This is a genomic window from Nocardia seriolae NBRC 15557 (genome assembly GCF_007990715.1).
Classification (GTDB): Bacteria; Actinomycetota; Actinomycetes; order Mycobacteriales; family Mycobacteriaceae; genus Nocardia; species Nocardia seriolae.
Genome location: NZ_BJWY01000054.1, coordinates 1 through 44,627, shown reverse-complemented (window position 1 = coordinate 44,627; position 44,627 = coordinate 1). Strand labels below are relative to the sequence as shown.

Annotated in this window: 42 protein-coding genes and 1 pseudogene; 21 read left to right on the top strand and 22 right to left on the bottom strand. The window is 68.6% G+C overall.

Annotated elements, in window-relative coordinates:
* Positions 1 to 173: 173 nt before the first annotated feature.
* Positions 174 to 977: a hypothetical protein gene (locus NS2_RS17940; protein ID WP_033088580.1), complete on the top strand. Its 804-nt coding sequence runs from the start codon at positions 174 to 176 to the stop codon at positions 975 to 977.
* Between the two features lie 113 nt (positions 978 to 1,090).
* Entirely contained in the window at positions 1,091 to 1,555 is a 465-nt protein-coding gene (locus tag NS2_RS17935) for a DUF2231 domain-containing protein (protein WP_033088581.1), read from the top strand.
* 95 nt (positions 1,556 to 1,650) lie between these two features.
* On the opposite strand, the gene lexA is transcribed toward NS2_RS17935, so the two are convergent.
* Positions 1,651 to 2,433 carry a transcriptional repressor LexA gene (gene lexA / locus NS2_RS17930; RefSeq protein WP_045438080.1) on the bottom strand — a complete coding sequence of 261 codons (783 nt, stop codon included), beginning with the start codon at positions 2,431 to 2,433 and terminating at the stop codon, positions 1,651 to 1,653.
* Positions 2,434 to 2,708: 275 nt separating this feature from the next.
* Between lexA and NS2_RS17925 the strand changes: the two genes are divergently transcribed.
* From NS2_RS17925 to nrdR, 3 genes are all read left to right on the top strand, one after another.
* A complete protein-coding gene (locus NS2_RS17925) occupies positions 2,709 to 3,113 on the top strand; it encodes a hypothetical protein (RefSeq protein WP_033088582.1) in 405 nt (134 codons plus the stop codon).
* Positions 3,114 to 3,289: 176 nt separating this feature from the next.
* On the top strand, positions 3,290 to 4,513 hold the full coding sequence (locus NS2_RS17920; protein WP_033088583.1) for a hypothetical protein: 1,224 nt from the start codon (positions 3,290 to 3,292) through the stop codon (positions 4,511 to 4,513).
* A gap of 103 nt (positions 4,514 to 4,616) precedes the next feature.
* Positions 4,617 to 5,093, top strand: coding sequence for a transcriptional regulator NrdR (gene nrdR, locus NS2_RS17915; RefSeq protein ID WP_033088584.1), 477 nt, complete (start codon positions 4,617 to 4,619; stop codon positions 5,091 to 5,093).
* 121 nt (positions 5,094 to 5,214) lie between these two features.
* Here the strand turns inward: nrdR and hrpA are convergent, their stop codons facing one another.
* Positions 5,215 to 9,609 (bottom strand): ATP-dependent RNA helicase HrpA, encoded by a 4,395-nt coding sequence (gene hrpA, locus NS2_RS17910; RefSeq protein ID WP_071344365.1) that lies wholly within the window; start codon positions 9,607 to 9,609, stop codon positions 5,215 to 5,217.
* Positions 9,610 to 9,746: 137 nt separating this feature from the next.
* On the opposite strand from hrpA, the gene NS2_RS17905 reads away from it, so the two are divergent.
* Positions 9,747 to 10,385 (top strand): Pr6Pr family membrane protein, encoded by a 639-nt coding sequence (locus tag NS2_RS17905; protein ID WP_063865011.1) that lies wholly within the window; start codon positions 9,747 to 9,749, stop codon positions 10,383 to 10,385.
* On the opposite strand, the gene NS2_RS17900 is transcribed toward NS2_RS17905, so the two are convergent.
* Positions 10,377 to 10,835, bottom strand: a complete 459-nt coding sequence (locus NS2_RS17900; protein WP_033088586.1) for a GNAT family N-acetyltransferase — start codon at positions 10,833 to 10,835, stop codon at positions 10,377 to 10,379. The genes NS2_RS17905 and NS2_RS17900 overlap by 9 nt on opposite strands.
* Positions 10,836 to 11,231: 396 nt before the next feature.
* On the bottom strand, positions 11,232 to 12,749 hold the full coding sequence (locus tag NS2_RS17895; protein WP_033088587.1) for an APC family permease: 1,518 nt from the start codon (positions 12,747 to 12,749) through the stop codon (positions 11,232 to 11,234).
* 402 nt (positions 12,750 to 13,151) lie between these two features.
* On the opposite strand from NS2_RS17895, the gene NS2_RS17890 reads away from it, so the two are divergent.
* From NS2_RS17890 to NS2_RS17875, 4 genes are all read left to right on the top strand, one after another.
* The gene (locus tag NS2_RS17890) at positions 13,152 to 14,591 is read left to right on the top strand and encodes an APC family permease (RefSeq protein WP_261772289.1); all 1,440 of its coding nucleotides are present in this window, start codon (positions 13,152 to 13,154) and stop codon (positions 14,589 to 14,591) included.
* A 5-nt stretch (positions 14,592 to 14,596) separates the two neighbouring features.
* The gene (locus NS2_RS17885; RefSeq protein WP_033088588.1) at positions 14,597 to 15,325 is read left to right on the top strand and encodes an IclR family transcriptional regulator; all 729 of its coding nucleotides are present in this window, start codon (positions 14,597 to 14,599) and stop codon (positions 15,323 to 15,325) included.
* 234 nt (positions 15,326 to 15,559) lie between these two features.
* Positions 15,560 to 16,042 (top strand): helix-turn-helix domain-containing protein, encoded by a 483-nt coding sequence (locus NS2_RS17880; protein ID WP_106852315.1) that lies wholly within the window; start codon positions 15,560 to 15,562, stop codon positions 16,040 to 16,042.
* 261 nt (positions 16,043 to 16,303) lie between these two features.
* Entirely contained in the window at positions 16,304 to 16,756 is a 453-nt protein-coding gene (locus NS2_RS17875) for a zinc ribbon domain-containing protein (RefSeq protein WP_052486684.1), read from the top strand.
* A 269-nt stretch (positions 16,757 to 17,025) separates the two neighbouring features.
* On the opposite strand, the gene NS2_RS17870 is transcribed toward NS2_RS17875, so the two are convergent.
* A complete protein-coding gene (locus NS2_RS17870; RefSeq protein WP_033088589.1) occupies positions 17,026 to 17,214 on the bottom strand; it encodes a hypothetical protein in 189 nt (62 codons plus the stop codon).
* Positions 17,215 to 17,404: 190 nt separating this feature from the next.
* Here NS2_RS17870 and NS2_RS17865 point away from each other — a divergent pair, with 190 nt between their 5' ends.
* The gene (locus NS2_RS17865; protein WP_033088590.1) at positions 17,405 to 18,007 is read left to right on the top strand and encodes a DUF5134 domain-containing protein; all 603 of its coding nucleotides are present in this window, start codon (positions 17,405 to 17,407) and stop codon (positions 18,005 to 18,007) included.
* Between the two features lie 123 nt (positions 18,008 to 18,130).
* Positions 18,131 to 19,357 carry an aminotransferase family protein gene (locus tag NS2_RS17860; protein ID WP_045438083.1) on the top strand — a complete coding sequence of 409 codons (1,227 nt, stop codon included), beginning with the start codon at positions 18,131 to 18,133 and terminating at the stop codon, positions 19,355 to 19,357.
* A gap of 3 nt (positions 19,358 to 19,360) precedes the next feature.
* Here NS2_RS17860 and NS2_RS17855 read toward each other — a convergent pair whose 3' ends face one another.
* Entirely contained in the window at positions 19,361 to 20,920 is a 1,560-nt protein-coding gene (locus NS2_RS17855) for an MFS transporter (RefSeq protein ID WP_306455137.1), read from the bottom strand.
* Positions 20,921 to 21,046: 126 nt separating this feature from the next.
* On the opposite strand from NS2_RS17855, the gene NS2_RS17850 reads away from it, so the two are divergent.
* Positions 21,047 to 21,412, top strand: coding sequence for a VOC family protein (locus NS2_RS17850; protein WP_033088592.1), 366 nt, complete (start codon positions 21,047 to 21,049; stop codon positions 21,410 to 21,412).
* A 31-nt stretch (positions 21,413 to 21,443) separates the two neighbouring features.
* Here the strand turns inward: NS2_RS17850 and NS2_RS17845 are convergent, their stop codons facing one another.
* From NS2_RS17845 to NS2_RS17830, 4 genes are all read right to left on the bottom strand, one after another.
* Positions 21,444 to 22,136, bottom strand: coding sequence for a PhzF family phenazine biosynthesis protein (locus NS2_RS17845; protein WP_033088593.1), 693 nt, complete (start codon positions 22,134 to 22,136; stop codon positions 21,444 to 21,446).
* A 21-nt stretch (positions 22,137 to 22,157) separates the two neighbouring features.
* Positions 22,158 to 22,916 (bottom strand): HNH endonuclease family protein, encoded by a 759-nt coding sequence (locus NS2_RS17840; protein ID WP_045438077.1) that lies wholly within the window; start codon positions 22,914 to 22,916, stop codon positions 22,158 to 22,160.
* Between the two features lie 169 nt (positions 22,917 to 23,085).
* The gene (ahpD, locus tag NS2_RS17835; protein ID WP_033088594.1) at positions 23,086 to 23,625 is read right to left on the bottom strand and encodes an alkylhydroperoxidase, AhpD family; all 540 of its coding nucleotides are present in this window, start codon (positions 23,623 to 23,625) and stop codon (positions 23,086 to 23,088) included.
* A gap of 34 nt (positions 23,626 to 23,659) precedes the next feature.
* Positions 23,660 to 24,247 (bottom strand): peroxiredoxin, encoded by a 588-nt coding sequence (locus NS2_RS17830; RefSeq protein WP_045438075.1) that lies wholly within the window; start codon positions 24,245 to 24,247, stop codon positions 23,660 to 23,662.
* A gap of 112 nt (positions 24,248 to 24,359) precedes the next feature.
* Here NS2_RS17830 and NS2_RS17825 point away from each other — a divergent pair, with 112 nt between their 5' ends.
* The 4 genes and pseudogenes from NS2_RS17825 to NS2_RS17810 all read left to right on the top strand — a co-directional run.
* Positions 24,360 to 25,268: a hydrogen peroxide-inducible genes activator gene (locus NS2_RS17825; RefSeq protein ID WP_033088596.1), complete on the top strand. Its 909-nt coding sequence runs from the start codon at positions 24,360 to 24,362 to the stop codon at positions 25,266 to 25,268.
* Between the two features lie 88 nt (positions 25,269 to 25,356).
* Positions 25,357 to 26,133 (top strand): MBL fold metallo-hydrolase, encoded by a 777-nt coding sequence (locus NS2_RS17820; RefSeq protein WP_033088597.1) that lies wholly within the window; start codon positions 25,357 to 25,359, stop codon positions 26,131 to 26,133.
* Complete coding sequence (locus NS2_RS17815) at positions 26,130 to 26,588, top strand: gamma-glutamylcyclotransferase family protein (protein ID WP_045438072.1); 459 nt, start codon at positions 26,130 to 26,132, stop codon at positions 26,586 to 26,588. Before NS2_RS17820 ends, NS2_RS17815 begins: the two co-directional genes overlap by 4 nt.
* A 241-nt stretch (positions 26,589 to 26,829) precedes the next feature.
* Positions 26,830 to 27,906 (top strand): annotated as a pseudogene (locus tag NS2_RS17810) (RNA-guided endonuclease InsQ/TnpB family protein); the annotation flags it as partial.
* Between the two features lie 280 nt (positions 27,907 to 28,186).
* On the opposite strand, the gene NS2_RS17805 reads toward NS2_RS17810, so the two are convergent.
* The 3 genes from NS2_RS17805 to NS2_RS17795 form a co-directional block, all read right to left on the bottom strand.
* Complete coding sequence (locus NS2_RS17805) at positions 28,187 to 28,624, bottom strand: RpiB/LacA/LacB family sugar-phosphate isomerase (RefSeq protein ID WP_033088598.1); 438 nt, start codon at positions 28,622 to 28,624, stop codon at positions 28,187 to 28,189.
* Positions 28,625 to 28,658: 34 nt separating this feature from the next.
* Positions 28,659 to 29,642 (bottom strand): aldo/keto reductase, encoded by a 984-nt coding sequence (locus NS2_RS17800; RefSeq protein ID WP_033088599.1) that lies wholly within the window; start codon positions 29,640 to 29,642, stop codon positions 28,659 to 28,661.
* 67 nt (positions 29,643 to 29,709) lie between these two features.
* Positions 29,710 to 30,294: a TetR/AcrR family transcriptional regulator gene (locus NS2_RS17795; RefSeq protein WP_033088600.1), complete on the bottom strand. Its 585-nt coding sequence runs from the start codon at positions 30,292 to 30,294 to the stop codon at positions 29,710 to 29,712.
* Positions 30,295 to 30,414: 120 nt separating this feature from the next.
* Here NS2_RS17795 and NS2_RS17790 point away from each other — a divergent pair, with 120 nt between their 5' ends.
* Positions 30,415 to 31,452: a beta-ketoacyl-ACP synthase III gene (locus NS2_RS17790; protein WP_033088601.1), complete on the top strand. Its 1,038-nt coding sequence runs from the start codon at positions 30,415 to 30,417 to the stop codon at positions 31,450 to 31,452.
* A 102-nt stretch (positions 31,453 to 31,554) separates the two neighbouring features.
* Here the strand turns inward: NS2_RS17790 and speD are convergent, their stop codons facing one another.
* From speD to NS2_RS17770, 4 genes are all read right to left on the bottom strand, one after another.
* A complete protein-coding gene (gene speD / locus NS2_RS17785) occupies positions 31,555 to 32,769 on the bottom strand; it encodes an adenosylmethionine decarboxylase (protein WP_052486685.1) in 1,215 nt (404 codons plus the stop codon).
* Positions 32,770 to 32,781: 12 nt separating this feature from the next.
* Entirely contained in the window at positions 32,782 to 33,882 is a 1,101-nt protein-coding gene (locus tag NS2_RS17780) for a type III PLP-dependent enzyme (RefSeq protein ID WP_033088603.1), read from the bottom strand.
* 215 nt (positions 33,883 to 34,097) lie between these two features.
* The gene (locus tag NS2_RS17775) at positions 34,098 to 36,608 is read right to left on the bottom strand and encodes a DEAD/DEAH box helicase (RefSeq protein ID WP_033088616.1); all 2,511 of its coding nucleotides are present in this window, start codon (positions 36,606 to 36,608) and stop codon (positions 34,098 to 34,100) included.
* A gap of 46 nt (positions 36,609 to 36,654) precedes the next feature.
* Entirely contained in the window at positions 36,655 to 37,611 is a 957-nt protein-coding gene (locus tag NS2_RS17770; protein ID WP_033088604.1) for a proteasome assembly chaperone family protein, read from the bottom strand.
* A 272-nt stretch (positions 37,612 to 37,883) separates the two neighbouring features.
* Here NS2_RS17770 and NS2_RS17765 point away from each other — a divergent pair, with 272 nt between their 5' ends.
* Positions 37,884 to 38,528, top strand: coding sequence for a sensor domain-containing protein (locus NS2_RS17765; RefSeq protein ID WP_155239758.1), 645 nt, complete (start codon positions 37,884 to 37,886; stop codon positions 38,526 to 38,528).
* Positions 38,529 to 38,605: 77 nt separating this feature from the next.
* Here the strand turns inward: NS2_RS17765 and NS2_RS17760 are convergent, their stop codons facing one another.
* Positions 38,606 to 39,202, bottom strand: coding sequence for a hypothetical protein (locus tag NS2_RS17760; protein WP_052086593.1), 597 nt, complete (start codon positions 39,200 to 39,202; stop codon positions 38,606 to 38,608).
* Between the two features lie 125 nt (positions 39,203 to 39,327).
* Positions 39,328 to 40,278 (bottom strand): helix-turn-helix transcriptional regulator, encoded by a 951-nt coding sequence (locus tag NS2_RS17755; RefSeq protein WP_033088605.1) that lies wholly within the window; start codon positions 40,276 to 40,278, stop codon positions 39,328 to 39,330.
* A 95-nt stretch (positions 40,279 to 40,373) separates the two neighbouring features.
* Here NS2_RS17755 and NS2_RS17750 point away from each other — a divergent pair, with 95 nt between their 5' ends.
* Positions 40,374 to 40,781: a VOC family protein gene (locus NS2_RS17750; RefSeq protein ID WP_033088606.1), complete on the top strand. Its 408-nt coding sequence runs from the start codon at positions 40,374 to 40,376 to the stop codon at positions 40,779 to 40,781.
* 33 nt (positions 40,782 to 40,814) lie between these two features.
* Here NS2_RS17750 and NS2_RS17745 read toward each other — a convergent pair whose 3' ends face one another.
* On the bottom strand, positions 40,815 to 41,243 hold the full coding sequence (locus tag NS2_RS17745) for a hypothetical protein (RefSeq protein ID WP_033088607.1): 429 nt from the start codon (positions 41,241 to 41,243) through the stop codon (positions 40,815 to 40,817).
* A 280-nt stretch (positions 41,244 to 41,523) separates the two neighbouring features.
* Here NS2_RS17745 and NS2_RS17740 point away from each other — a divergent pair, with 280 nt between their 5' ends.
* Positions 41,524 to 42,666, top strand: a complete 1,143-nt coding sequence (locus tag NS2_RS17740) for a DUF4192 domain-containing protein (RefSeq protein WP_045438068.1) — start codon at positions 41,524 to 41,526, stop codon at positions 42,664 to 42,666.
* A gap of 43 nt (positions 42,667 to 42,709) precedes the next feature.
* On the opposite strand, the gene galE is transcribed toward NS2_RS17740, so the two are convergent.
* The gene (gene galE, locus NS2_RS17735; protein WP_033088608.1) at positions 42,710 to 43,696 is read right to left on the bottom strand and encodes a UDP-glucose 4-epimerase GalE; all 987 of its coding nucleotides are present in this window, start codon (positions 43,694 to 43,696) and stop codon (positions 42,710 to 42,712) included.
* 3 nt (positions 43,697 to 43,699) lie between these two features.
* On the bottom strand, positions 43,700 to 44,386 hold the full coding sequence (locus NS2_RS17730) for an iron-dependent transcriptional repressor DtxR (protein ID WP_033088609.1): 687 nt from the start codon (positions 44,384 to 44,386) through the stop codon (positions 43,700 to 43,702).
* Between the last annotated feature and the right edge of the window lie 241 nt (positions 44,387 to 44,627).

The following is a 44,627-nucleotide window of genomic DNA, read 5'->3' as shown; positions in this document are numbered from 1 at the left end:
CGACACTAGGGTTCCGTGAAGCTTGAGCTGGAAGTCGGAGATAAATGCGCACTGAGAACATCAATAGGAAGTTCAAACTGCATGACGAGCGCAGGATTGCCGCCCAGCGTCCGGAGCAACTTCTTGGTTTAGATGTCGTCGGATTTGGGAAGCTCGAAGAGTTTCCGGGTGAGTTGCGGAACTCTTTCGCGGAATTCGCGAGCGGCTCGGTGGCCCCGCGTTCGCGCATCTATCGCAATGCTCAGCCCAATCTCATCGACGCCTGGCTGCTGGAGTTGCTGCGCGGCGCCCGGATCGGCGACCGCTTCTTCCTACGCACCGGCCGCGAGTACTTCCCCTGGGCCGACTGCCGGGTCCTGGACCACCGCTGGCTGGAGTCGCTGCGCCGCGTCATGGGCACCAATCAGGGATTCATTGCGCACGACAAGAATTCGGCCGTCATGACCATCGGCACCCAGTACGAGGTCCTCGGCTTCGTCGCCGGTTCCGGTCTGCCCGGCCCGGCCGAGGCCGCCCCGATCGAGGAGACCCCGACCCGCCGCATCGTGCACGCCCCGGCCGCCGCGCCCGAGCAGGCGGCCGCGGTGCTCAGCGAGGATCTGCGGGCCCGCCGCCTGGCCGCGCTGTCCACGGATGCGCCCGCGCGAGACTCGAATTCGGGTGCGGCCCTGGCCGCCATGCCCGATCTGCCCGCGGCGCCCAACCCGCCGGTGGCACCGGGCCTGCCCGCGGCGCCCAACTCCGTGGCGCCCGACCTGTCCGCTGCACCCGATCTGTCAGCGGCATCGATGCAGGACATCCCGTCGGGTCCGGCGGCCGATACCGCCACGCCCGCCGCCGAACCCGCCGCGGCTCCGGCTCGGGAATCGGTGTCCGCCGAGGGCGAGACTCCCGTACCGGCCGCGCCCGTCGCGCACGTGGACGAGGCGCCGACGCAGCTGCTCACGCGCATCGTCATCCCCACCGACGCCGACTGATCCGGCGGCTCGCCGGACTCGCCGAATCGACCCGGGCCACGGTCGAACCGGTATCGGTCGACATACGTTGTACTGATACGCCGGGCTTTCGCCGAGTTCGAAAGAGCCGATATATGTCGACAATCAATGGGCTGCCCGCCCATGTCCTGCTGGTGCACGTGATCGTGGTGCTGGTGCCGCTCACGGCCGGGCTGGTGATCCTGTGCGCCCTGTGGCCCGCGGCCCGCACCCGGCTGATCTGGCCGACGGCCGCGCTGGCGGTCACGGTGACGGCATTGACGCCGGTCACCGTGAAGGCGGGGGAGTGGTTCCAGCGGCAGCTGGGCATGCCGCCGGTGGCAGACGAGCACGCGCGGCTCGGGCAGCAGATGCTGTATTTCGTTGCGCCGCTACTGCTCTCGGCGGCGCTGCTGGTGTTCGCGCACGTCCGGCAGGGCCGGGGGAAACCGGCCGGGCGGGCCGTGGTGGCGGTCATCGCGCTGGTGGCCATCGCGGCGGGCGGGGCGGCGGCGTGGCAGACCTATCGCGTCGGGGATTCGGGCGCGCACGCGGTATGGAACGGCGTGGTCGGCCACTGAGTCGACCCTCGGGGAAATATGTTCGCGGGGTACGACTGTCGTGACCCGGCGGCCGGTCTGCGGGGCGGTCACCGGGTCACGACAGTGCCGCACGGTCAGATCTTGCGGATGACCGTGACGACCTTGCCGAGCACCTGGGCGTCATTGCCCGGAATCGGCTCGAACAGGGGGTTGTGCGGCATCAGCCACACCTGGGAACCGGTGCGCTTGAACGTCTTCACGGTGGCCTCGCCGTCGATCATGGCGGCCACGATGTCCCCGTTGTCGGCCACGTTCTGCTGGCGCACGACCACCCAGTCACCGTCGCAGATGGCGGCGTCGATCATGGACTGGCCGACGACCTTCAGCAGGAACAGCGAACCCTCGCCGACCAATTCGCGCGGCAGCGGGAAGACATCCTCCACCGCCTGCTCGGCCAGGATCGGGCCACCGGCGGCGATCCGGCCCAGTACCGGGACGTAGGTCGGGATCGGGTGCTCGTCCGTCGAGACATCGGCGGCGCGCGCCGACTCGGCATTGACCGACCGTAGCTTCGACACGCCGGTCGCGGCCCGCACGGCCGTCTCGTCCAGACCCCGGACGTCCACGGCGCGTGGGCGATTCGGGTCGCGGCGTAGATAGCCCTTGCGCTCGAGCGCGCGCAGCTGGTGCGCCACCGAGGAGGTGGAGGTGAGGCCGACGGCATCGCCGATCTCGCGGATGCTGGGCGGATAGCCGCGGTCGTGCACCGAGGAGCGGATGACCTCCAGCACCTTGCGCTGGCGCACGGTCAGATCCGCGCCGGTGCCGGTCGGCTCGGCGGCGGAGTCGTCTCCTGAGAGATCGCCTGAAAGACCAAGGGGTCCGTTGTCACCTTCCGCGCCGCCGTGTTCGCTCACCGCCGCCGTCCTCCGTTCCCTGCTGTGGCTCATCGGAATTCGTTCCCGGCCGCGGTCGGTCTCCGATCGGTTCGAAGATTTCGGGCACCCGGGGAACTCGTGTCTCGACTGTAGTCCGTGTGACGCGAGTGATCAAACATCTGTTCGACGCATGTCGGGAAATCCTTCACATTGTCGGTGGGCCGTGGTAGAAATTCGAACATCAGTTATTCGAACACATGATCGAGTCAGTTGTCCAGCATCATTCGGTCCGCCCTACCCTGGAGGTTTCATCGATGCGCGCCGTGGTCAGCGAAATCGACACTCTCGGAAGTGATTTGGGATTCGACAGCCTCCCGTGGGAGCTGCGTTCCGAGCGTCCGCCCGCCCCCGTCTCCCACGCGGTGTCGCGTCCGGTCGCGGATCGCCGGCCCTGCCGTGCGGTGGTGCGGCCGGTCGCCGGTAGGCAGGTTCGACGCGACCATGTCGTCGTGCGACACGCGGCGCGACACACCCGGGGTATCCATCCGCTGGACCGCGTGCAGCGCGCGCAGACCGGTTTCGCGGCACTGGCCATCGCCGCGCTGGTGAGTGCGCTCGCCGTGGCGGGGCTGATCGGTCTGGCCCAATTGCGTTCCGGCGATTTCGATTCGCAGACCACCCCGCCGAGTGTGCAGCTGGTGCCCGCGCCGGTTCGGTAGCGGCGATGATGCTGTACCGGTTGCCATTGCGTAGCCGGATTCGGAGATCGCGTGGCCGGGCTCGGGGATAGGGATCGACGGCCAGGGGTGTGGCCGAAAATGCAGATTGAATAGTGCAACGTGTTGCTAGCGTCCCCCTGGATGTGACCGAGGCTACAAACGCGACAGGGGGCGTAATGCCGAGAGTGCGAGGGCTGATCCGGTTGGCCGGAATCCTCACCTGCCTGATGATCGGGCTGGCGACGGCGCCGACCGCGCACGCGGAATCCAGCTATGCCGGATATCTGGATCTGCCGCCGATCAACGGTGACGGCGCGGGCGGGGGCGGGCTGAATCCCGCCCTGCCGCTGGATCCGGCCGTGCTGCGCGACGCGCTGGACCAGGCGCGGGCCGCGGGGATCGCTCCGCACCGCTACGCGACTCTGCTGCACCAGTATTGGCTGGTGGTCGCCACCCGCAATGCCGATATCGACCTGGCCACCTGGGATCCCGCGCTCGGCGTGGCGGCCAATTCCCGCACCTTCACCCAGGTCTACGTGAACTACCTGCGACTGAACAACACTCATCCCGACTACTGGTGGACGGGCCTGGCCGGGCTGGCCGGTGGCTCGTTCGCCTCGGGCTTCTTCGATATGGGCGATGTCTCCGCGATCATCAGCGTGCCCGGCCTGCATCAGGTCGGCGGAGCGGTGGCGGACCTGCTGCGCGGCACCCCGGCACCACTGCTGGACATCCTGCCCGCCGATATCGCGACCCTCGGCACCGAGGGCGAGCGGCTCACCGCCGAGGACCTGGCCTGGTACCAGACCCGGCTGATGATCATGCAGAAGCACATCTTCATCGACCAGGTCCCCATGCACGAGGCCTACGCGGCCGACGGCCCGGCCGGTGTCGAGGAGATGTACCGGGCGGGCGTGCTCGACGAGAACGCCATCGCCGCCTGGCGGGAGATCACCGCCGGCACGCCCGACGGCCTCGCCGACGCCGCGCTGCGCATGACCGACCGGGAGCAGAACCAGATCATCGCCGACCAATGGGATTCCACCTCGCACGGGCGCGGGGCCATGGGCCGGGTCATGACCTACGTGAGCACCATCGCGGGCAAGGCCGCCGTCCCGGGCGTGCGCGCGCCCGGCGTCTTCGCGCCGGTGACGCTGAGCGCGGGCGCGATGTCGCTGCGCGCCCCGCTGCCCGACTTCAACTGGGCCGACCGCGACACGCGGTGGAACTACATCACCCACGACCTGCTGCCCCGCTACCTGGAACTGTGCGCGAACCCGGCCGTCGCGAGACCGGTTCTGGCCGTGCCCTTCTCGGCCATGCTGGGCAACGGACGCCTGGTCCAGCGGCTGCCCGACCTGGTCGGGGACATGACTTCGCAGTGGCAGCTGACCACCTGATTCCGGCCGCGTGACACGGGCGGACGTCGCGGACCGGGTTTGCCACGGTATCCTCGAGATTGCTCGAGGTTTCAGTCAACCCAGCATCGACGAAGGATCCCGGATGCATTGCCCGTACTGTCGCCATCCCGATTCGAGGGTGGTCGACTCACGTGAAGCCGAGGAAGGCACCGCCATCAGGAGGCGGCGTGCCTGTCCAGAGTGCGGGCGCCGGTTCACCACTGTCGAAACCGCGATTCTGTCGGTGGTGAAGCGCAGCGGCGTCACCGAACCGTTCAGCCGTGAAAAGGTCGTTCGCGGCGTGAGCCGCGCCTGCCAGGGTCGCGAGGTCGACTCCGACGCCCTCAACCTGCTCGCCCAGCAGGTCGAGGATGCGGTGCGGGCCAAGGGTTCCCCCGAGGTGCCCAGCCACGAGGTCGGCCTGGCCATCCTCGGCCCGCTCCGCGATCTCGACGAGGTCGCCTACCTGCGCTTCGCCTCGGTCTACCGATCCTTCAGTTCCGCCGAGGATTTCGAGCGCGAGATCGCCGATCTGCGCCGGCACCGGGCCGACAACTCGGTCGGCGCCACCGCGGAGTAGCCGAGCGACCGATACGGTCGGCGGCAACGACCACGATTCCCGGTCCGGCTCCGAACAATTCGGAGCCGGACCGCGTGGTATTCACCGGTGTCCGCCTCGCCGCAGGCCGCGATATCGGCGGTCAGCGTGGTTGCTGTGGCGGGCGGCGGGCCGCGTCGACGGCCTTTTCGATGCGCTTGGCGGAGATGGGGTAGGGGGTGCCCAGCTGCTGGGCGAACAGGCTCACTCGCAATTCCTCGATCATCCACCAGATTTCGAGGATGTCGCGGCCGCCCCGGCGGGCCTCGGGGAGGTTGGCGAGCAGGCGGTCGTAGGCGTCGTGGACGCGGTCCAGTTCGGCCATGCCCGCGCGGTCGCGGTTGGCGGCGGCGGGCAGGGCTTCCAGGCGCAGGCGGGCCGCCTCCAGGTAGCGGGGGAGTTCTCGCAAACGCGCGCTGCCCCATTCGGAGACGAAGCCGGGGAAGATCAGCTCGTCGAGCTGGTGGGTCACATCGTCGGTGGCGTCGCGGTCGCGGGATTCGGCCAGCGCGGCGCGCAGGCGGTGGGCCTCGGCCAGCGCGGGGACCACGGAGCGGACGATATTCGCCACGGCCGTGGTGAATTTCGGGCGCACCTTCTCGACCAGCGCCTTGAACTGGTCGGGTGAGCGGACCGGGCCGCCATTGGCCGCGATGAGCTCGTCGGCGGCGCAGGCGCGGCAGTCCTCGACGAGCGCGTCCAGGGTGCCGCACGGATTCTGGCTCAGCGCAAGGCGATCGGTGGGCGGCAGGCCCGCGGTGACCGCGCGGGTATTGGTGGTGATCGCGCCCAGCAGCAGGGCGCGGGTGCCGGTGCGCATGGCGGTGGCCTGCTCGGCGGGGGAGCTGAGCACGCGCACGGCCACGCCGGCGGGCTCGGCGACCAGGGCCGGGTAGCCGGTAATGGTCTGGCCGCCGACCTGGCGTTTGACCGCGGCCGGCAGGGTGCCCAGCGATTCCGAGGTCCAGACCGTGGTCGGGGCCCGCTCGGCGGCGGTATTGGCGCGCGCCACCGACTTCGAGACCTGTTCGGCCAGGCGGGTTTTCAGCTCGGCCAGGCTCTTGCTGCGGGCGACCACGGTGCCCGACGGGTCGGTGGCGGCGAAGGTCATGCGCAGGTGGTCGGGCAGACCGGCCGGGTCCAGGTGCCCGGCGGTAATGGTCACCGAGCCCAGTTGCGACAGCTCGCGCGCCAGGCCGGTGCGCAGTGGTTCGGCCCGGGGCGTGAGTCGGTCCAGCGCCGCCTTGGCGAAGTCGGGTGCGGGAACGACGGTGCGGCGCAACTGCTTCGGCAGCGTCTTGATGAAGGCCGCGGCCAGTTCCTCGCGCATGCCCGGCACCAGCCAGTCGAAGCCGACCGAGCGCACATGCGCCAGCTGGGCGATCGGAATGTGCACGGTCACACCGTCATCGGCCTGGCCGGGCTCGAACTGGTAGGTGAGCGGGAAGGTCAGCTCACCCTGGCGCCAGCTGTCCGGATACGCGGTCGGATCCAGCACCGCCGCATCCTCGTTCACCACCGTGGAGGCGGTGAAGTCCAGCAGGTTGGCATCCTGGCGCTGGGCCTTGCGCCACCAGCTGTCGAAATGCCGCACCGACACGATGTCCGACGGAATCCGCTGATCGTAGAAGTCGAACAGCACCTGATCGTCGACCAGGATGTCGCGCCGCCGCGCCCGATGCTCCAGATCCGCGACATCCTCGAGCAATTCCCGGTTGCGCGCGAAGAACCGGTGCTTGGTCTGCCACTCGCCCTGCACCAGCGCATGCCGGATGAACAGCTCCCGCGACAACTCCGGATCGATCCGCCCGACGTCCACCCGCCGCTGCGTAACCAGCGGAATCCCGTACAACGTGACCCGCTCGTACGCGGCCGCCGCCCCCCGCTTGGCCGACCAATGCGGCTCGGAGTACGTCCGTTTCACCAGATCCCCGGCCAGCCGCTCGGCCCACTCGGGCTCGATCCGCGCCGCCGTCCGCCCCCACAACCGCGAAGTCTCCACCAACTCCGCCGCCATCACCCACCGCGGCGGCTTCTTCGCCAACCCCGACCCCGGGAAGATCATGAACTTCGCATTCCGAGCCCCGAGAAACTCCCGACTCTCGGCCTCTCGCACGCCGATATGCGACAACATCCCCGCCAGCAACGCCTGATGGATGGACGTCACATCCCACGGCAGCGAATCATCCCCGCCTCCGGCCTTCGCCGCCAGCGACTCGGCCAGCCCGGCCCGCGGGCTCCCGGACCCCGTTCCACCTGCGCCGCCGCGCCCACCCTCGGACCCGCTGCCGCCACGTCCCGAATCTCCGCCGCGCCCAGCGGAATTGCCGCGCGGTGAAGCTCCATGAACACGAGACTCGCCACCCTGCCCGACTCCTGCACCACGCCCCGTCGAACCGTCGCGATCCGATCCCGCGACTCGTCCGGGCTGCCCGCCGCGCTCGGAGGTGGTGCCGCGCTGAGAGTTACGGCTGGGCCCCGGTTGGCCGTCGTGGGTGGTGTCAGCGGCGCGCGCGGTGCCTCTGCGCCGGTTACGTCCGGATCGTCCGTCGGTGTTCTGGGGGTCGTCGGAAGGGGTTGCGGTGCGGTCGAATTGGGCGTCGGTGCCTTCGGTGGTCCAGCCGAGGGAGCGGGTGATGGTGCGGAGTTGGCCGTGCAGGTCCTGCCATTCGCGGATGCGGAGGTAGTGCAGGAATTCGTCCCGGCACAGGCGGCGGAACTGGTTGGAGGACAGGGCGTTGCGCTGTTCCCGGAGGTAGTCCCAGAGGCGGAGGTAGGACAGGAAGTCGGAGCCCTCGATGGTGAAGCGGGCGTGCTTGGTGTCGGCGGCCTGCTGGTGTTCGACGGGGCGTTCGCGGACGTCCTGGATGGACAGGGCGGCGACGATGATGAGGACCTCGGCGAGGCAGCCGCCGCGGTTGGCCTCCACCAGCATGCGCGCCATGCGGGGATCGACCGGGATCTGGGCCATCTCGCGGCCGATGGGGGTGAGGATCAGGCCCGCGTCGGGAATGTCGTGGCGGGCAGCGGTTTCGGCTTCGGCCCGGCCGAGCGCGCCCAGCTCCTCGAGCAGCGCGATGCCATCGCGGATGGCGCGACCGTCGGGCGCCTCCACGAACGGGAAGCTCTCGATATCGCCGAGCCCGAGCGCGGTCATCTGGAGAATGACGGCGGCCAGATTGGTGCGCAGGATCTCCGGTTCGGTGAACTGCGGCCGGGATTCGAAGTCGTCCTCGGAGTAGAGCCGAATCGCGATGCCGTCCGCGACACGGCCGCAGCGGCCCGACCGCTGCCGCGCCGACGCCTGCGAGATCGACTCGATCGGCAGCCGCTGCACCTTGGTGCGCATCGAGTAGCGCGAAATGCGGGCCGTGCCGGGGTCGATCACGTACCGGATGCCCGGCACGGTCAGCGAGGTCTCGGCGACGTTGGTGGCCAGCACCACCCGGCGGCCGGTGTGCGACTCGAATACCTTGTGCTGCTCGGCCGCCGAAAGCCGCGCGTACAGCGGCAGGATCTCGGTGCGCGGCAGGCGCATATCGCGCAGCGAGTCCGCGGTGTCGCGGATCTCACGCTCGCCCGAAAGGAACACCAGGATGTCCCCGTCGCCCTCGGCCTGGAGTTCGCGCACCGCGTCCCCGATGGCGTCGGTGGGATCGCGGTCGACGATCTCGGTGTCCTCGTCGTCGGGATCCTCGGAGGTGACCGGAATCTCCAGCGACAGCGGCCGATAGCGGACCTCCACCGGATACGACCGCCCCGACACCTCGACAATCGGTGCGGGCGTGCCCTTCTCGTCGGCGAAGTGCCGGGCGAACAATTCCGGATCGATGGTCGCCGAGGTGATGACGATCTTCAGGTCCGGCCGCTTGGGCAGCAGCTGCTTGAGATACCCCATCAGGAAGTCGATATTGAGGCTGCGTTCGTGCGCCTCGTCGATGATGATCGTGTCGTAGCGCCGCAGCAGCCGGTCGCGCTGGATCTCGGCCAGCAGAATGCCGTCGGTCATGAGCTTGACCAGCGTGCGATCCGAGGCCTGATCGGTGAACCGGACCGCGTAGCCGACCACGTCCCCGAGTTCGGTGCCCAGTTCCTCGGCAATGCGCTCGGCCACCGTGCGCGCGGCCAGTCGCCGCGGCTGGGTGTGGCCGATGGTGCCGCGGATCCCGCGCCCGAGTTCCAGGCAGATCTTGGGTAGCTGCGTGGTCTTGCCCGAGCCGGTCTCACCGGCCACGATCACGACCTGATGCTCGGCGATGGCCTTCGCGATGTCATCGCGGCGCGCGGAGACCGGCAACTGCTCCGGATACCGGATGGTCGGGACGGCGGCCCGGCGGGTCTCGACCCGGCGCTGGGCGGCGTCGATGTCTGCTTCGAGGTCGGTGAGATCGCCGCCGCGGGCCTTGTCGAGCCTGCGACGCAAGCGGTATTCGTCGCGGATCGAGAGATCGGCCAGGCGGGTACGAAGCTCGCGAGCGGTGGCGGCGGTCCTGGTCATTGCACCGTCAACGATAGCGAAGTATCCATCCGGGCCGGTCGGCGCGGTCTCCGGCGACCCGAATCCGGGATTGCCCGAAGGATGCTGATTCGGCGTATCGTCCGCATTCCGGCGATTCGGCGTGCGAATATCTGGTCATGAACGGCGTTGCGGTGCATCCGCTGTGGGGTCGGTTACTGCTGTTGGCCGTCGCGGGGCTGGACATCGCCGCGGTCGTCTGGAGCGCCACCCATCTGGGGCCGGTAGCGGCGAGCATCGGAAACTTCTTCAGCTACTTCACCATCCAGTCCAACCTGATCATCATCGCGGCCTGGATCGGGATCGCGCTGTTCGATCCGCAGGGGCGCGGCTGGCAGATCTTCCGCTGCGCGGCCACCCTCTACATCCTGATCACCGGCGTCGTCTTCGCGCTGCTGCTGCAGAAGATCAATGTCGGCATCGCCTACCCGTGGACCGATGACACCCTGCACCGGGTGACCCCGCTGGTCGCGCTCGCCGACTGGTTGCTGGTCCCGGCCGCGCTGGGCATCGGTGCTCGGCTCATCGCCCCCTTGCTGGCCTACCCGGTCGTCTACGGCGTCTACACCCTGATCCGCGGACCGATCGTCGACTGGTACCCCTACCCGTTCATCGACCCCCGGCAGCAGGGCTACGGCTCGATGTCGGTCGGACTGGTGTTCCTGGTCGTCGCGTTCGTGATCCTGGCGGTCGCGGTCACCGCGCTGGGCGAGATGGCGATGCGCCGACGCGCCCGCCGGACCGGTGCGTCAATCTAGCGGCAGCGTCATGAACACGCTGTGCGGATCCGCGGTGTAATCGGCGAACGGCCCGCAGTGCTCGAACCCGTGCCGCTCGTACAACCGCACCGCGGGCAGATAGAACTCCGGCGCCCCGGTCTCCAGGCTCAACCGTTCGTACCCGCGCGCCCGCGCTTCGGCGATGATGTGCCGCAACAGCTGTCCGGCCACCCCGCGCCCCCGCAACTCGGCCGCGGTGCGCATGGACTTGATCTCCCCGTGGGTCGGATCCAGCTCCTTGAGCGCCCCGCATCCGCCCAGTGTGTCGCCGTCCCACACCGACCAGAAGGTGATCTCCGGCTTGCGCAGCCCCTCGAGATCGAGCGCGTGCATGCTCTCCTCGGGCGAGTTGGCCAGCATCTCCGCCACGTGGGCCTCCAGCAGCCCGATCACCTCGGCCCCGGTGAGATCGTCGATCACAATGCGCATCCTGCCAGGCTAGTGCGCATCCCGGCGGGCCGATGCGCACCCCGCTCGGGCCATCGGCCGAGGTCGAGGTCGTGATCGCGGATTCCGCGCCCCATTCGGGCGACTGACCTACCGCGCCAACCGGCCGACTTCCCGTGCCGTACCCGCCCGTGCGGTGGGCACTTGCGCCACCCACCGGTGACACTCGTTGTGGCCGGTCGGGTTTCGTGATCATCGCCAAGGCCCGGTCCGACTGTTCGGCACGCCGTGGGGCGAACCGCAACGCGCACTTCCGAGGGTGCCACCGCGGGGCGTCGGATACGTGCACGGCGCACCGAAGCACACAAGACGGCCCGGCGACCGAAAGGCGCCGGGCCGTTGCCACTGAGGAGGGGTGGCAGTCATGGTGAAGCAGGGTCAGCGTTCGTGGGTTTCCTCCAGCACGGTCCGGCCCACCAGGGCGTAGCGGTCGGGGGAGCGGCGCTTCAGATACTGCGCGAAACCGAAGCCGCCCAGGGCGATCGCGGCCACCAGCCACGGCGTCGCCTTCAGGACCAGCGAGCCGGATTCGGTGCCCGCGGCCGTGCCCATATTGGAGACCAGCAGCAGCACCACGCCGATCATGGCGAGCCCGCCCAGCAGCGGGGCCAGGAAAGTCTTGAACCAGTGCCGGGTTTCGGGATGGTGGTTGCGGAAGTAGGCCAGCACCGCGAACGAGCAGGTCGCCTGCACCACCAGGATGGCCATGGTGCCGAGAATGGCCAGCAGCGTGTAGGTGCCGGTGTAGGGATCCTTCCCGGCGATACCGAACCCGGCCACCAGCGCGACGGCCACCACGCTCTGCACCAGGCCCGCGATGTGCGGCGAGCCGTGCTTGGGGTGGGTGCGCCCCACCGTGCGCTTGAGCGCCGGGAACACGCCCTCACGGCCGAGGGCGTACAGGTAGCGGGCCGCGCAGTTGTGGAAGGCCATGCCGCAGGCCAGCGATCCGGTCATCATGAGCCACTGCATGGCGCTCACCGCCCAGTGCCCGACGTAGGTCTGGGTCGGGTGGAAGAACACGTCCATCGGATTCGCGGACCCGGCCAGCGCCGCCGATTCGTCGATGCCGTTGCCGGACATGGCCATCCACGACACGAACACGTAGAAGACGCCCACGCCGATGACCGCGATCATGGTCGCCTTGGGGATGATCCGCTTGGGATCGCGCGACTCCTCGCCGTACATGGCCGTCGACTCGAACCCGACCCACGACCAGAACGCGAAGAACAGGCCCAGCCCCGCCGACGGACCGGTGAAGGCATTGACCGGATTCAGCGGCGCGAACGAGAACCCGTGCGGCCCACCGCCGTGCAGCGCCACCGCGACACCCATGATGGCCAGCACCAGGCATTCGGTGCCCAGCAGCACCACCAGGAACTTCTCCGCCACCGCGACACCGAACCAGGTGCCCAGGGCATTGATGGCCAGCATGACGATCGCGAACACCCACCACGGCACGTTCCAGCCGAACTGCGCCGAGACGGTACTCGCGCCGAAACTGGAGAAGATGCCGACCAGCGAACCCTCGAACACCATGTACGCGAAGGTGGCCAGCAGCCCCGAGGCCAGTCCGGCCGAGCGACCCAGCCCGAAGGAGATGAACCCGTAGAACGCGCCGGTCGCGGTGATGTGCTTGCTCATGGTGGTGAAGCCCACCGAGAACACCGCGAGCACCACCATGGCGATCAGAAACGCCGCGGGCGTGCCCTTTCCGGTGCCCGCCGAGATCATGAAGGGCACATTGCCGGTCATGGCGGTGATCGGCGCGGCCGTGGCGATGGCCATGAACACGACGCCGAGCAAACCCACGGCATTGGCTTTCAGCCGGTGCACCCCGTCGGGTGCTGCGGTGCCGGGTGGCGCGGCGGTGGCGCGTTCGATCTGCTGCGTCATGGATCCGTCTCGCTGCTGCGCCCGTCCCGAATCGCCGGGTGGCGGGCTCGTTTCCGATGCTGCGGAACGCTATGCGCGGCCTGTAACGGCGGCGGGCGTGCGACGGTGACCGTCGGCGAGAAAGCCGCGTGGGTTTTCTCTCGCCTCGCGACAAGCCGTCGTTACCCGCGTTTACGTCCGCGCAATACGGATCGTCGACGCTGTGGCAATTCAGTGAAAGGCGCTGTGGCAATCTAATGAGAGACGCCGTGGCAACCCGGTGAAGCGATGCTGCGGCAATCCAGTGGGAGATGCTGTGGCAAGCCAACGGGAGACGCCGCGGCAGTCTGGCGAGAGCTGCGGGCGATCGGCGCGAGAGAGGGCGTGACGCGGATGAGATCGGCTGCGCCGAGCCCACCCCCGGTGGCCGAACGGCCGCCCCTGCGCGGATTGACCCGGCGCGAACTGCCTTTCGTGCCGGTGTTCGCACAGTCGGTCGCGGCCATCGCGCCCTCGGGGACGGCGGTGGTCACCCCGGCCTTCGTGATCGGCGCGGCCGGGGGCGGGGCGAGTGTGGCCGCGTTCCTGGCGGCGGCGCTGCTGGCCTGGGCGGTGGCCCTGGTGATCCGGCCCATGGCGCAGCGGCTGGCGGTGACCGGCGGGCTGTACACATACGTGGCGAAGGGGCTCGGTCCGTTCGTCGCAGTACCGACCGGGTGGTCGGCGATTGTGGGGTACGCGAGCGTCAGTGTGGCGGGGCTGCTCGCGGTCGGCACCTATCTGGATCAGCTCGCGGTCACGGCCGGGCTGGCCGGTTTCGGTGGGACCGCAACGATTGTCGGCCTGCTGCTGGTCGCGGCGGTGGTGGAGGCGGTGCTCATGGTGCGCGGCATCCGGCTGTCGGCGTCGGCGACGCTGCTGGTGGAATGCGTGTCCGTGGTGACGGTGCTCGCGCTCATGGGCTACCTGCTGACCCGCGACGCGCACGCTCCGCGTCCGGCCCCGGTCTTCGAATGGCACGGCGGCACCGGCACTCTCGCCATGAGCGCGGTGGTGGCGGTCAGCGCCTTCGTCGGATTCGAGAGTGCGACCACCCTGTCCGCCGAGGCCTACCGGCCGTTCCGTTCGGTGCCGCGGACCTTGGTCTGGACACCGCTGGCCGCCGCCGTCATCTACCTGATCGCGGTGACCGCGCAGGCCGTGGCCCTGGCCGCCGCGCCCCCGGGCACCGCCTCGCGCTCGACACCGGTCACCGATCTGCTCATGCGGGGCGATTCCGGATTCCTCGGCGCGGTCCTGGATCTCGGGGTCGCGGCATCGTTCTTCGCCTGCACCGTCGCCTCGATCAACGCGCTGGTGCGGGTGCTGTTCACCATGGGCCGCGAGCGCATCGCCCCGGCGGCGGCCGGGCGCGCGCACTCCCGTTTCCACACCCCGGCCCCCGCCATTGTCGCGGCGGTGGGCGCGGTGACCGCCTGCGCGCTGTGGTACCTGCTCTCCGGAGCCGAACCCCAGGACGGCATCCGCAGCTTCCTGACCCTGAGCGCGCTCGGATACCTCGGCTCGTACCTGCCCGCCTGTCTGGCCACCCCGGCGCTGCTGCGCCGCATCGGCGAACCCAGCCGCGCCATCGCGATCCTCGGCTCGGTGACCGCGCTGCTGCTCGGCGTGCTCATGGTCGGCGCGGCGGTCTCGGCCCGCAATGACAATGTCACCGTGGTGATCGCCTACGCCGCGATCCTGGCGGCGGCCGTGGCATTCACCGTCGGCCTGCGCGTGCTCGCGCCGGATCGGTTGCGCGGCATCGGCATCTACGACGAGCCGCGCCGCGAAGACCTGCTGCCCGTCGTGACCTTCCGGTAGCCGCCATGCAGGATTCCCGCCGCACCAATACGGTCTCGAACTCCATCGCCATTCTCGAAGCGGTCGCCGACTGCGGGGTGGGCGTCACCGCCAAGGAGATCGCGCAGCGTCTGGGCATCGCGCCCGCCACCACCTACCGGCTGCTGAATTCCCTTGTCGCCGACGAGTATCTGGTCCGCACCGCCGACCTGCGCGGGTTCGCCCTGGGCGCGCGGCTGCGCGGATTCGCCGCGGCGGTGAACGTGCCGACGGTGTCCACGGCCGCGCGGGCCCTGCTCGACGACTTCCGGGCCTCCACCCGATTCGCCGTGCACCTCATGAACTTCCGGCCCGCCGCGGTCCAGGTGCTCAGCGAGGACCCCGACCACCCGATCCCCGGCGAGCGCGAACTGTCGCGGCACCTGCACGCCTCCGCCGCGGGCAAACTCCTGCTCGCCTCCCGCACCGAATGGCGCACCCTGGTGGCACATCCGGTGCGCATCGCGGCCCGAACCAAGATCGATCACACGGTGCTGGCCGGTGATCTCCAGGCCGTGCGCGACACCGGATACGCCAGGGCCGCAGACGAACTCGTCCCCGGCGTCGCGTGCCTGGCGCTGCCGGTCTACAACGGCACCGGCACGCTCTCCGGCGCGCTGTGCCTGACCGGGCCCAGCAATCGCCTGCCCGCCTTGGAAACCCACCGCGATCCGGCCCGCGACTGCGCCGCCGGCCTCGGGCCGCTGCTCTACTGACCGCAACGGGTACCGATCCAGCATCGCGAAAACCATTGGCCGCCGCCGGGTGCCCGCTCCTAACCTGGGATGACATCCGACTGGAAAGGACCACTTGGAAGCGACTGTCACGGTGACCGGCGCGATGCGCGCAAGCCCGGTTCTTCAGGGCCGGTTTAGCGTATCGGATTCTTGTCGGTGGGTGCCGATACATTGCTGGTTGTTTCTTCGAATGGTCCGTGGAGGTGAGTCGTAGTGTCGATCATGCAGCGTGCTTATCCGTCCGCCGCCCAGCTGGCGGTGCTGGAGATGCATCTGGGTCACGCACGATACCTCTACAACCTCGGGCTCGAGCAACGTGGCTACCACGTGAAGGGTCAAGCGTTTCGGCTCGGTGGTGTTCAGCAGCAGCGCGAGTTGGCGGACGCCCGTACGGAGGTCGATTGGTTGCGTGCTGGGTCGTCATCGGTTCAGCAGGCCGCCTTGCGCGATCTGGATCGCGCGTTCCGGAATTTCTTCGATCGCCGTGTCGGCTATCCGGAGTTCAAGAAGCGCCATCGCGGACGTGAGAGTTTCGTGGTGCGTGATCTGGTCGTGCGCCGGTTGAACAAGCGCTGGGCGAGGTCGCCATCCCGAAGTCGAAGACCCGGTTGCGGTTTCGTGTCACGGTGGCGTGGGAGCGGATCGTCGCGGCGAAGTCTGCGCGTGTCACCTTCGACAACGGGGTATGGCAGGTGACGTTCGTGACCCTGCCGCCGGAGAAGACCGTCTCCAACGGTACCGGTGTTGCCGGTATCGATCGTGGTGTGGCGAACTCCATCGCTATCAGCGATGGCGAGTTCGCTTGCGCGCCAGGACTGTCTTCGGGGCAGCAGCGTCGGGCGGTGGCGCTGCAGCGCAAGCTGGCCCGCCAGCGGCGGGGCTCGCGGGAGAGGGGGGGAGACCAAGCGGCAGCTGTCGAGGTCGCGGGTCACCGACCGCAATCGGAAGAAGGATTGGGTGGAGCAGACCACCACGCGGCTCGCACGCGTCTACGAAGGGTTCGCCCTGGAACAGCTGCCGATCGCGAACATGGTGAAAAGGCCCGCACCCAAGCCCGACCCGGACACCCCGGGGCAATATCTGCCCAACGGGCGCGCGGCCAAGCGCGGTCTTGCCCGGGGGATCATGTCGTCGTGCTGGGGCGAGTTCGCGCGCCGGTTGGGAGAGAAGTCGAGTGTGGCGTTCGTGCCTGCGGCGAATACCTCCCGCACGTGTGCGTCGTGTGGTCACATTTCGGCTGGAAATCGCAAGAGCCAAGCGGTTTTCCGGTGCGAGAAGTGCGGCCACGAGGCGCACGCGGACACCAACGCGGCCATCAATATCCGAGAGAGAGCGTTCCACCAACCCGAGGACATCGGGGGCTCGGGTGCGGAAGTCTCCCATGTGGGAGCGGCACCAACCAGTGGGTAATCGAGAGAGAAGCCCACTCCCTCCATGCGAGGGAATCCCGGCCCTTCAGGCCGCCCGAAGGCCCGATCCTCGTCATCACCGACGGCATGATCGACGTGCTGCGCATCCGCCACGAACACGCCTACCTGATCCCCGCGGGCGCCGCCCTGCCGTTCCGCCCCCACGGCCCGGTCTTCCGAATCCGCTGACGCCCAATCCCTTCCCGGTCGCGGCACCGCAACCGACACCCGGCCGCGACCCCGTCATTCCGGAAGCGAGAGGCGGTGCGGTCAGCCCTCACGCCGACGGTCGGTGACGCTGGCCTCCAGGGCGCTGAGGCGGGCGTCGAAGCCGCGCATCTCCTGGAGGATGCCCTTCATGGCCTCGGTCATCTGCTCGACCGAATAGCGGAGCAGGTTCAGGTTCGCGCGTAGGTCGGCAATGGGATCGATCGGGTCGTTGTCGGGACGCGGGCGCATGCGGGTACTCCTCTGTTTATTCGTATGCGTGCCAACTGTCCCGGACAGCGGGCCCGAGTGAATCGGCCGGGTAATCGGTCAGTGGCGGTGTGGGGGCGGGGGATTCGGCAGTGCAAGGGCGGAAGCGCCGGATGCGGGCGGTGTCACCATGGAGGTGGGGGCCGGTCGCCGCGGTGAGAGGTGGTGGGGTGTGGCGGTATTCGTGGAGCAGTACGGGGTACTGCGGTGGGGCGCGGTGATCGCCTTCTGCCTGGCCGCCACCATGGTGGCTGCGAGGCTGGGGCAGTTGGGGCGGGGCGCGGATCGGGAATCCGATGCCGCGCACCTGGTGATGTGCCTGGTCATGTTGGGAATGCTGGTGTTTCCCGTCGCCGTCGACCCGCACGCGGTGCGCGCGGTGCTGACGGCCATGGTGGTCGTGTACACGCTGGTGCTGGGTGAACGAATGCTGCGGTGGCGCAGCGGGATCGCGGACGCCGACAGCGGAGGGAGCGGGGTCGGCGCGTTCGTGTATCACGTGGTGGCGGCCGCGGCCATGTTGTATGCGATGAGCGGGCACGGGTCGCCCGGGCACACGCTGCCCGGGCACGGGGGGCCCGCGCCCGGGCCGCTGCGGGCCTTGGCCGCGATGTTCACGCTGGACGCACTGGCGATGGCCGTGCCCGGCCTCCGACATCGGTTGCCGCGAGTGTTCCCGCATCCGATGGGGTCGGCCGGATCGGTGACCGTGGTGCCGCACCTGGTGATGGATCTGGGCACCGCCTACATGCTGGTGGCCGCCGTCGCCGCCTGACCCGGCCCGAGGCCGCCCGACCCGGGGGCCGTTCGACCTGCTCACCCCCGAAATGGTGTGATGGTGAGGTTGAGTCGGTTCGCCCGGATGGGTGGCCGGTGTCGGGTGATGGAGGTGCTCTGGATGGGTTCGCTGTGGCATGGCTTCGCCGATATGGGTGCGGTCGAGCGGGACGGCGCGTTCGTGGTGGCCCGCGGTGAGGGCGCCTACATCTGGGACGAGGGCGGCACGCAGTATCTCGATGCCACCGGCGGCCTCTGGTTCGCCAATATCGGCCACGGCCGCCGCGAGATCGCCGACGCGGTCGCGGCGCAGCTGACCCGGGTCGCGCACTACTCCAACTTCGGTGACCTGGCCTCCCCGGTGACCCGCGATCTGGCCGAACGGCTCTCGGCGCTGGCCCCGGTGCCCGGCAGCAAGATCTTCTTCACCTCCGGCGGCTCCGACGGCGTCGACACCGCCGCCAAGCTGGCCCGCCGCTACTGGCAGGAGCTGGGCCGCCCCGAGAAAACCATCCTGGTCGGCCGCCAGAAGGCGTACCACGGCATGCACGTCGGCGGCACCTCACTGGCCGGCATCCCGGTCAATGCCGAGGGCTACACCGGTGTCTTCATGCCCGATACCCGCACCATCGAATGGGATCAGGCCAAGGGGCTGACCGCCCTGATCGAGGAGGTCGGCGCGGACCGCATCGCGGCCTTCTTCGCCGAGCCCATCATCGGCGCGGGCGGGGTCTACCTGCCGCCGGAGGGCTACCTGACCGAGGTCCGGCAGATCTGCCGCGACAATGACATCCTCTTCGTCGCCGACGAGGTCGTCACCGGCTTCGGCCGGATCGGCGGATCCTGGTTCGCCTCCTCGCGTTTCGGTCTCGAACCCGACCTCATGACCACCGCCAAGGGCCTCACCTCCGGTTACGTCCCCATGGGCGCGGTCTTCATCGCACCCCGCATCGCCGAGCCCTTCTTCTCCGGCGGCGTCTGGTGGCGGCACGGCTACACCTACGGCGGCCACGCGGGCGCGGCCGCCGCCGCCATGGCCAACCTGGACATCTTCGAGCGCGAAAACCTCCTCGACGCCAGCAAGAACCTGGAATCGCTGCTGCACCGGTACTTCTCGCCGCTGGCCGAACACCCTCGCGTCGCCGAAGTCCGCAGCGGCCTGGGCGCGGTCGCCGCCGTCCAGCTCGCCGACCCCGCCGAGGCCCTGCCCATGGTGAAAACCCTGCGCGCCCACGGCGTCTCGACCCGCGCCGCCGGCCAGGGCGCCCTCCAGATCTCCCCGTCCTTCGTCATCACCGAGGCCCAGGTCGCCGAAATGGCCGACCGCTTCGCCGCCGCCCTGGGCTGAGCGCTAGTGTCCGTGCTCGCCGGAGAGTTCACCGGCGGGCACGTGGCGTAGCTTGGCCACGGCCAGCACCGCCACCGCGACAGCGCCGACGGCGGCGATCCCGGCGGTGATGTGCACCCCGTGGATGAAGGCCGCGCGGGCGGCCGTCAGCACCGCGTCGCCCATACCGCCGGGCAGCGTCGCCGCGACCTGGACCGCCTCGCCCAGGGTTTCGCGGACCGAGTCCGCGCCCGGCAGATTGCGCGGTAGCGAGTCCGACAGATCGGCCCGGTAGATGGCCAGGCTGATGCTGCCCAGAATCGAGATGTCCAGCGCGCCACCGAGTTCCGAGCCGGTCTCGGACACGCCCGAGGCGGCCCCCGCCTGCTCCGGCGGGGCGGAGCCGACGATGAGCTCGGTGGTGATGCCGAAGACCGGGGCCAGTCCGAGCGCGATGAGCAGCGACGCGATCACCGCCAGGGCCGGGCCGCCATCCACCGACAGCCGGGTCAGCATCACCAATCCGATTGCGGCCAGGATCATTCCGGCCCCGACCAGATAGGCCGGGCGCACCACCCGCACAATGCGCGGGGCCGCCTGCGACCCGACGATGAATCCGATGCTCGACGGGGCCATGGCGACACCGGCCCGCATCGGCGTCATGTCCAGGACCAGCTGGAAGTACTGGGCCACGAACAGGAAATAACCGAACGCCACGAAAATGGCGATCACATTGATGCCCAGCGCGGTTCGGAACGCGCCCAGCCGGAACAGGCTCAGATCCAGCATCGGATCGGCCCGCGTGAGCTGACGGCGCACGAACAGCGCACCGGCCGCCAGCCCGACCACGATCGCCGCCAGCGGCAGCGGGCCCACCCCGTCCTGTGCGACCTGCTTCATGGCCAGCACCAGAGAGATCATGGCGACGACACTCAATGCGGCACTGATCAAATCGAGCCGCCCCGCCTCGGGATCACGGAACTCCGGCAGGACCCGGGGACCCAGGATCAGCAGCAACACCATGACCGGGACGGCCAGCAGGAACACCGAGCCCCACCAGAAGTGCTCGAGCAGCACACCACCCAGCAGCGGGCCGACCACACCGCCTGCCGAGAACGCACTCACCCAGGTACCTACGGCCAGGGACCGCTGCCGCGGGTCGCGGAACATATTGAAGATCAACGAGAGTGGGGAGGGCGCGATGGTCGCCCCGGCGATGCCGAGCAGCGCCCGGCACACGATCAGGAATTCGGCCGTGGGCGAGAAGGCCGCGACCACCGAGACCACGCCGAAAAGCGCTCCGCCCGTGAGCAATAACCGCCGCCGCCCGATCCGATCGCCCAGCGTGCCCATGGTGATCAGCAGGCCCGCCAGCATGAAGCCGTACACGTCGATGATCCACAGCAGCTGCGTGCTGCTCGGATGCAGCGTCTCACTGATCTGCGGCACCGCCAGATGCAGCACCGTCAGATCCATCGCGTACACCAGGCACGCCAGCGCCAGCACCCCGAGTCCGCTCCATTCGCGCCGCCCCGCCCGATCGGACCGCGCGGGCGCGGCCGTTGACATGGCGATGGAGTTCACGATGAATCGTCCTTCCGATGGGGGATGAGCTGCCACCGCTACCCGCGGCGTGCCCTCCACCCTCTCACCGCCCACCGCCACCCGCGCAACCGAATTAGTCGACCGCACGGGCGCTATGCTGCGGAAATGGTTGAATTCGAGAGCTATCGGGCCAACCTCGAGGTGGCCGATCTCACCCCCACCGTCGACTTCCTGCGCGATGTCCTGGGCTTCACCGTCGAGGTGTGCGAGCCCGCGATGGGCCTGGCCCTGATGCGCCGTGACGGCGTCGGCCTCGGCATAGTCCGCACCCCGAACCCCGCAGTCAACGAGACCACCGCCGGGTACGTCGGCGTGACAGACGTGGCGGCGCTCCATGACCACTGCGTGTTACACAACGCGGATATCGTTACGCCCCTCACCGAACACCCTTGGGGCCTACGCGATTTCGTCCTCCGTATCCCCGGCGGCCACCGTCTCGCCTGCGGGCAGCGCATCGGCCCGGCCGAATGAATCGACCGCGCCGGGAGCCCGCGGAGCGGGGCTAGATCAGGATCGGGTGATCGGCGACCACGCGGCCGCCGACGCGGGCCCAGCCGTCGGAATCCCATTCGGTGAAGATCTGGGAGCCCTCGCCCTGGGTGATGTTGAGGCCGCGGGTGAGCAGGGCGGTCAGGCGGATGGCGGCCGCGCCGGTGGCCTCGTCCTCGGGAACTCCCATGGCGGGGGCGAACATTCGGGAGCGGATCGCGCCGCGGGGTTCGTCGGTCCAGCCCCAGCAGTAGTGCTTGCCCTCGGGGAAGTCGGCGGGGTCGAGGGTGGCGAGCTCGGCGGTGTCCTCGAACTGGTGGAATTCGAAGCTCGGCGCCCATTCGGCGCGGGCGCGGGCCCAGGTCACGCCGTCGACGCTGGTGACCTCGACCGGGCCCGCGGGCACATCGATGATCTTGACCGGCTGCTTCTGGTCATTGAGCCACCACGCGGTGCCGACGCTGGGGTGCCCGGCGAAGGGGAGTTCCACGGCCGGGGTGTATATGCGCATCTTCACGCGCTCGTTCTCCGGGGCCCCGACCACCACGGTCTCGCTGAAACCGACACGGGCCGCGAGCGCCTGATGATCGGCGTTCTCGACCGCGGAATACCGGACGATGCCGAGCGGGTTGCCGAAGCGTCCGGTCGCGTCGGTGAACACGCGGACGACTTCGATTCGAGCGCCATCACTTTCCGGAACGGTCATGGCTTCGGAGCATACCCACAGTTATCCATTCGCGGGAGGCCCACAGGTTCCGAGCATGTCCGCCCGGGCGCTCTTCTCGGTGGGCTGCACGGTCAAGCCCCAGCGCGACTTCACGCTCACCCACCGGCGCGCGTAATCACACCAGTCGGCCTGCCGCGGCTTCCACTGGTCCGGCGTCTTGGAGCCCTTGTCCTGATTGGCCTGCTTCTGCACCGCCAGCAGATTGCCGACGTCATTGGCGAACTTCTCGCGCTGTTCGGGATTCCATTGCGAAGCCCCCGAGCGCCACGCGTCGCCGAGCGCCACCACGTGGTCGATCTCGATCTGCGAGGACTTGAACCGGTCGTAGGGCAGCCGCTCGCCGGTGTACGGATCGATGAGCGTCCCGCTCAGCACCAGGCATGAATTGCTTTCTCCCAGACGCGCTTCGGTGAGGTCGCGCTTCATCACGTCCTCGCGCGCGGTGCACCCGTCGCTGAGCACCGGCTCGCCGCCGCGCCCGGACCAGCCCGGCCCGAACGCATTGCGCTGATAGGACTCCCAATTGCGATTCCAGGCCACGGTGAGCCGATCCAAACCGGTGCGCGCCTGCCCGGCGTCGAGCAGCCGGGTGCCCTCCGGATCGCCCGCGCCGCCCGCCGGTGGTGTCTGCGCGTGGGTCTGCTCGTGGTGGTCCAGATACAACGCCATGCCCACGGCGGCGGCCGCGATGAGCAGGACGGACGTGGCGAAGAGTTTGCGCCAGCGGCGCCGGGCAGGGGTCCGGGAGCGCGGAGGCATGCGGGGGAGTCTAGGTGGGCATTCCGGGCGAACCGCTCAATGTTGCCGACCGGTGACCCGATTGCAGCAATCCATTGGCAAATGACAAAGGGGCCGGCGCCTCGCAGTGCCGGCCCCTCCGGGGCTCGGGGGTTTCAGGGGTGAAACCCCGAGGGTCCCGAGAGTCGGGTCAGACCGCGGCCGCCGCCAGCGCCTCGGTCGAGGCCACGGCCTGACCGACGCCCGCCACGATCGCCGCCGCGCGCAGCGCCTCGAAGATCACCTCGCGCGACACGCCCGCCTCACGCAGCGTGTGCTCGTGCGCCTCCAGGCAGTGCTGGCAGCCGTTGATCGAGGACACCGCGAACGACCACAGCTCGAAATCGGCCTTGTCCACACCCGGATTGCCGATGATCTGCATGCGCAGGCCCGCGCGCAGATCGTCGTAGCGGCCCTCCAGGAAAGCCTTGCCGCGGTAGAACACATTGTTCATGCCCATGATCGACGCGGCGCCCAGCGCGGCGTTGTACGCCTCGGCCGAGAGCACCTCGGCCGCCTCCTCGGCGATCTCCCGCAGCGTGGTCGCGGACTTGGTGGCCGCGGCCGAGGCCAGCAGGGTGCCCCACAGCTGCTGCTCGCCCAGCACGGTGGTGCGCGCCAGCGAGGACAGGTTGAGCTTCAGATCCTTGGCGTACTCGGGTAGCGAGTTCTTCAGGTTTTCGACGGTCACGATGGATTCCCTTGTATCTCAGCCCTTGCGAGTGTCAGACGGAAGCGGTCATGAGCTCGCCGGCCTTGATGGTCGGGTCGCCCTTCTTCCAGTTGCAGGCACACAGCTCGTCGGACTGCAGGGCGTCGAGGACGCGCAGCACCTCGTCGACATTGCGACCGACCGAACCCGCGGTGACGGACACGAACTGGATCTCGTTGTTCGGGTCGATGATGAAGGTGGCGCGGTCGGCGACGCCGTCGGCATTGAGAACGCCGGTGGCGGCGGCCAATTCGCGCTTGAGGTCGCTCAGCATCGGGAACGGGAGGGTCTTGAGGTCCTCGTGCTGGGCACGCCACTGGAAGTGCACGAACTCGTTGTCGACCGAGGCGCCGAGCACCTGCGCGTCGCGGTCTTCGAACTCGTCGTTCAGCTTGCCGAAGGCGGCGATCTCGGTCGGGCAGACGAAGGTGAAGTCCTTGGGCCAGAAGAAGACGACGCGCCACTTGCCGGCGTAGTCGTCGCTCGAGATCTGGGTGAAGTAGTCGTCGGGCTGCTGAGCGTTCACCTTCGAGAGGTCACCGCCGATGACCGCGGTCAGGTTGTAGGCGGGGAACTGGTCGCCGATGGTCAGCAGGGCCATGCTTGCTCCTCATATGTAGTCGTGCCGATTGTGTCGAGACGTATATACGATTCCGATCTTTGCCGAACCGTAGCGAGAGGTAAACGTGATCGGTCGCACTACACTGATAGGCGTGACTGATCAAACTTATCAGCCCACCCTGTCACAGCTGCGTGCGTTCGTGGCCATCGCGGAATACCGGCACTTCGGCACCGCTGCGACCCGGCTCGGCGTGAGCCAGCCCACGTTATCGCAGGCCCTGGCATCATTGGAAAACGGACTGGGGCTCCAGTTGATCGAGCGCAGCACACGCCGGGTGCTGGTCACCGCGGATGGCAAACGGCTACTGCCGCAAGCCATTGCCACCCTCGAGGCCGCTGACCGATTTGTCGCATCCGCGGCGGGGCGGGGCCTGGTCGGCACGCTGCGACTGGGCATCATCCCGACCGTCGCCCCCTACGTGCTGCCCACCCTGCTGCCCGAATTGCGCAGGCGAATGCCGAATCTGGCGCCGTACGTCATCGAGGACCAGACCGCGCGGCTGCTGGACGGGCTGCGCACGGGCGTGCTCGACGTGGCGCTGCTCGCGCTGCCGTCCGACGCCACCGGGCTGGTCGAGACACCGCTGTACACCGAGGAATTCGTGCTGGTGCTGCCGCGCGGGCACCGGCTGGCCGGGCGCACCGACCTGAAACCCGGGGACCTGGACGCACTTCCGCTGCTGCTCCTCGACGAGGGGCACTGCCTGCGCGATCAGACCCTGGACCTGTGCCGCGCCGGGGCCGTGCAGCCGGGCGCGGTGGGCGACACCCGCGCGGCCTCGCTGGCCACCGTGGTGCAGTGTGTGGCGGGCGATCTCGGGGTGACGCTGATTCCGGCCATGGCGGTGGCCGCCGAGACCGCGCGCGGGACCCTCGATATCGCCACCTTCGCCGCGCCCGCGCCGGGACGCACGGTCGGGCTCGCCTATCGCTCGTCCACCGCGCGGGCCGAGGATTTCGAGCTGCTCGCCCAGATCATTCGCGAGTGCCGGCCGAGCTGACCGGGTTTCGTTGGGGCACTACTCGGGTTCCGGCAATTCCGGCACCTGCGCGGTTGCGTCGTATCGGACCGTCTGAAACGCTCTGGCCATGCGGATTCACCACCTGAACTGCGGCACCATGGGATTCGGCCTGGTCGATCACTGCCTGCTCGTCGAGACCCGGGACGCGCTCGTGCTCGTCGACACCGGGTTCGGGCTTGAGGCCGTGCGCCAGCCCGGAAAGATGATCGGTGCCAGCCGTTTCCTCCTGGGGGCGAAGCCGACCGAGGCCGAGACCGCGTTCCGGCAGATCCAGGCCCTGGGCTACGACCCGCGCGATGTCCGGCACATCATCCTGACCCACCTCGACCTCGACCACTCCGCCGGGCTGTCGGATTTCCCCGAGGCCACCGTGCACGTCCACGGCCCCGAATTCCGGGCCGTCACCGCCACTCCCACGCTCTCGGAGAAGCTGCGCTATCGGGCGGCGCAGTGGGCGCACGGGCCCAAATGGATGGTCAACGAGGTCGAGGGGGCCGAGGACTGGTTCGGGTTCACCGCGGTCCGGGATCTGCCGGGGCTGCCGCCGGAGATTCTGGTGGTGCCCCTGGCCGGGCACACCCGCGGGCACGCCGGGGTGGCCATCGATCACGGCAACGGATGGCTGCTGCACGCGGGCGACTCGTTCTTCCCGGAGTCCAGCATTCATCCCGAGGAGCCGTTCACGCCGTTCTGGTGGAAGGTGTACGAGACCGGGGCCATCGCCGGTGACGCCTACCACGCCAATCAGCGGCGGCTGCGCGAACTGCGAAAGTCGCACGGGCACCAGGTGACCATCATCAACTCGCACGACGCCGGGATCTTCGCGCGTACAGTCGGTCGATGACCGACCGGTGGGCACGGAAACTGCCGTCCGCAACTGATCCTCTGTTCGTCTATGGGACTTTGCAATTCGGCGCCGTGCTGACCGAATTACTCGGGCGCGTACCGGAAATGGAGCCCGCGCGCTTGCTCGGGCGCCGGGCCGCCGCCCTGCCGGGGCGGGTGTACCCCGGTCTGGTCACCGCGACCGGAAGTGTCACCGACGGTTTTCTGCTCATCGGGCTCACCGCCGAGGAGTGGCGGGTGCTCGACGCGTTCGAGGACGACGATTACGATCTGCTGCCGGCCGCGGTGACGGTGGGGGAGCGGGCCGGGTACGCGTGGACCTACGTCTGGACCGCCGAGGTCGAGGAACGGGATTGGTCGGCGGCGGCGTTCGCCGCCGAGCAGCTTCCGCATTACCGGGGGAAATGCGCTGCGTGGCGGCGAAATCTGGTCCTGCTCAGCGAGACTGTATGACGCGGGACACATTCGTGCGGTAGAAGTTGGTCGCATGGATGCAGAGGGCACTGATCTGACGGTGGCGGGCGCGCGGTCCCAGGCGCTCGGAGATCTCCTGCGGCGCAGCGCCGCCCGGGTTCGGGCACGACCGCGCTGGTGTGGCGGGAGCAGCGCGAGAGTTACGCCGACCTCGGTGTCGCAAACAGCGCCCTGCAAGCGCATCAGGGTTTCTGTCGGTGGGTGTCGATAGATTGCGTTGGTGCAGTTGCGTTACCAGTATCGCCTGTATCCCACGGCCGGTCAGCGAGAGTCGCTTGCGCGGGTGTTCGGGTGCGCGCGGGTGGTGTTCAACGACGCACTGGCGGCACGAAAGACCGCATTTGAAGCTGAGCTCCCGTATGTCTCCGACAGCGAGTTGTCGAAGCGGTTGACCGCCGCGAAGGCGACGCCGGAGCGGGAGTGGCTGTGCGAGGTGTCGGCGGTGATGTTGCAGCAGGCTCTGGCGGATCTGAACACCGCCTACCGCAACTTCTTTCGATCGGTGACCGGTAAACGCAAGGGCCCTAGGAGGGCTCATCCGCGGTTCCGGTCCCGTAAGGACAATCGGCAGTCGATCCGGTTCACCCGCAACGCCCGCTTTGCGGTCACCACCGGAAAGAAGTTGCGGCTGCCCAAGATCGGAGACGTGAAGGTCGCCTGGTCACGAGAACTGCCGTCGGAGCCGTCGTCGGTGACGGTGATCAAGGATGCGGCGGGACGGTATTTCGCGTCGTTCGTTGTCGAGGTTGTTGACCGGCCGTTGCCCGACGTCGATGCCGAGGTGGGTATCGACCTGGGTTTGACTACGTTCGCGGTCCTGTCGAACGGTAAACGGATCGAGTCCCCGAAGTTTCTGCGCCGAGCCGAGCGCAAGCTCGCCAAGGCGCAGAAGAGCCTTTCACGCAAACAGAAAGGTTCGAACAATCGCGCCAAGGCCCGGATCGTGGTGGCGAAGGCGCATGCGAGAGTGGCTGATACGCGCCGGAATTGGGCGCACAAGCACACCACGGCGGTAGTTCGTGAAACCCAAGCGATCTACGTCGAGGACTTGTGTGTGAAAGGTTTGGCCCGCACCCGGATGGCGAAATCGGTCCACGACGCGGGCTGGGCGATGTTCACCCGCATGCTGGAGGAGAAAGCGGCTCGGTCGGGCCGGTACTTCGCGAAGGTGGACCGGTTCTATCCGTCATCGCAGATCTGCGCGCCGTGCGGGCACCGTGACGGACCCAAACCGCTGTCAGTGCGAGTCTGGACCTGCCCAGTGTGTGGGGCGGTCCTCGATCGTGATCTCAACGCTGCGAACAATGTTCTCGCCGCCGGACGGGCGGAGAGGCTAAACGCCTGCGGAGGGTCCGTAAGTCCTGTCGTGAGAACGATAGGCACGTCCCAGCGAAACAGGAACCCACCCAGAGCGCCCGATAGGGCGCTGGCAGGAATCCCGACCTTCAGGCTCGGGAGGACGTCAAAAGGTCCCCAAGTACGCGACCTTCGTCGAGTCCCTCCCCAAGAACCCCAGTGGCAAGATCCTCAAACGCGAACTACGTACCGCCAACGCCCATCTCGCAGCCGACGCCTGATCACCCGATCTTGCCCACATGCGCGATATTCGCCCGATCGCCGGGGTCCTGACTCGGGTCCGCGGCGAACCAGGCATCGAGAATCTCGGTGAGCTGCGCGCGTGAAGTCAACCGCAGGCTCAACGCCAGCACATTCGCGTCATTCCACTTCCGCGCACCCTCGGCGGTATAGGCGTCCACGCACAGCGCCGCCCGTACCCCCGCGACCTTGTTCGCGGCAATGGACGCGCCGGTCCCGGTCCAGCAGCACACGACCGCCTGTTCGGAACGGCCCTCGGCCACATCCCTGGCCGCGGCCTCGCTGGCCCAAGCCCAGTCGTCCCGCTCCCGCGGCTCTAGTGCGCCGTGCACGGTGACCTGATGCCCGCGTTCGCGCAACTCCTCGACCACGGCCGCGGCCACCCCGGTGTCCTCGTCCGCGGCCACCGAAATCCTCATGGAGCCAGTATCGCCGGTTCCACCCGGAACCCGGTCAGCGTCCGGCCGCGCGGGCGAGTTCCTCCGGGTAGCGAGCTCCGGCGACGGCGTCGACCGGGGCGGCGGCTTCGACGCGGGCCAGGTCCTCGACGGTCAGCGTGATGTCGGTGGCGGCGACGTTCTGTTCGAGGTAGGTGCGGCGTTTGGTGCCGGGGATTGGGACCACATCGTCGCCGCGGGACTGGACCCAGGCCAGGGCCAATTGGCCGGGGGTGACGCCCTTTTCGTCGGCCAGCTCGCGTAAGGCTGCGACGATGGCGAGGTTGCGGTCGAAATTGCCTTCGGAGAAGCGGGGAAGGCGGCGGCGCATGTCGTCAGCGGGGAGGTCGGTGGTGGAAGTGATTGCGCCGGTGAGGAAGCCGCGGCCCAAAGGGGAGAACGGGACTATGCCGATGCCGAGTTCGCGGCAGGCGGGCAGGATTTCGGGTTCGATGTCTCGGGTCCAGAGGGACCATTCGGACTGGAGGGCCGTGACGGGGTGGACGGCGTGGGCGCGGCGGATGCTGTCGACGGATGCCTCGGAGATACCCAAGTAGCGGACCTTGCCCGCTTGGACGAGTTCCGAAAGTGCGCCCCAGGTCTCTTCGATGGGGGTGTTCGGGTCTACGCGGTGCTGGTAGTAGAGGTCGATGTGGTCTACGCCGAGTCGGGTCAGGGATTCGTCGCAGGACTGTGTGACGTAGGCGGCGTCGCCGCGGGCGCCCATGGCGCCCTGCTCGCCCCAGACGATGCCGAATTTGGTTGCGAGGACGGCCTTGTCGCGGCGGTCGGCGATGGCGCGGCCGACGAGGCGCTCGTTGGTTTCGGGGCCGTAGACGTCGGCGGTGTCGAGGAGGGTGACGCCGAGGTCGAGGGCGCGGTGGATGGTGGCGATGGATTCGGCGTCGTTGTCGTGGGCGCCGTAGGCGAAGCTCATGCCCATACAGCCGAGGCCCTGGGCGCTGACGGTCAGTTCACCGAGTTTCCTGGTCGCGATCATGGAAACGACGCTACGACTTGGAGCGTGCTCCAAGTCAATAGCGTCCGGCTCGGCGGCAGCGTCCGGGTCAGCGGCGGCTGGGGAGGTGGTGGCGGAGCAGGACGGTGAGCTGGGTGCCGCCGTCGGTGAAGGGGAGGGTGGATTTGAGGGCGCGGCTCTGGACGATCGCGCCCTCGATGACCGACAGGGTGAACCCGGCCAGGGAGCAGGCGGTGGCGCGTTCGATGCCCGCCTCGACCATGCCGTCGGCCAGGCGGGCGGTCCATTCGGAGAAGGCCTGCCCGGCCGAGGATTGCAACATGGGGTCGAGCTCGTCGAGGGCGGCGGCCATCATGAACGATCCCGCGCGGTATTCGCTGGTCTCCAGCTGGCCGCGCCAGAAGCCGAGTAGCTCGTCCACCCAGCCCGCCAGGGTCGGCGCGGTGGGCAGGGCGTCGGCCATGCGGCTCACGTGCGAGTAGACCATGCGGGCCACCAGGCGGGCCGCGGTTGCCACCAATTCGCCCTTGCCGGAAGGGAAGTGCTGGTAGAGCGAGTTCCTGGAGGCATTGCTGCGCTTGAGCAGCTCATTGAGCCCGGCGGAGTGCACGCCGTGCTCCTGGACGGTGGTGATCGTGCTCGCGATCAATCGGGCGCGCGGTCCCGCCGTCATGCAAATCCCTCCGGAATCCTTCGAAAGCTTGTGTGAACCGATCGGTCCATGTTAAACCTTACCCATGTGAACCGATCGGTACACATGCTTTGGTACTCATGGGACAGAGGAATTCCGCGCATGCCAGCCCAGATCGCCACCGCCACCCCGGTCGCCCACGCCGCGCTGCTCGGCCTCGGCGTCTACCGACCCCGCCGGGTGGTCCCCAATGCCGAGATCGTCGATCGGATCAATTCCTCCGACGAGTGGATCCGGACCCGCTCCGGCATCGAGGCCCGCCACTGGGCCGATGCCGAGGAGACCATCGTCGGCATGAGCAGCGCCGCGGCCCGCGACGCCCTCCAAGCCGCCGGTGTCACCGCCCAGCAGATCGACGCCGTCATCCTGGCCACCTCCTCGCAGATGGTGCTCGGCCCGTCGGCCGGGGCCGTGGTCGCCACCGAACTCGGCATGCACGACACCGCCGCATTCGACGTCTCGGCCGGATGCGCGGGCTTCTGCTACGCACTGGCCAACGCCGCCAACCTGATTCGCGCCGGACAGGCCCGCCACGTGCTGGTGATCGGCGTGGAACGGCTCTCCGACCTGCTCGACCAGGACGACCGCACCTGCGCGTTCATCTTCGCCGACGGCGCGGGCGCGGTCGTGGTGGGCACCTCGGACACCGAGGGCATCGGCCCGGTGGCCTGGGGCTCGGACGGCGGCCAGACCGCGGCGATCAAGCAGGACAAGGACTTTCAGCAGTACTTCGCCGAGGTCGCCGAGGCCGAGGCGACCGGCGGCACCACGGTGCGGCCCTACATCCGGATGAACGGCGCGGCCGTATTCCGCTGGGCCGTCACGTTCCTGGAGAAGGCCTGCCGCGACGCCCTGGACCAGGCGGGCGTGACCGTCGACGACCTGGACGCCTTCGTCCCGCACCAGGCCAACGGCCGCATCACCGACGCCCTGGTGCGCACCCTGCACATGCCCGAAAACATCGCTGTCGCAAGGGATATCGCGCAGACCGGCAACACCAGCGCCGCGTCGATCCCGATGGCGATGGAACAGCTGCTGCGTTCGGGTGAGTCCAAGCCCGGCGACACCGCGCTGCTGCTCGGCTTCGGCGCGGGCCTGGCCTACGCCGGTCAGGTGGTCCGGCTGCCCGCCATCGCCTGATCTTCATGAACCGACGGACAACGAAATCCGTCGCCGAGGACAACGAAAAACGAAGCGCCCCGCACACTCAGGTGTGCGGGGCGCTCCGGTACAGCGGTTCGACTAGACGCTCACGCCCACACGCAGCGCGTGCGGCTCGATCGCGCCGCGGACCAGCGCCTGCGCGTCGATGGTCTCGGCCTTGTAGGGCAGCGTCGCCAGGGTGGCGGTCATCTTGGCCACCGGATCCGCGACCGCGGCCGGGGTACCGAAGATGAACGTCCACTCGTGCTCGTCGCTCACGTACGGGACGACCGTCTCGAACAGGTTGTGGAAGCGGGTCCACGAGCGCTTGAGAGTCTCGTTGCGCCACATGGTCTGACAGCCGGCCTGCGCGGCGAGCACGCCACCCTCGGCCAGCAGCGCCTTACACCGGTTGAGGAAGTCGTCCTCGTAGAGGCGGTTGTGCTGCGCGTCCTCGACCCGCTCGTCGGGCAGGTCGATGCAGATCATGTCGTAGCGCACGCCCGCGGCCTCGGCCTTGGCCAGGAAGTCCCAGCCGTCGGCGTAGTGCATCTTGATCGGGCCGGTCTGCGCGACCGCCTCGGCCAGGTCGGCCGGGCTGTAGCCGTAGGGGAGGTGCTCGGCGCACAGCTCCACCTCCAGCTGGTCGATGTCGACGTGATCGACGAGCGAGGCGCCCGCGGCCACCGACATCTGCGAGGCGACGCCCTCGCCGGAACCGATGATCAGCACCTTGTCCAGCTTCGCGGCCAGCGCGTACCCCGGGACCAGCATGGCCTCGTGGTAGGTGAGCTGCGAGAACTCGGTGGACTGGCGATCGTCGTCGGAGAACAGGGAGATGCCCTGCTCGGTCCGCGCGATCACCATGTGCTGGAACGGGGTGTTGGTGTCGACGATGGTTTCCGTCGTGTTCCACACCCGGGTCAGGCCCTCGCCCACCGGCTCGTGGATCCGGCGGGCGGTGTGCCCGCGCTGGATGACCTCGATGTTCACCGAACCCGGGGACAGCTCCTGCTGCAGCAGTTCCACGGCCTTGGTGGCGCCGGAACCGATACTGCCGCAAGTGAATACGTCGACGAAGATGTCGCCGGACTCAGGGTAGGTGTGGATCGAGGCGTGCGACTCGGCCAAAAGGGCCAGGATGGTGGCACCCTGCGGCTCGAACTTCTTGCTCACGACATCGCAGATGGTCACCCCCGCGGCGACCAACGATTTTCGAAGCGCGGTTTCGAGTCGTTCGAGGTCGTCGCAGAGGTTGGCGTCGACACCACCGAACTCGGCCAGCACGTGCCAGCCGGTGAATTCTGCCGTGATCATGGCTAAAACTCACTCTCGCTCAGCGCCAGTGACATGAACAGTCAAAGGCGGAAAACCGTTGAAGGACACCGACGAATAGCTCGCCGTATAGGCGCCGGTTTCGAGGATCCGGACTGGATCACCGGCTCGCAACGTGGTCGGAAGGAGGACACGCGTGCGTTGATAGAGTACATCGTCGCCGTCACACGTAGGACCGGCTACCACCGCTTCGTCCTTCGGATCCGTGTCCCGATCGGTTTGGAATCGGTAGGTGATGTACTCGTTCTCGGTTTCGGCCATGCCGTTGTAGCGGCCGATGTCGAAGTATACCCAGCGCCGCCCGTCCGGCGCTACGCGAACATTCACCACTTCGGCGTGGATCACACCGGTATTGCCCACCAGGGCGCGACCGGGTTCCACGACGAGCGAGGTGTGTTCCGGGAGGTAGCGGCCCGCCGCCTCGGCGATGGCCGCGCCCAGCTCCGCGAGTCCCGGAGCCGGATCGGCGTACGAAATCGGCAGTCCCCCACCGATATTCACCGCCGTGACTGGAATGTCCTTGATGGCCAGCGCTTCCGCGATGGCACCCGCCTGCTCGATGCCGATGCCCCAGGCCTTCGGGTCCAGCTGCTGGGAGCCGACGTGGAAGTAGGGACCGACCACCTGCAGTCCGAGGTCATGCGCCCGCACCAGCAGCCGCTTGGCCTCGCCCGGCGCGCAGCCGAACTTGGTGCCGAACGGCGTCTGCGACTGCGGAGCAGACGACAGGAACCGGCACTCGACCTCCGAGCCCGGCGCGTGCTCGGCGATGCGCTCGAGGTCGTCCTCGGTGTCGAAGGCGTAGCGCCGCACGCCCGCCGCGTAGGCGGTGGCGATCTGCGAGGCCTTCTTGATGGGATTGCCGTAGCACATGACGGCCGGGTCGACGCCCTGCGCGAGGCAGAGTTCGATCTCTCCGACGCTGGCGACGTCGAACTCCGCGCCCTCGTCGTTCAGCAGCCGGATGATCTCCGGCACGGGACTCGCCTTGACGGCGAAGCGAATTCGTGCCGCGGGTAGGGCGGCGTGCAGTGCGCGGTAGTTCGCGCGGACCTTGTCGAGGTCGATGACCAGACAGGGCGACTCGGGCATGTTTCGACCGGGCAATCTAAGGGAACTCTTTTCTGTCGGCCAAGCGGCAGGGATTCAGGCAACCTGCGCGACAATACACGCGTTGGGCCTCGAGAAACGAACCGGTGGACGATCGATTACGTCACTCTAACGCGGGGATTCGTACATCTACCCCGCGTGAGGTCTTACGAGAGTATGACTCTCGGCCGTGCCCGGCCCGACCAGTCGGTCTCTCGTCAGCCCGCGCTGACGGCGACCTCGTCGAACACCACTTCGCCCGCGGCATCGGACTCGGCCAGATCGACAATGGCGTCGATGGACCACCCGTGGTCGCCATTGGGGTCGTCGAGCACCTGGCGCACATCCCAGAATCCGGGCCGCTGCTCGACCCGGAAGAGCTGCGGCCCCCGGGCAGTCGGACCGGTCCCGATGGTCCCGTACTCGTCGAAATAGGGCCCCAGCTCGGTCTCCCAATCCAGCTCGTCGCCCATCTCGGCCAGTGCGTCCCAGTGCCGCAGCGCGGCCAGGTCCACGCGCCGGAACATGGCGTTGCGCACCAGGACCCGGAAGGCGCGCTCGTTGGCGGTGATCGGCCGGACCGTCTCGGCCCCGAACGCCACCTGCTGCTCGTCGGACTCCGCGCCGGGATTGGTGAGCTGCTCCCATTCGTCGAGCAGGCTGGAGTCGACCTGCCGGATGAGCTCGCCCAGCCATTCGGTGATGTCGTCGAGTTCCTCGGTGCGGGCCTGCTCGGGCACGGTCCGCCGCAGTGCGCGGTAGGCGTCGGCGAGGTAGCGCAGCACCACGCCCTCGGAGCGGGCCAGCTCGTAGCCCGACACCAGTTCGGCGAAGGTCATGGAGCGCTCGACCATTTCGCGCACCACGGACTTGGGGGAGGGCTCGAACTCCGACACCCACGGATGCCCGGCCTTGTAGGTCTCGAACGCGGGCTCGATGAGTTCGGCGGCCAGCGGTTTGGGCCAGGTGACCTCTTCGAGGAGTTCCATGCGCTCCTCGTATTCGATCCTGTCGGCCTTCATCTCCGCGACCGCTACGCCGCGCGCCTTGTGTTGCTGGGCCATGAGCAGCTGCCGCGGATCCTCGAGGGTGGCTTCGATGAGCGAGATCACATCGAGGGTGTAGGTCGGCGACTCCTTGTCCAGGAGTTCCAGTGCCGTGAGCGCGAACGGCGACAGCGGCTGATCGAGCGCGAAGTCGCGTTGCAGGTCGACCATGAGCCGGGCATGGCGTCCGTACCGGTCGGGTTCGTCGAGCTGCTGCACCACGCCCGCGTCCCGCAGCGCCCGGTAGAGCCGGATCGCCTTGAGGATGTGCTTGCGCTGCGCCGCGCGCGGCTCGTGGTTCTGCTCCAGCAGGTGCCGCATGGCGTAGAAGCAATTGCCTTTGCGCGCAATCACATTCAGCAGCATGGCGTTGGTCACGTTGAACCGCGACACCATGGGCTCGGGCGAGGCGGCGACCAGCCGGTCGAAGGTGTCCTCCGACCAGGACACGAACCCCTCGGGTGGCTTGCGTTTGACCACCTTCTTGAGCTTCTTGGGATCGTCGCCCGCCTTGGCGATCAGCCGCGCGTTCTCCACCTCGTGCTCGGGGGCCTGCACGACCACGGTGCCCATGGTGTCGTAGCCCGCGCGCCCGGCCCGCCCGGCGATCTGATGGAACTCGCGCGCATTGAGCCGCCGCGTGCGCACCCCGTCGTATTTGGTGAGCCCGGTCAGCAGCACGGTGCGGATCGGGACATTGATGCCGACCCCGAGGGTGTCGGTGCCGCACACCACCTTCAGCAGCCCGTCCTGGGCGAGCTTCTCGACCAGTCGCCGGTATTTGGGCAGCATGCCCGCGTGGTGCACGCCGACGCCGTGGCGGATGAACCGCGACAGCGTCTTGCCGAATCCGGTGGCGAAGCGGAATTCGCCGATGGCCGCCGCGATGGCCTCCTTGTCGGCCTTGGACGACATGTTGACGCTCATCAGCGCCTGGGCCCGTTCCATGGCCGCGGCCTGGGTGAAGTGCACGACGTACACCGGCGCGAGGCTGGTGGTCACCAGGTCCTCGAGGGTTTCGGTGATCGGGGTGCGCACGTACGAGAAGCTCAGCGGCACCGGCCGTTCCGAGCCGGAGACGATGGCGGTCTCGCGCCCGGTGCGTTTGGTGAGGTCCTCGGCGAAGAAGTCGACCTCGCCCAGGGTGGCCGACATGAGCAGGAACTGCGCGTTGGGCAGTTCGATCAGCGGCACCTGCCACGCCCAGCCGCGATCCGGGTCGGCGTAATAGTGGAACTCGTCCATGATGACCTGGCCGACATCGGCGGCCGCGCCTTCGCGCAGTGCCAGATTGGCCAGGATCTCCGCGGTCGCGCAGATGATGGGCGCTTCCGGATTGACCGCCGCGTCGCCGGTCACCATGCCGACCCGGTCGGCTCCGAAGACCTCGCACAGCGCGAAGAACTTCTCGCTGACAAGGGCCTTGATCGGTGCGGTGTAGTAGCTGCGCTGGCCCTTGTTGAGCGCCGCGAAGTGCGCGCCCAGGGCGACCAGCGACTTACCGGACCCGGTCGGGGTGTTGAGAATGACGTTGGACCCGGTCACCAGTTCCAGCAGCGCCTCTTCCTGCGCCGGGTACAGGCTCAGGCCCTCCGAGCTCGCCCAGTCGGCGAAGGTCTCGTACAACCACTCCGGGTCCACGTCGGATACGGCAAAGTCGGGAACCAATTCGGACAGCTGCACGCCGACCAACGTTACCGGTCGTCACCGCGAAACCCGGCAGCGACCACTATCGCAGCGGCGGATTATCGGTTCCGTCGCCGTCGGTGAACCCGGCCTGCTCGGCCAGGAAGCGCTCGAACTCGGCGCCCAGCTCGTCGCCGGTGGGCAGCTCGGTCTCGTCGCCGGCCAGCAGGCTGGACTGGCGTTCCTGGGCGGTGACGAAGCTGTCGTACTGGCGTTCGAGGGCCTGCACCACGGTCTCCACCTCGGAGTTGCCCGCGATGTGCTCGTTGACCTGCTCGCGCACCCGCGCCGCGGCATCGGTGAGCGCCGCGAGGGGCAGTTCGAGGCCCGCGTTCTCGGCCACGTTCTCCAGCAGCGTCTGCGCCGCTTCGGGATACGCGGTCTGGGTCAGGTAGTGCGGCACGTGCACCGAGAAGCCGACCGACTCGTGCCCGTGCTGGGCCATCCGGAATTCCAGCAGCGAGGACGCGCTGCCCGGCACCTGCAGCTCACCCGGCCAGCGCTGGTGATCACCGATCAGATCGGAGTCCGAGGCGTGCGCGGTGACGCCGAGCGGGCGGGTGTGCGGGATCGCCATGGGGATCGCGCTCAGCCCGATGGTGCGCCGCACGCCGAGCTGTTCGGCCAGCAGCCGCACCGCGGTGACGAACTTCTCCCAGCGCAGGTCCGGTTCCAGCCCGGCCAGCAGCAGGAACGGGGTGCCCGCGGTGTCCTTGAGGGCCCACAGGCTCAGTTCCGGCTCGGTGTAGTCGGAGAAGTGATCGGTCTTGAAGGTCATCAGCGGACGCCGCGAGCGGTAGTCGAGCAACTCGTCCATGTCGAACGAGGCGACCAGTTCGTGCTCGAGGCTTTCCTTGAGGTGCGTGGTGGCCAGGCGCACCGCGTGTCCGGCGTCGGTGAAGCCCTCGAGGCCGTGCACCAGAACCGGACCCGAGCCATCGTCGGACGACAGCTGCGGAGCCGGGAATTCCAGCTCGTACATTCGCGACTCGTAGTCCATCGCGTGCTCCTTCCTGCGTGGCCCACTTTCGCGACCATCCTCATTGTCCCTCATGGGCATGACAGGTGTGCACCACCCGCACCAGGGATGCAACACGGCGCAGGGTGACACGCATTCCCCGCGGGTCGGCACACGCCCCGTCATTTGCCCGGGAGCGGCGTGGCATTCGGTGTGAACAGCCGATTTTCGGCATAGTGGACGAGGTGACCGCGTCCTTCCGAACCCCTCCGCGCCGCTGGTACCGCAGGTCCGTACGCACGGTGGGAGCGGTCTTGGCGGGAGGTCTGCTCGCCGCCTGCGGGACCACGGTGTCCGGTCATCCGACCGCCGCGCGCAATCCGGTTACGCCCCTGGCGAACGCCGACAGCGGGCTGGTAAAACTGCTGCCCGATCCCTCGCAATTCCCCTCGCACTACACCGCGCTCGTGCTGCCCGCCGATACCGCCCGCCAGGCCGCCGACGATCTGAACGGCTATCTGCCGGGGGCACAGGTGGATCCGACCACCTGCGTGCCCGCCACCCCGAGCGCCGGTCCGGTCGCCGCGGTCGGCAATGACGACTCCACCCGGGCCACGCTCACCGTGGTGTTGACCCGCTCCACCCAGCCCCTGTCCACGCTGCGAGATCAGTTGCAGCACTGCGGCACCGTGCGGCTCGGCCATTCCGGGGCCACCTCGATCGTGACCACCCGGCTGGATCCGCCGCCGCCGGTCAATGTCGACGATTCGCTGGCCATCAAGCGCACGGTCGGCACCGAGAACAGCCCGGCCGGTCTGACGCGAACCATGCAGACACTGGTCGGCCAAATCGGTGATGTGCGAATCAATGTGACCTACATGACCTCCGGGACCACCTCCGACGGCGAGGCCCTCGATGCCCTCTTCACCACCGCGCTGCGCAAGGTCCGCAAGGGCTGAGCAAGGTCAGGTCGAGCATCCCGGGCCGGACGCCCGGGAGGGAGCCGACCGCTGCGGTGTATCGGCTCCCGGGCCGATCAGCAGGTCGGCAGCGGCTGGTTCGAACCCGAGGCGGAACCGCTGCCCGCCGAACCCGTACCGGCCGAACCGCTTCCGGCCGACCCGCTCGCCGAACCGCTGTCGCCCGAACCGCTGGCCGAGCCGCTGCCCGCGGAACCGGAGCTCGACGAACCCGGGATGATGCTGGAGATCGGCGGGCAGGTGCCGCCCGCGCCCACCTTGTAGACGATGCTCGAGCTGCTCAGGCCCTGCCGCACACCGACGTTGTAGGTGCCGTCATTGGCCGGATGCCACGGCAGGTTCGCCGCCGCGCCCGCACCGTAGGAGGTGGGGGTGAGCGTGCCGATGACGGTTCCGTTGACCAGGAAGTCGACCGGGCTGAAGGCGTCGGCGCCGCTGAGCGCGGCCTGGATCATGCAGCCGTCGGCCACGCTGCAGACCTTGTCGCTGGTGAGCCCGGCGACACTGATCTTCTCGATGGACGCGCCGGCCGGGGCGGCCAGGACCGCGCCGGTCAGCAGGGCCAGCGCGGCCGCCGCGCCCGCGCCGACCGCGGGCCGTCGCAGCCCGCCGACGGCGGACCGTCGCGGATCTCGGTGGAGCTGGATGGTCATGGGTGAATCCTTTCGGCGCGTTGAAGGGGGCGCGCCCGGGCGGACTGTAACAGTGCCGGACCCTCGAAATTCTTGAATTCACAACTGCTGCAATATGATTCGTTTACCGCATAACAGGGCAGCGGTTACCGGCCGGTATTCCCGTAGCGGTGCGCCAATTCGGCCCCCAGCCGGGCGAGTTCGGCGCGCACCGACTCCGGCTCGACCACCTCGAGGCTCGCGCCCCAGCCCGCCAGCTGCTGGGCGATCATGAGCGGCGACGGCGCGGTGACCCGCGCCCGCACCCGGCCGTCGGCGACCGGCCCCTCCAGCACGCAGTGCCGCCCCTGCTGATCGCTGAGCACCGGCGCGAGCGCGGCGGGGACCAGCACCGTCGCCGAGAGCGTGGACCGGTGCCGCTCCACCTCGGTCACCACCTCCGACCAGGCCGTGGACAGGTCGAAATCGGCTGGGCGCGCGGCCGGTTCGGCCGTCACCTCGACGGTGGTGATGCGATCCACCCGAAAGGTGCGCTGCCCCCGCTCGGTTCCGGCGATCAGGTACCAGATGCCGTCCTTGTCGACCAGGCCCCACGGATCCACCAGCCGCTCACCGACCTCGCCCTTGCGCGCGTACCCGATCCGAATCCGCAGGCGGCGCACCACGGCTCGCTGCAACTCCGCGACCGGCGCGGGCATCTCGGTATCGGTGCGGCCCCAGCGCGCCGGATCGACCACCACCGCGGCCGCGGCCGCCTCGGCCTCGGTGCGGAAGGCCTGCGGCAGCGCGCGCAACAGCTTGCGCAGCGCGGATTTGGTCGCGGGTGCGGCGGTCGCGACCGGGCCCAGCAGCAGGAACAGCGCCTGCGCCTCGGCGGCGGTGAGCCCGCTCAGATCCGTGCGCGCCCCGCCCACCAGCGCCCACCCGCCACCCCGTCCGGGCTGCGCGTACACCGGAATCCCGGCCGCGGACAGCGCCTCCAGGTCCCGCCGTGCGGTCGCCACCGACACCTCGAGCTCCGTGGCCACCTCCCCGGCCGTGACCCGGCCGCGGGTCTGCAGGAACAACAGGGTGGCCACCAGCCGGTCCGCGCGCATGCCCGAATTCTGCTCGGAAAAGTGCTCATTCGGTGAGCACTTTGGGCGTGATGATGGATTCACAGCGACCACCACCCCGACCGAGGAGAGCGACCATGCTGCGTGGAATGGCGACCGTGAACTACTACGCCGACGATCTGGAGGCGGCCAAGGACTGGTACAGCGAACTGCTCGGTGTCGCACCGTATTTCGCCGTGCCGGGCGGATACTACGAGTTCCGCATCGGTGACTACCAGGCCGAGCTCGGCATCATCAACAAGAAGTTCGCGCCCTCGCACCCGGATCGCCCGGGCGGCCAGATCGTCAACTGGCATGTCGACGATGTGGCGGCCACCTTCCGGCGGCTGCTCGACCTGGGGGCGACCGAATTCGAGCCGATCATCGAACGCGGTGAGGGGACCGGGTTCGCGACCGCCTCGGTGGTGGATCCGTTCGGCAATGTGCTCGGCATCATGTCCAACCCGCATTACCTGGAGATCCTCGCGGCGAGCCGCCCCGAATAGATCGGCTCGCGCGGGGTCCGGCGGCTCGGGGGACTATCCCGCCGAGCCCGAGGGCAGCAGGCCGCCGAAGGAGCCGGTGCCGGTGTTCGACGGCGGCGCGTTCAGGGTGTAGCCGATCGAGGCCGACGAGCTGTCCTGGGTGGCGCTGATGGTGTAGGTGCCGTAATCCTGGGGCACCCAGGTGACCGACGCGGTCGCGGCATTGCTGTCCCAGTTGTCCTGCACCGGAACGGCATAGCCGATGACGGTGTTGTTGACCGACACCGTGACCTGGTCCATGCGGTTCTCGCCGGTCACCCGGACCCGCACGTAGCACGGCTTGCCCGCCCCGCACTGCTGGCTGTCGGAGACATTGTCCACGCGGACCTGGCTGGTGTCGGCGGCGGCGCTCGGGGCCAGCAGCGCGGGCACGGCTGCCGCGGTCAGCGCGGCCGCGGCGGCGGTGAATGTCGTGCTCTTCATTGCACGCGATACTCCTTCCGGCACTTCGGATGACGAGTGCCGAGCGGACTGTAACAGCGTGGACGCGCCCGGTCGGGCAAAATGAAACGAATCCATTTCAAGTGGGTTCGCGCGGCCGGGCGGGCACGGTAGCAACGGGCACCGACAAACCCGGCCGCGCGCACGCCCGGCCGCGCCGAATCATCCACGACGCGCCGGAATGCGCCGAATCATCCACAGCCGCAGCGAAACCGCAGGTCGGTCCGCGGGCCGGGGACCCGGCCCGGCGCATGCTCGGGCCATGACAGCGCACATCGATTCGATCCCGCCCGAACCCATCGAACCGCAGGCCCGCCTGCACGCGGCAGGCGATCTGATCGCGGCGGTACCGGCCATGCTCGGCTTCGTGCCCGAGCGCTCGCTGGTGGTGGCCGCCCTGACCACCGACCCGGACCCGACCACACAACCCGGCACCTGCCCAGCGGCCGCCGTGGAGGTCGTGACCCGGATGGATCTCGACAATCCCGGGCGCGCGGCGACCGGACTACTGGTCGATCAGGTCGCCGGTATCTGCGTGCGGCACGGCGCCGTCGCGGCGCTCGCGCTCATCATCGACGACCGCGCCACCGCGCCCACCCGGCACCACCGCGGCGTGCGCGCGAGCAAGCACCGGGATCTGATTGCGGCACTGGAACATCGGCTCGATGTCGAGGCGGTGTCGCTGACCGGTGCCTGGGCGGTGAGCGCCATCGGCCCCGACCTGCCCTGGTGGAGTCTCATCGGACCCCGGTGTCACGGCACGCAACCCGATCCGGCGGCGTCGCCGGTCACCCTGCGGCAGGTGCTGGCGGGCCGCCCGATGCGTGGATCCCGCCGGGAACTCACCGAATTCATCGCCGTCGACCCGGTGCGGCGGGCGGCGACCGCGACGGCCCTGGAGGTCGCGGTCTGCGCCGCGGCCGGGCGGGTGGCCCGAATGCTCGCGCGCGGCGATCGGCGGCTCGGGCTGCGCTCGGAGACCTGCCGGGTGCTGCGATATCTGGAACGGGTGGAGGCTGGGGCCCGGCTCACGCCCGCAGAGATCGCGGACGTGGCGGTCGCACTGCGGGATTCGGAGCTGCGCGACATCCTGCTCGCCCTGGCGCCGGGCCCGCGCGCGGACGCGGCCGAGACGCTCTGGCTGCAATTGACCAGGGCCCTGCCCGATCCCGAGCGTGCCGGGGCGGCCGCACTACTGGGTTACTGCGCCTACGCTCGCGGCGACGGCCCGCTCGCGGGTGTGGCCCTCGACGCCGCGCTGGCCGCCGACCCGGAGCATCGCCTGGCGAAGCTGCTGGAATTCGGCCTGCGCATGGGCATGCGGCCCGACCGGCTGCGCGAACTCGCGGACTCCGGCCGGGCGACGGCTACCGAGCTCGGCATCCACCTCGGGCCGGAGTCCTGACATGAGACTCCGGACCCTGCAGCGGACTTCGTACGGCGCGCGGTCAGCGCGCGCGGGTGCTGTGCGCGCGGTCGCCCAGTCCGCGCAGGAAATCCCAGGCGTCGGAGACGATCTCGTCGAGATCGGTGTGCTCGGGCCGCCAGCCGAGTTCGGCGATGGCCTTGGCGCTGGAGGCCACCAGCACGGCCGGGTCACCGGCGCGGCGGGGCGCGTCCACCTTGTTGATCGGCAGCCCGGTCACCCGCTCGCAGGCCGAAATGACCTCGCGCACCGAGAAACCCGTGCCGCTGCCCAGATTGAAAATGCGGTGCACACCCGGCTGGGACTGGGCCAGCGCCTGCAGATGCGCCTGCGCCAGATCACGAATGTGGATGTAGTCGCGCACCGCGGTGCCGTCCGGCGTCGGGTAGTCGTTGCCGAAGATCGAAATGGACTCGCGCTGACCCAGCGCGGTCTGCAACACCAGGGGGATGAGATGGGTTTCCACCACACGGTTCTCGCCGAGCCCGGCGTACGCGCCGGCCACATTGAAGTACCGCAGGCTGGTCGCCGCCAGTCCGTGCGCCACCGCGTAGGAGGTGATGGCGTAGTCGATGGACAGCTTGGACGCGCCGTACGGATTGGTCGGCGCCTTGGCGGCGTCCTCGACGATCGGTACCTGCTCGGGCTCGCCGTAGACGGCCGCGGTGGAGGAGAACACCAGTCGCGGGGTGCCCGCGTCGCGCATGGCCTCGAGCAGCGCGAGGGTCTTGACCACATTGCCGTGCCAGTACTTCTCCGGCGCCACCACCGACTCGCCGACCAGCGACTGGGCCGCGAAATGCAGCACGCCGTCGAAGGATTCGGACGCGATGAGCTCGACGCCCGCCGTGGCGATATCGCCCTCGACGAATTTCGCGCCGGCCGGGACGCCGTCGGCATTGCCGGTGGACAGATCGTCGACGACCACGACCTCGTGACCGTCCTCGAGCAGAACCTGTGCGCAGACGCCACCGCCGTAGCCGGCGCCTCCGGTAACCAGAAGCTTCACGTATCAGACCAACTTCACCTGGACGGCGTGCGCCATCTCATCGGACAGTTCGAATTCCTCATGGCCGGGCACCGAGATGATCACCGCGCCCGGCTTGGTCTCCACGGTGACGCGGGCGTCGGGCACGACACCGGCCTCGCGGAGCTGGTTGATGGTCTCCGGATCGGTCTGGATGTGCTCGGACAGCCGCCGCACCACCACCGCCTGCGACTGCCCGGAGGGCAGATCGCTGAGCCGGACCAGCTTCTCCTCGGCACTGCCGGCGGGCTTGACACCCAGCTCGTCCAGGCCCGGAATCGGATTGCCGTAGGGCGAGGTGGTGGGGTGATTGAGCACCTCGACCAGACGGCGCTCCACCTCCTCGCTCATCACGTGTTCCCAGCGGCATGCCTCGGCGTGCACGTTCTCCCACTCGAGGCCGATGATGTCGACCAGCAACCGCTCGGCGAGCCGATGCTTGCGCATCACGGAAACGGCCATGGCCCGGCCCTTGTCGGTCAGCTCGAGGTGGCGATCACCGGCGACGGTGAGCAGCCCGTCGCGCTCCATGCGCGCGACCGTCTGGCTGACCGTCGGGCCACTCTGCTCGAGGCGCTCCGCGATGCGGGCGCGCAGCGGCGTGACACCCTCCTCCTCGAGGTCGTAAATGGTACGGAGGTACATCTCCGTGGTGTCGACCAGATCCTTCACCTGTTAAACCCCTTCGTCGGCACGAATTCTACCCATGCACGGCGGCTGCACCGGGCGACAGCTTATTTCGCGAACGCAGTGTCAACACCCAGGACGGGCAGCGTGTTCCCTGCGGGTTTTCCGAGCGGCATCCTGCCATCCCGGTACGACAGCGTTGCTCTGCCTACGGACGGCATTGCTGTGCCTACGGAAGGCACTGCGGTGCCTAAAGCCTACGAACCCGTCCGACGCACTAGTGTCG

Bases quoted from the DNA above. Each gene is read 5' to 3' on its own strand.
- NS2_RS17745 (WP_033088607.1), bottom strand. From the start codon at position 41,243: ATGAAGAGCACGACATTCACCGCCGCCGCGGCCGCGCTGACCGCGGCA.
- NS2_RS17885 (WP_033088588.1), top strand. From the start codon at position 14,597: ATGCAGGATTCCCGCCGCACCAATACGGTCTCGAACTCCATCGCCATT.
- NS2_RS17805 (WP_033088598.1), bottom strand. From the start codon at position 28,624: ATGAGGATTTCGGTGGCCGCGGACGAGGACACCGGGGTGGCCGCGGCC.
- NS2_RS17800 (WP_033088599.1), bottom strand. From the start codon at position 29,642: ATGATCGCGACCAGGAAACTCGGTGAACTGACCGTCAGCGCCCAGGGC.
- NS2_RS17870 (WP_033088589.1), bottom strand. From the start codon at position 17,214: ATGCGCCCGCGTCCCGACAACGACCCGATCGATCCCATTGCCGACCTA.
- NS2_RS17770 (WP_033088604.1), bottom strand. From the start codon at position 37,611: ATGGACTACGAGTCGCGAATGTACGAGCTGGAATTCCCGGCTCCGCAG.
- NS2_RS17900 (WP_033088586.1), bottom strand. From the start codon at position 10,835: ATGCGCATTGTGATCGACGATCTCACCGGGGCCGAGGTGATCGGGCTG.
- hrpA (WP_071344365.1), bottom strand. From the start codon at position 9,609: ATGACCAGGACCGCCGCCACCGCTCGCGAGCTTCGTACCCGCCTGGCC.
- nrdR (WP_033088584.1), top strand. From the start codon at position 4,617: ATGCATTGCCCGTACTGTCGCCATCCCGATTCGAGGGTGGTCGACTCA.
- NS2_RS17760 (WP_052086593.1), bottom strand. From the start codon at position 39,202: ATGACCATCCAGCTCCACCGAGATCCGCGACGGTCCGCCGTCGGCGGG.
- NS2_RS17780 (WP_033088603.1), bottom strand. From the start codon at position 33,882: ATGCCCGAGTCGCCCTGTCTGGTCATCGACCTCGACAAGGTCCGCGCG.
- NS2_RS17860 (WP_045438083.1), top strand. From the start codon at position 18,131: ATGGGTTCGCTGTGGCATGGCTTCGCCGATATGGGTGCGGTCGAGCGG.
- NS2_RS17815 (WP_045438072.1), top strand. From the start codon at position 26,130: ATGACCGACCGGTGGGCACGGAAACTGCCGTCCGCAACTGATCCTCTG.
- NS2_RS17925 (WP_033088582.1), top strand. From the start codon at position 2,709: ATGCGCGCCGTGGTCAGCGAAATCGACACTCTCGGAAGTGATTTGGGA.
- NS2_RS17840 (WP_045438077.1), bottom strand. From the start codon at position 22,916: ATGCCTCCGCGCTCCCGGACCCCTGCCCGGCGCCGCTGGCGCAAACTC.
- NS2_RS17795 (WP_033088600.1), bottom strand. From the start codon at position 30,294: ATGACGGCGGGACCGCGCGCCCGATTGATCGCGAGCACGATCACCACC.
- NS2_RS17905 (WP_063865011.1), top strand. From the start codon at position 9,747: ATGAACGGCGTTGCGGTGCATCCGCTGTGGGGTCGGTTACTGCTGTTG.
- NS2_RS17935 (WP_033088581.1), top strand. From the start codon at position 1,091: ATGTCGACAATCAATGGGCTGCCCGCCCATGTCCTGCTGGTGCACGTG.
- NS2_RS17830 (WP_045438075.1), bottom strand. From the start codon at position 24,247: ATGGCCCTGCTGACCATCGGCGACCAGTTCCCCGCCTACAACCTGACC.
- NS2_RS17895 (WP_033088587.1), bottom strand. From the start codon at position 12,749: ATGACGCAGCAGATCGAACGCGCCACCGCCGCGCCACCCGGCACCGCA.
- NS2_RS17750 (WP_033088606.1), top strand. From the start codon at position 40,374: ATGCTGCGTGGAATGGCGACCGTGAACTACTACGCCGACGATCTGGAG.
- NS2_RS17755 (WP_033088605.1), bottom strand. From the start codon at position 40,278: ATGCGCGCGGACCGGCTGGTGGCCACCCTGTTGTTCCTGCAGACCCGC.
- NS2_RS17850 (WP_033088592.1), top strand. From the start codon at position 21,047: ATGGTTGAATTCGAGAGCTATCGGGCCAACCTCGAGGTGGCCGATCTC.
- NS2_RS17845 (WP_033088593.1), bottom strand. From the start codon at position 22,136: ATGACCGTTCCGGAAAGTGATGGCGCTCGAATCGAAGTCGTCCGCGTG.
- NS2_RS17790 (WP_033088601.1), top strand. From the start codon at position 30,415: ATGCCAGCCCAGATCGCCACCGCCACCCCGGTCGCCCACGCCGCGCTG.
- NS2_RS17740 (WP_045438068.1), top strand. From the start codon at position 41,524: ATGACAGCGCACATCGATTCGATCCCGCCCGAACCCATCGAACCGCAG.
- NS2_RS17920 (WP_033088583.1), top strand. From the start codon at position 3,290: ATGCCGAGAGTGCGAGGGCTGATCCGGTTGGCCGGAATCCTCACCTGC.
- NS2_RS17820 (WP_033088597.1), top strand. From the start codon at position 25,357: ATGCGGATTCACCACCTGAACTGCGGCACCATGGGATTCGGCCTGGTC.